Raw genomic sequence first — 56195 nt, forward strand, 5'->3', positions numbered from 1 at the left:
CCCCCCCCCCCCACCCCCCCCCCCCCCCCCCCCCCCCCACCCCCCCCCCCCCCCCCCCCCCCCCCCCCCCCCCCCCCCCCCCCCCCCCGTGCCGGGGTCAGGCTCTGTCCCGGTCCTCCGGGAGCGCCGTCCCGTCCTCCACGACGTGCACCGCGGCCTCCTCCGCGCCGGCCGCCCCCGCGTCGATGCCGACGTCCTCGGCGACGGACTCCTTGGTGGTGTCCGTGCGGGCCCCCTCGTCCGGGGCGACCAGGCGCCCGGCGCGGCCGGTGCCCGCCTCCGGGTCGACCGGCTCGCCCTCGCCGCCGGGAAGGTCGCCCACCGCGTCCCCGGCGGGCGCGGACGCGTCCGGCACCTCCTGGGCCAGCCGCTGGTCGAGGCTCTCCCCGTCGTGCTGCTCCGCGGCCGTGGTGCCGTGCTTGGTCACGCCGAGCGGTTTCTCCGGCGGGGAGTAGCCCTCGTCGAGGGTGTCGTCGTAGGTCCGTTCGTCGACGGCGTCCTGCATGTCGAGCGGCGCGGCGTCCTCCTGCTCCTCGTTGCTCCCGGTGGGCTGGTAGGCGTCGTCCCCCATCGGCTCGGTGCCCATGGTTTCCTCCCTGTCGCGCTGCGTCGGCTCGTTCGCCTCGGGTGTCAGGTCCGCGTTTCCCGTGACACGGTCTCTAACCCCGGTGCGTCCGATGAGGGAGCGGGTGCCGCGAGGATCACAGGGGTGCGTTCGGGCCGTCCGGGCGGGAGTGCCGCCGGTCGACCATGTCGAGGCTCAGCCGTCGGATCTCGCTCTCGCCGAGCCGTTCGTAGCCGTCCTCGGTGATGACCGACACGACCGGGAAGATGCGGCGGGAGAGGTCGGGGCCGCCGGTCGCCGAGTCGTCCTCGGCGGCGTCGTAGAGGGCCTCCAGGGCGGCCAGGGCGGCCTCGTCACGGGACATGCCGGGCCGGTGGAGCTTCTTGAGGGCTCCTCTGGCGTACGGGGATCCGGAGCCCTCCGTGTGGAAGCCGTACTTCTCGTAGCGGCCGCCGGCGGCGTCGTAGGAGAAGATCCGGCCCCGCCCTCCCCCGGGCGCGGTGGTGTCGTAGCCGGCGAGCAGCGGGACGACGGCGAGGCCCCGCATGGCCTGGGAGAGGTTCTGGCGGATCATGGTGGCGAGCCGGGTCGCCTTGGCGCCGAGGGTCATCGGGATGCCCTCGATCTTCTCGAAGTGGGCGAGTTCGACCTGGTAGAGCCGCACCATGTCGAGGGCGGTCCCCACGGAGCCGGCGATCGCGACGGCGGTGTGGTCGTCGGCGGGCAGCACCTTCTCCAGATCGCGCTGGGCGATCAGGTTGCCCATGGTGGCCCTGCGGTCACCGGCGATCAGTACGCCGTCGCCGTAGGTGAGGGCGAGGATCGTGGTGCCGTGCGGGACCTCCGTGGCGCGGACGCCCTCGGGGAGGGGGCGCGTGCCCAGCAGTTCGGGGCGGTGGGCCGCCAGGAACTCGGTGAAGGACGAACTTCCCGGGGTGAAGAACTCCTCCCCCAGCCGCCCTTCGTGCTCGCTCTGCGCCATACCGCTTCCCCCCTCGTCGCTCCTTCGCGCTCCGACAACCGACTCCTACCTGGAGCGGGTGCGCGGGAAACCCGTCGCCGTCAGCCGGAGCCGGGCGCCGGGGCGATACGGGCTTCGAGGTCGCCGATCCGGTGGGCGGGCCAGGAGCGGGCGTACCCGGGCGGTGTGCCGCCGGGCCCGGTGAGGGTGGCGACCGGGACGCGGTCCGCGGTGCGCAGGATCTCGGCGGCCGTGGTGTTCTCGTTGTTCCCGGCGGTCGCGCCGGAGGAGCAGCCGGTGTAGTAGCCGATGGGGATCGCCTCGTGGCCGGTGATCAGACAGGGCGGGCGGACGCCGAGCCGGTGCAGGTCGTCGGCCATGCGGGCCCAGTCCCGGCGGCTGTCGACATTGCGGTCCACGGTGCCCACGAGGACGGTGAGCTGCACCGTGAGATGACCGGCCAGGCCGAGTGCGACCAGGGTTCTGGCCGTCGGCCGCCACTTTCCGCGCGGTGCCGTGACCAGGTACCACAGCGCGTCGGCGACCGGTATCGCGAGCAGGGCGTAGGCGGGCTGGAGGAAGCGGGGCGCCGCGTACTCGATCATGAACAGGTAGGGCAGGGCTACGGTCGTGGCGCAGGCCAGCGGCACCACGGTGCGCAGGGTGCGGCGGGCCCGCACGGCGACGATCAGTCCGAGGACGACGAGCAGCGGCAGCACGAACCACCACAGGGTGACCACCGGGTGGGGCATCGGGACCGCGCACGGACGGCACAGGGCGCGCCCGCCCAGGCTGCGCAGCTGGTCGTCGACGGCGATGTTCAGGCCGAGCCCGCCCTGGATGCGGGAGGCCTCGGCGAGCCGCTCCCGCAGGCCGCCGAACGCGGTGTACGCCTCGACCACCCAGGGGACCGCTCCCGCCAGCAGACCGCCGGCGAGGGCGAGCAGGGACCGCCAGTGCCAGCCGGCCAGCACCAGGACGAGGAGCGGGACCGTCGCCCAGACGGCGTCGGTGGGCCGCATCCAGGCCATGAGCGCGGCCCCCGCCGCCACTCCCCACAGGGGGCCGCCGGACGAGGGGTCCGCGCGGTGGCGCAGGAAGCAGCCGACGGCGGTCAGCGCGCCGACGGCGACCCAGTAGTTGGGCATGGCCTGGGGACCGTAGAAGAGCGTGATCCACAGGGAGGCGAAGAAGGCGCCGGCGGTGACCAGGACCCGGGTGGGGAACAGGCCGCGCCAGGAGCGCAGGGCCAGGTGGAGGGCGAGGCCGGAGAGCAGGGCGAGGTAGACGCGCAGCAGCGCCGTGGAATCGGACCAGGACGCGACGGGCGCCACCAGCAGGGACACCCCGCGGGAGCGGGGGGCGCTGAAGAAGGCGGCCGGGTGGTGGGAGGTGACCTGGCTGGTGTAGACGATCTCGTCCCAGCCGAGGCCCAGCACGGGGCGGACCAGGGCGAGTTGGGCGAGGGTGAAGACGACCGCGAGCACCGCGAGCGGGCGGGTGCCGCCGCGCAGTGACGGGCCCGGTCCGGCCCGCTGCTCGCCCCTCCGTATGCCGGTGAGAAGGGCACCGGTGCCGTCGGTCATCGTCCGTCCCTCATTCCCGCGCGTCATCGGGCCCCGGGTTCCACGGGCCCTGCGCTCTGAAGGACGGGTTCCGGGGAACCTGCGTTCCGGGGATCACCGACAAACTAACCCGCGTGCGGCGGGCCCGCAGGACGGGATACGGCCATCCGCCCCGGGGCCCGCCGCCGGTCAGCGCGGCTGCGGGCCCCGGTGCGGGGGCTGCTCGGGCGCCGGGCGGGGCCTGGGCGGCGGGACGGGACGCTCGGCGGGGGCGCCCTCGCGCACGGTCAGCTCGGTGCCGTGGTGACGGATGGTCAGCGGCGGTCCGGAACGGAGCGTGTACGTCGCCCGGTCCCCGGTGACCTCCACGCGCAGGCACCGGCCGAGGAACCGCAGGGTGAACGCCAGGCGGCGCAGCCTCGACGGCAGCCGTGGGGTGAAGCGGAGGCTGCCGTCGTCCCAGCGCATGCCGCCGAACCCGGCGACCAGGGCCGTCCAGGTGCCCGCCAGGGAGGCGATGTGCAGTCCGTCGCGGGTGTTGTGCTCCAGGTCCGCGAGGTCCATCAGGGCGGCCTCGGCGGTGTAGGCGTGGGCCAGGTCCAGGTGGCCGGTGCGGGCGGCGAGGACGGCCTGGACGCAGGCCGACAGCGAGGAGTCCCGTACGGTCAGCGGCTCGTAGTAGGCGAAGTTGCGGGCGATCTGCTCCTCGCCGAAGACCTCCTCGAAGTGGGCGGCGCAGGTGTGCATCGCCAGCACCAGGTCCGCCTGCTTGATCACCTGTTTGCGGTAGAGGTCGAAGTAGGGGAAGTGCAGCATCAGCGGGTACTGGTCGGCGCGGGTGCCGGCGAAGTCCCAGCGCTGGTAGCGGGTGAAGCCCGCGTGCTGTTCGTGCACGCCGAGTTCGTCGTTGTAGGGGAGGTTCACGGCTTCGGCGGCGTCCCGCCAGCCGGCGCTCTCCTCCTCGTCGACACCGAGGGCCGCCGCGGTGTCGGGGTGGCGTTTGCAGGCGTCGGCGGCGGCCAGCAGGTTCGCCCGGGCCATGAGGTTGGTGTACGTGTTGTCGTCGGCGACGGCGCTGTACTCGTCCGGTCCGGTGACGCCGTCGATGTGGAAGACGCCCCGGTCGTCGTGGTGGCCGAGGGAGCGCCAGAGGCGGGCGGTCTCCACCAGCAGCTCCACGCCGGTGTCGCGTTCGAAGCGCTCGTCGCCGGTGGCCTGGACGTAGCGCACCACGGCGTCGGCGATGTCGGCGTTGACGTGGAAGGCGGCGGTGCCGGCCGGCCAGTACGCGGAGCCCTCCGAGCCCTCGATGGTGCGCCAGGGGAACGCGGCCCCGCGCAGGCCGAGTTGGGCGGCGCGCTCACGGGCGACGGGCAGGGTGGTCTGCCGCCAGCGCAGCGCCTCGGCGGCGGCGTCCGGCGCGGTGCAGATCAGCAGGGGCAGTACGAACACCTCGGTGTCCCAGAAGGCGTGGCCGTCGTAGCCGGAGCCGGTCAGCCCCTTGGCGGGTATCGCGCGCCGTTCGGCGCGGGCCCCGGCCTGCAGGACGTGGAAGAGGGCGAAGCGCACGGCCTGCTGGATCTCCTCGTCGCCGTCGACCTCGACGTCGGCGCGGGCCCAGAAGTCGTCGAGGTGGGCCCGCTGTTCGTCGAGGAGGCCCTGCCAGCCGCTGTGCGCGGCGGCCGCCAGCGCCGCCTCCACCTGGTCGCTCATCGCGGGCCGGGAGCGGGCGCCGGACCAGCCGTGGGCGACGATTTTCTCCACCCGCAGCCGCTGTCCCGGCTCCAGGACGGAGGTGACGGTCAGCCGGGCCATGTCCACGTTGCTCTCGCAGTCGGTGGTGGTGTGCTCGGGCCCGTCGACGACGTGGTCGGCGGCCACGGCGACCCTGATGCCGCTGCGCCGGGTGCGGTGGACCAGGCGGAGCCGGTGGTCCTTGGCGAGGTCCTCCTCGGGTTCCAGCGGGGACTTCAGGGCGCGGGCGGCGCGCGGGTCGCCGTCCGGTCCGGGCAGGCTCTCGTTGGTGACGAGTTCGGACTGCAGCACCACGCGGGTGCGGCTGTCGACGGGCTCGACCTCGTAGGCGACGGCGGCGACGGCCCGCTGGGTGAGGGAGACCAGCCGGGTGGAGCGCACCCGCACCGTGGACCCGGCCGGGGAGGTCCATTCGCAGACCCGTTCGAGGACGCCCCGGCGCAGGTCCAGGGTCCGTTCGTGGCTGACGAGGCGCCCGTAGCGCAGGTCGAACGGTTCGTCGTCGACCAGCAGCCGGATCACCTTGCCGTTGGTGACGTTGATGACCGTCTGGCCCGACTCCGGGTAGCCGTAGCCGGCTTCGGCGTAGGGCAGGGGGTGCAGTTCGTGGACGCCGTTGAGGTAGGAGCCGGGCAGGCCGTGCGGTTCGCCCTCGTCGAGGTTGCCGCGCCAGCCGACGTGGCCGTTGGACAGCGCGAACACGGACTCGCTCTGTGCCAGGACGTCGAGGTCCAGGCTGCGTTCACGCACGGTCCACGGTTCGACGGCGTACGCCCGCTGTGTGATCACTTGTCGTCTCCGAGTTCGGCGAGGTCCGTCACGACCCGGTCGGCGCCGTGCGCGTACAGCGCGTCGGTCTGGCCCACCCGGTCCACACCGACGACGTATCCGAAGTGCCCGGCGCGGCCCGCGTCCATGCCGGCCAGCGCGTCCTCGAACACGGCGGCCCGGGACGGCTCGACGCCGAGGTCCGCGGCGGCGGCGAGGAAGGTGTCGGGTTCCGGCTTCCCGGGCAGGCCGCGCTCGGCGGCGACCACACCGTCGATGCGGACGTCGAAGAGGTGCTCGGCACCGATCGACCGCAGTACGTCACGGCAGTTGGCGCTGGAGGAGACGATCGCGGTGCGCAGTCCGCGGGCGCGGACCGCGGCGAGGTAGCGCAGGGTGCCCTCGTAGGCCTCCACGCCGTCGGTGCGGATCCTCGCCAGCAGCAGTTCGTTCTTGCGGTTGCCGAGGCCGTGCACGGTGCGGGCCTCGGGCGGGTCGTCGCGTTCGCCCTCGGGCAGTTCGATGCCGCGGGAGGCGAGGAAGGTGCGGACGCCGTCGGCGCGCGGGCGGCCGTCGACGTACTCGTCGTAGTCGGCGTCGCTGAAGGGCCGGAAGGCGTCGCCGTCCCGTTCGCGGAGGAAGGCGTCGAACATCTCCCTCCAGGCGGCCGCGTGGACGACGGCCGTCTTCGTGACGACGCCGTCGAGGTCGAAGAGGCAGGCGAGGATGTCATCGGGCAGACCTGGATCCGTCATACAGGACACCGTTCCCCGATACGGTGCCGAACAGTGGGTGGCGCGGGCCACATGGCGGCGGACCGTCCGCTCCCCAGGTGACACACTCTTCCGTGTGGCGCTGACCTTCGACGACCTCCTCCGCCGTGCCCGTGCCCTTCCGCGGGACGGCCGGCGCGCGATCCTCGGCATCGCCGGCGGTCCGGGCGCGGGCAAGTCCACGCTCGCGGAGCGGCTGGTGCGGGAGCTGAACGGCGGCGGGGAGCCGTGGGCCGCGCAGGTGCCGATGGACGGCTTCCATCTCGCCGACGCCGAACTCGACCGCCTCGGCCGCCGTGACCGCAAGGGCGCCCCGGACACCTTCGACGCGGCCGGGTACGCGGCGCTGCTGCGGCGGCTGCGCGAGGAGACGTACGGCGAGGTCGTGTACGCCCCCGGCTTCGAGCGGACGCTGGAGCAGCCGCTCGCGGGCGCGCTCCCGGTGCCGCCGGAGGCCCGGCTGGTGGTGACGGAGGGCAACTACCTGCTGCTGGACACCGGTGCCTGGGCGCGGGTCCGGCCGCTCCTCGACGAGGTGTGGTTCTGTGTGCTGGACGAGGAGGAGCGGCTGCGGCGGCTGATCGCCCGGCACGAGGAGTTCGGCAAGAGCCACGCGGAGGCGGTGGCGTGGGTCGAGCGCAGCGACCGGCGCAACGCCGAGCTGGTGGCGTCGACGCGGGACAGGGCCGACCTGGTGGTCCGGCCACCGGAACCGGCTGGACGGGGTGCGGCCCGGTGACGCAGGCTCTCGTACCGTGATCAGAGAAGCCACCGTGCACGACGTCCCCGAGATCCGCGCGATGATCCGCGAGCTCGCCGCCTACGAGAAGGCCGCCGAGCAGGCCCGCGCCACCGACGAACAGCTCCGCGCGGCCCTGTTCGGCGAGCGCCCCGCCGCGTCCGTCCTGATCGCCGAGGACGACGACACCGGTGTCATCGCAGGGTTCGCGCTGTGGTTCCCGCGCTTCTCGACCTGGACCGGTACGCGCGGGATGCATCTGGAGGACCTCTACGTCCGTCCGGACACCCGGGGTGCCGGGCACGGCAAGGCGTTGCTGGCCGCCCTCGCGGCGATCTGCCGGGAGAACGGGTTCGAGCGCTTCGAGTGGGTGGTGCTGGACTGGAACGAACCGGCGATCGCCTTCTACGAGTCGCTCGGCGCGGAGCTGCTGGAGGAGTGGACGGTGTGCCGGCTGACCGGTGCCCCGCTGGAGGAACTCGCCGCGCGGGCGGTTCCCCCCGTGGGCGGGGGTGCGGTGCGACAGTAGGGGCCCATGAGGGGTCTCGCGGCGGGCGTACGCGATCCGGCCACCGGTGGCGACGACGGCACCGTGTCGCGGCGCGCGGGCCGGCGGTGGCCGGTGGCCCTGGTCGTGGTGCTGCTGCTCGGACAGATGGCCGTGGCGATGGTCACCACCGCCGTGCGGCAGACGCCGACGATCGACGAGCCGGTGTACGTGGGCACGGCCGCCGTGTACCTGGAGGAGCGCAGCCTGCGGTACAACCCCGAGCATCCGCCGCTCGGGAAGCTGGTGATCGCCGCCGGGGTGGCGGTCGCCGATCCGCACCTCGACCCGGGATTCGACGGCGACCAGGGCGAGTTGGGGCGGCGTCTGCTGTACGGGTCGGGCAACGACCCCTGGCGGCTGATGTTCTGGGCGCGCCTGCCGGTGATCGTCCTGACGCTGCTGTTCGGGCTCGTCGTGTTCGCCTTCGCCCGTGGACCGGCCGGTGCGGCGGGCGCCCTGGCGGCGCTCGCGCTGTACTGCCTCTCCCCCGACGTGATCGCCCACGGCTCGCTGGCCACGCTCGACGTGCCGGCCGCCGGGTTCGTCCTGACCTCGGTGTGGCTGCTGTGGCGGGCACGGCGACGGCCGCGGCTCCGTCTGCCGCTCGCGGGTGTGGCGTTCGGGGCGGCGCTGGCGACGAAGATGAGTGTGCTGCCCGCGCTGCCGGTGCTGGTGGTGACGGCCGCCGTCTCGGTGCGGTGCGCGGGTGGCGGGCGGCGCAGGTCCGCCGCGGGCGCCGTCGCCTTCGCGCTGATCGCGGTGGGCGTGGTGTGGGCCGTGTATCTGGCCGTCGATCCCCGGCTGCGCTGGGTTCCGCAGCAGCCCGTGCCGGTACCGCGCGGGCTGCGGGGGCTGCTCGTGGATCTGATGCCGTTCCCCGAGCCGTTCCGGGACGGCATGCGCGTCCAGTTCGGCCTCGAGACCCGCCCCTGGGAAGGCTTCCTGTTCGGGCGGGTGTACGAGGGCTCGCTCTGGTACTACCTGCCGGCCGCGCTGCTGGTGAAGACGCCGCTCGGCACGCTCGTGCTGTGGGCGGCCGGCGCCGTCACGGTGGTGGCGGTACGGCGGCTGCGGCCCGCGGCGCCGTACCTGCTCCCGGCCCCGGCGGTGCTGCTGGCCGCCGCCGCGTACGGCTCACGGGACTTCGGCACCCGGTACGCCGTCTTCCTGCCGATGTTCCTGGCGGTGGCGGCGGGTTGTGTGCTCGTGGTGCGCCGGAGGTGGGTGCCGGCCGCGACGGCGCTGCTGGTGGCGTTCGTCGCGGTGAGCTCGCTGCGGACGTTCCCCTTCTATCTGCCGTACTCCAACGAGGCGTTCGGCGGTCCGTCGAAGACCCGGTTCCGGCTGCACGACTCGAACGTCGACTGGGGCCAGGACCTCGGCAGGCTCGCCGACCGGCTGCGCGAGCGGTACCGCGGGGAGCGGATCTGGCTGGTCCACAAGGGCGGCGGGGTGCCCTCGTACTACGGCGTCGACGCCGCCGATCCGCGCCGGGTACCGCTCGCCGAGGTGCGCGGGGTGCTGGTGGTGTCGGACTCCGCGGCGGCCAAGGCGACCGGCCGGCTGGCCGAGTTGATCGACAGCAGCCGCCCGGTCGACGACGTGGGCCACTCGATCACGGTCTACCGGCGCTGACCCGCGCCGTCAGCCGGGCGTCGGCCGTCCCGCGCGCTGGAAGGCGTCGGCGCTCACGTGCGGCATCACGCTGCTCGCCACGCGGAAGCGGCCGTTGGGGACTTCGGCGGACCGGCGGACGTGCACGGCGAGCGGGCCCGCCCATTCGTAGCCGTGGCGCGCGGCGTGCCGGGCCAGCCGGTCGGTGAGCGCCTGTCCCACGCGGCTGCCGCGGCGGGTCAGTTCCTCGTGCACGGGTTCGGCCAGTTCCACGTCGTAGGCGTTGGGGACCATCACCCGGCCCGCCCGGCACACCACGGCGTGGCTGTCGCACTCGCGCCGCAGGGCGTCGACGAGTTCGACCGGCTCCCGGCCGGACAGCCGCGCCCACAGCGCTTCCCATCGGTTCTCCAGGGCCTCTTCCAGCGCGCTCAGGGCGCTCATGCTCTCACCTGCTCGGGACGTGGTCGGGGGCGGAGGACGGTGGGTGTGGTCTAGCGTTCCCGGAAGTCGTCGGGCTTGATCTCGGCCTCCTCCAGTGCCTCGCGCATCGTGCGGCCGGTGCCGCCCTGATCGCGTGTCTCCTTGTCCTGCCGCTGTTCGACGATGTCGTCGGTGTCCCGGGTCTTCGGCCGGTTCTCCTCGGGGACGGTCATGTCCGGTGGCTCCTGGTGTGTCATGGGGTTTCTGCTTCGCTGTGCCGTCGGGTTCCCCCGGGAGGCGCGGATATCCCCGGTGGAGCGTTCCGGTGTGCTCCGGTGAGCGGCCTGGTCACCGCGGCGGGTGGGCTATGTTGAACCCTCGTGGGAGACGAAGGAGGCGCACCGGTGCGATCGCCGCAGCAGGCACGCGCACAGGCATCCGCGATCACCTCGGGGAAGGCGGGCCAGGACCCGGAGGTGTCCCCGACGGCCCAGCTCCGCACGCTGTTCGACCGGCCCCGGCTCTCCCCCGGCCAGCGGCGCATCGCCCAGTACCTGATCGAGCACATCACCGAGGCGGCGTTCCTGTCGATCACGGATCTCGCGGACCGGGCCGGGGTGAGCCAGCCCTCGGTGACCCGGTTCGCCTCGGCGGTCGGCTTCAGCGGTTACCCCGCGCTGCGGGAGAGGCTCCAGTCGATCACGCTCGGCACCCGTTCCGGCGGGCCCGCCGACGAGGTCCGGGGCAACGAGCTGCAGGCGGCGGTGGACGCCGAGATCGAGAACCTGGAGAACCTGCGGCGGGACTTCGCCGACGCCGACCGGTTCATCGAGGTCGGCCGCCGGCTGTCCGCGTCCACTCCGCTCACCGTGCTCGGGCTGCGCATCTCCGTCTCCCTGGCCGAGTACTTCGCCTACGCCGCCCGCCGCATCCACCCGGACGTCCGGCTCGTGACGCTGGGCGGCAGCGTCGCCTACGACGCGCTGCTGCAGTCGCGGGAAGCGGGCGGCAGCTGGGTGCTGGCGTTCTCCATGCCGCGGCACGCCCAGGAGACCCTGACCGCGGTGCGGGTCGCCCGCAGCGCGGGGCTGAAGGTCGCGCTGATCACCGATCTGGCGCTGGGCCCGATCGTGGACGAGGCCGACGTCACCTTCGCCACCGGCACCGGGTCCCGGCTGGTGTTCGACTCCTACGCCGCTCCGGTCGTGATGTGCGCGGCGCTGCTGCAGGCCATGACGGACGCGGATCCGGAGCGGACGCAGGCCCGGCTCGACGAGTACGAGCACGTCGCCGACGAACACCAGTTCTTCCTCAGGGACTGATCCCGCCGGGGGTCGCCCCATGGAAACGCCCACATCAAAGCGCGCATGAATGTTTTCATACGTCTTGCAAACCAGATGGCATATATAAATACTGCTCACGGATCACGGCCCGGCCGTTCAGCACCGGGCGCCCGCACGGACACCCGAAGCCGCCGGCACCTACCCGCTCCGGCGGCCGGGGCCGGCCGGGCATCCCCTGCCCGGCCGTTCGTGGCGGCCCCGGTCATCCCCTAGGCCGGGGCCGCCCCACTCCGTCGTCCCTCCACGCGACGCCGTACACCCGGAAGCGATGATCATGCCCCTGACGACCACGCGACTCGGTCCCGACTGGCCCTGCCAGGTCAAGACCCCCGGCAGCTACGACTGGGAACGCTCGGCGGCCAAGTGGCTGCGTGAGCTGGTGCCCGCGCGCTACGCGAGCTACCCGGCGTTCGTCCGGCACCCCGTCCTGCTGGCCCGGCACGCCCAGATCCAGGTCGAGCACGAGATCCGGGTGGCCCGCACCGCCCTGCAGACCGCCCGGTCCGACCTGCCCCGGGCCGGACTGCGCGAAGGGGTCATCGAGCACACGATCAAGCTCTACGCGGCCGAGGTCACGCAGCTCCAGCACATCGCCCGCAGCGTACGGGCGGTCGCCCGGGCCCTGGCCGAGTCCGGCCGCTGACCGCGGTCCCCGCCCGGTGCGCACGTCAGGGCCCCCTGGCCGGGGCCGTCCGCGGACTTCCGGGCGAACCAGTCGGTCAACGAACCGGGAGACGTGTGCGATGCTCATCGCGTGATGAGGGAGCCCATTGTCCCGGTGGGGCCCGGAGCCGCGCCGGACCTGGTGGAAATGGCCAGGGTCGTGGCCCGGCAGCGTGCCGAGATGGACCGGCTGCGCGAGCAGGCCGCGACATCGGCCGTCGTGGAGCGGGCCAAGGGTGTCGTGATGGCGCTGAGCGGATGCTCCGCCGACGCCGCCGGAGAGACCCTGCTCCAGCGTGCCAAGGCGGCCCGCCGCACCCTGCTGGAGGAGTGCTGGATCACCCTGGGGGAACTGGCGCCCGCCCACTCCGGTGAGCCGTCCGCAGGGCCGGACGGGGAGACCGGGAACGCGACGGCCGGCCTCCCCGCGGCCGACCCCCCGGCAGCGCGCCCGGCCCCCGAGGACGTCGCCGCCGCCCTGAGCCGCCTCGCCCGGACCCTCGTGCGCACCGGCACCCCCCAGGAGCTGGCCCGGTGCCTGCTGGAACACCTCGGGCAGGACCTGGCCGCGGACTCGGTCATGATCTACGCCCGCCGCACCGGCGGCGGTCTCGAACTGCTCGGGCACGCCGGGATAGACGAACGGCTGGCCACCCGGTGGCGTCAGGTGCCCCCCTTCAGCGGGGTCGCCGCGCTGGACGCCCTCGAGTCCGGTGAACCCCTCTGGCTGGAGGACTTCGCCAGGGACAGCGCGCGGTACCTGCTGATCGGTGACCCGCCCGGGCGGTGGCGCTCGCGCGCCTGGCTGCCGCTGCCCGGCGAGGAGAGCCCCGGGGTCTGCGTCGGTGTGCTGCGCGAGCGCTCCGGCCCCTTCACCCCGCGCGACCGGGCCCATCTGCGCGGAGTGGTCCGGCTCTGCGCCGGCCGGCTGCGTACGTTCACCGCCCCGTCCGAGCCCGCGGCCGACCCGCTCCCGGACGCCGTACGGGCGCTGTTCGCGGCGCTGCCGGTTCCGGCGATGCTGCTGACCCCGCTGCGCGGCCCGTCCGGCGGGGCCGAGGACTTCCGGGTGGACGCCGTGACGGCGCAGGCGGCCGACGTCCTGGGCGGCACCGGGGGCGATCCGGTCGGGCGGCGGCTGCGGGAGGTGCGGCCCGACCTGGTCGACACACCGGTGTGGCGGGGCTGCCTGGACACCCTGGCCGGCGGGGGGACGTACGAGAGCGAGCCGTTCGCCCACCAGGAGGTCGTGAACGGCGCCACCGAGCTGGCTACATACTCCGTACGGGTGACCCGGCCGGCGGACGCGCTGGTCGTCACCTGGGTCCGGCACGCCTCCTCCGACCGGCAGGAGCAGCGGCTCGCCGACCTGCAGCGGCTGGGCAACCTCGGCTGGGCCAACTGGAGCCTGACCACGTCCGAGGCGTCCTGGTCGTCGCAGGTGTTCGCGATCCTCGGCCGGGACCCCGCGGACGGGCCCGTCCGGCTCGACGACCTCCCCGCCCTCGCGGTGCCCGAGGACCGGTCCGCGCTGAGCCACGCCGTCGACGCCCTGATCCACGAGGGGCTGCCGCTGGACACCCCGTTCCGGGTCCGCGGCACGCGCGGCGTCCGGCATCTGCGGCTCGCCGCCGAGGCGGTGGCCGATCTGCACGGCACGCCCGTGGAGGTGCACGGCTTCGTGCAGGACCTGACCGCGCGGCGGCGGGCCGAGCTCGCCCTGGTGGAGACCGAGCAGGCCATCGTCACCCAGCACGACGTGCTCCAGGCCGAGCGGTCCCTGGTCGCCCGGCTGCAGAACGCCCTGCTGCCGCTGCCCGAGCGGGCGGTCGACCTGGCCGGGCTGCGCGTCGAGGTCGCCTACCTTCCCGCCCAGGCCGGCATACACGTCGGCGGCGACTGGTTCAGCGCCATAGAACTGCCCGACGGCGACGCCCTGTTCGTCGTCGGCGACGTCGCCGGACACGGGGTGGACGCCGTCGCCACCATGGCCCAGCTCCGGTTCACCGCCAAGGGCATGGTCATCACCGGATCCTCCCTGACCGGCGCGCTCGCCCGGCTCAACACCCTGCTGCTGCACTCCCGGGACAGCCACGGCACCGCGACCATGGTGCTGGCCCGCTACCGGCCGGCGCAGCGGCGCCTGCTCTGGGCGCAGGCGGGACACACCCCGCCCCTGCTGCTGCGCGACGGCGAGGTGACGTATCTGCGCCGGCCCAGCGGCATACTGCTCGGCGGCACCACCACGCCGCGGTTCGAGGAGGCCGAGTGCCGTCTCGAACCGGGTGACCGGATACTGCTGTACACCGACGGTCTGGTGGAGCGGCCCCCGGAGAACATCGACGTGGGCCTCGGGCGGCTGGCCGAGGCCGTGGCGGCGCACCCCGGCGACGGGGCCGGGTCCCTGGGCGCGCTGCTGGAGGCGATGCTGGAGGACGAGCGCCGCGACGACGTGTGCGTGCTGGACATCCGGGTGCCGAAGGAGCGGTAGCCTCCGGGTCAGGTGCCCGACGCCGACCGGCCGGTGCGGGACTCCAGCGCGAGGCGGGTGTCGTCGCCGTAGACGCCGGTCTCGTCGCCCCGGACGCCGTACCAGAGCTGGAAGCGGGCGACGGCGGCGGAGAGGGTGGCGTCGTAGCGGCCGTCGGTGGCGCCGGACCGGTAGACGTCCGGGACGCGCAGCAGCCGCTCCTGGAGTTCGGTCACCTCGGGGCCCGAGTCGCCCTCGCGGAGGAACCCCTGCTCTGCGGGGACGGGCGGGACCGGGGTGACGGGGGCGGCCGTGGACGGACGCGGGCCGGGTGCCGCGCGGTCGTCGGCGTCGCGTTCCACGAGCAGGAGCGCGCCGCCGAAGCCCGCCACCGCGGCGGCGGCCACGGCGAGCGCCAGGGCGGTGCGGTGGATCCCGGAGGTGTGCCGGGCCGCGGGCACGGGCGGGAGTTCCTGTGTCCGGTCCTCGGACCCGTGCCGCGGCCGGGGCGGCGGCACCGGCTCGTACCCGCCCCGCCCCTCCTCGCACTCCCGGAACAGCTCCGCGAGTGCGTCGGTGCGGCGCGGGCGCAGGACGCGGACGGGTTCGAGGGGCGGCCCGTCGTGCGGTCGTCCCGGTCCGGGCGGTGTCGTCACGTCGCTCTCCTTACCGTGCCGCGCGGGGAGTCGGTCCGCTTGCGCACAGAGGTACGTGACGGAGGTCCCGCGGGTTCAGGCGTCGCGGAGGAAGCGGCGCAGGGACGCCGTCATGGCGGACACGAACGCCTCCCGGCCGGTGTCGTCGAGGGCGTCGAGGGACAGATAGGGGTTGAGGTCCTCCAGTTCGACCAGCAGCAGTTCGCCGCCCGGCGCGCGGCAGGCGTCGACGCGCTGGATGCCGTGGCCGAGGGTGTTCCAGTCGATGAAGCCCCGGGCGAAGTCCAGGTCCTCCGGGCCGGGTTCGTACGGCTCCAGCTCCCAGCGGCGCTCGGGGTGCGGGGCGTAGAGGGCGTACTGGAAGTCGTGGTCGACGAAGTAGAAGGAGATCTCGTGGACGAAGTCGATGTGCGGCTGCACCAGGACGTCCCCGTCGACGAGTCCGCGCACCTCGTCGACGGGGACGACGCGCAGGCCTATGGAGTCGGCGCCGAGCCTGGGCTTGACCACGTACCGTTCCGCCGCGGGCAGCCGGTGCAGGTCCTGCGGCCGGTCGACGGTGGGGATCACCGGACGGCCGGCGGCGGTGAGGTCGAGCAGGTACTGCTTGCCGGCCATGTCGCCCTTGCCGGTGAGCGGGTTGTAGACCGGTGTGCCGGTCGCGGTGGCGCGCTCGCGGAAGGCGTCGTAGGCGTCCCGGTAGGCCAGTACGGGGCCGCTGTTGCGGACCACGACGGCGTCGAAGCCGTCCATCAGGGCGGCGGCGTCCCGCGGGTGGCACAGGGCGAGGTCGATGTGCTCGCGCAGCCGTGAGGTGAGGAAGACGTCCTCGTCGCAGTAGCGGCGTCCGCGGGCCGGGTAGGCCAGGTCGGTGACGTACAGGACGCGGGGACGGGCGGGCGGCATACGGGCTCCTCGGGGACGACGGTGGCTCGATCATAGGAACGACCTGCGGGAAGGGGACACGGCGGTACTGAGTTCCGTGCACGGCGGGCACTGAGTGCCATCAGTGGCTTCCCGGTGCTACGTTCCGTGCATGAGCTCCAGCAGTGCGGCTCCCGGCCGCGGGGACAGGGCCGAGAAGCCGCCGATGCGGGACGCCCTGGTCGCGGCGGCGTTCCGGCTGTTCCTGGAGCGGGGCTACGAACAGACCACGGTCGACGACATCGTGGCGCTCGCCGGGGTGGGCCGGCGGTCCTTCTTCCGCTACTTCCCGTCCAAGGAGGACGTGGTCTTCCCCGACCACGAGCGCTGCCTCGCCGACATGACGGCCTTCCTGGCGGCGGACTTTGACGACGATCCGGTGCGCAGGGTCTGCGACGCGGCCCGGCTGGTGCTGCTGATGTACGCCGAGAACCCGGCGTTCTCCGTGCAGCGCTACCGCCTCACCAAGAGCGTGCCCGGACTGCGGGCGTACGAGCTGTCCGTGGTCTGGCGGTACGAGCGGGCGCTGGCCGGATTTCTGCGGGGCCGCTTCGCCGGTCTGCCCGACGGCGCCCTCCGCGCCGATGTGATCGCGGCGGCGGTGGTCGCGGCGCACAACAACGCGCTGCGCTCCTGGCTGCGTTCGGACGGGAAGGGGGACGCGGAGGCCGTGGTGGACCACGCGCTGGGGCATGTGCGGGCCGCGTTCGGCGCCGGGCCCGCCGTCGCGGCGGGCGAGGGGCCCGGGGACGTGGTGGTGGTCGTCTCGCGGCGCGGGGCACCGCTGTGGAGGGTGGTGCAGGAACTGGAGACCACGCTCGGGCGCGGGTGATCCGGCGCGGACGCCCACCCCATTTTTGGGGGTACGGAGTGCCTTTACGAGTGGCACTGAGTGCCATACTCTGTGGCTGTGCACGGTGGCAGGGCGCACCGGCACGCGCGTGCCGGGTGACCGCACGCGGGATTCCGGCCGAGTGCAGGGAGTTGACCAGCGTGTACCACCACTCAGGAAGCGTCGCTCAGCAGGCAGCCGGCTCCGCGACGGGTGTCCTCGATCCCCAGGGCAGGGACCACGCGGAGGCCATGCTCTTCCAGCGCTGCACCTGGTGCGGCACCGCCATGTACCACCGGCTGCTCTGCCCGGTCTGTCAGGGCAGCGACCTGCGCACGGAACGCAGCGAGGGCGTCGGGACGGTCCGCCATTCCACGGTGCTGCACCGCAACACCCCGGCGGCCCGCAATGTGTCCCTGATCGAGATGGCCGAGGGGTTCGTGGTGCGCGGCCGGGTCATGGGGCCGCCCATCGGCATCCACGGCGGCGACCGGGTACGGCTGTCGACGGCCAAGGACCCGGTGCGCGGCGAGCCGGTCTTCCAACTGGTGGACGAGCCGTTCCGGGCCTGGACCTGACGGACCGCCGGACACGGTCCGGCAGGCGGATCAGAGCGTGACGCGGATGCCGACCGTGCCGCTCGTGCCCCGGCGCAGCCTGCTGCCCAGCAGGGTCAGCCGCCCCACGAGGCCGTACTTGCGGCCGATCAGCCTCCGGTAGCGGGCGGTGGTGGCCGGGTCGCAGATCTCCGCGGTGGCGGGGACCTGGTCACCGGTCGGGTTGCCGCGTATGTCGCAGGGGCCGACGAGGACGTCGCCGCGTGCGCGGATCCGCTTCACCTTCCACGAGTCGGCGACGGTCCACACCCCGAGCGCTTCACCGTCCCGCACCACCCACACCGGCGTGGCGACGGGCGTGCCGTTCTTGCGGTAGCTGGTGACCAACAGGTACTTCCCCGCCCCGAGCAGGTCCCGCAACGCGTCGTCCATGCGGGGAAGTCTAAGCGGGCACCGGACAGGTCACCCGGATACGCACGACGTTCCGTCATGGCCTGGACGTACCGCCGGCAGGCGATTGAGCCCGGGCGCGTGTTCTGCCTTGCGGAAGCACACGCGCCCGGGCTCATTCGGGGGCGAGAAGCCGAACCGGCGACCGGCCGCGGAGACGCACGACGAGACCCCCGTCCCGGTCCGCCCCGCACACCGGCCGCCCCGGACCGCACCCCCAGAGGGCAGGGCCCGCACAGCGGTCCCCCCGTCCTCTTCCGTTTCCCCGGCTCTCCCCGCTCTCTCCGACCGGCGAAGCCGTCCGGCAGGCGCCTTCCCCGTGGCCTGCGGCCTTCAGTAGCATCGGTTCCCAGGAATCACGGCTCGACACGGTCGCGTGGGTCATCCCCCGTACTCCTGGGAGCGATCGGGGAAGTCCGGACGTCAGGGGGTGATGCGTGAGAGTGCTTGTCGTCGGCGGGAGCGGGTTCCTCGGGTGCGAAGTGCTCCGCCGGGCCGTGGCCGTCGGATGGGACGTGGCCGCGACCTACCGGACCAGCCCGGGGGACCTGCCGTCGGTCACCTGGTACCGGGCCGATCTGCGTGACCCGGGGCGGATGGAAGAGGTGCTGGGCCGGATCCGCCCGGCCGCGGTGATCAACACGGCTGGCGGACACGCCGACTGGGCGGTCACGGCCGACGGTGCGGTCCGGTTGGCCCTGCACACGGCGCGGGCCGGGTGCAGGCTGGTCCACGTCTCCTCCGACGCGGTGTTCTCCGGAGCCGACATCCACTACCACGAGGACGCGCTCCCCGACCCCGTCTCCCGTTACGGAGCCGCCAAGGCCGCGGCGGAGACGGCCGTCAGGGTGGCGGTGCCCGAGGCCGCGGTGGTGCGCACCTCGCTCATCGTGGGGCACGGCCGGTCCGCTCACGAGAAGGCCGTGCACGCCCTGGCGGCCGGTACCCGCACCGGCGTCCTGTTCACGGACGACACTCGCTGCCCGGTCCACGTCGACGACCTGGCCTCCGCCCTCCTGGAGATCACGGACTCGGACGGATCCGGTGTGTTCCATGTGGCCGGACCGGACGCGATGAACCGTCACGAACTGGGCGTCCTCATAGCCCGGCGGGACGGACTGGACCCCGCCCGGCTGCCGGCCGGGCTGCGCAGCGACGTGGACCCGCCGGGGGGGCTGGACATCCGCCTCGTCACCGACGCCACCCGGGTCCGGACCCGCTTGCGGGGCGCGCGCGAATTCCTCGGCGTCGGCGGCCCGTGAGCCGGCCCGGCTTACCGCCCGGCGCCGCCTGGCGTGTCCGGCAGCAGTCGAGGAAATCGCCCCGCGCCGATCCGCCCCTCGATAAAGTGATGATCCCGGCCGCCTTCGGACGTCCACGCGGATCCACCCGACGCCGACGGATCCGGTGCGGCAGGTGGCGAACGGCCGCCGGAATGTGGTCCCCGGGCACAACGCCCCGGGGAGGCAGCGCAATGGTGTCGGCGAAGAAAGCACCAAGACGATACGTCGGTCCAGTTCGTCGTGTCGGTCGGCACATCAGTCATGGCTCTTGTCAAAAAGGAAGTGTGACTGCATGTTTGACGATAATTCCGCAGGGTATGGTGCACACCTGCCAACCGGCGACCATCCCGCTCTGGACCTCGAAAGAATTCTCGGTCGGCAGAGGATAAGAACCGACCTCGAGAGCAGTGCCGGGTTCCTGCGCGGCCGGCGAATCCTGGTCACCGGGGCCGGCGGCTACATCGGATCGGAGCTGTGCCGGCAGCTCAGCCGGTGGGGGCCCGAGAGCCTCATGATGCTCGACCGCAACGAGACGGCTCTTCACCTGGCGGCAGGCAGCGTCGCGGACGGCCCTTCGTCGGTGCGCCCCGGTATCCTCCTTGCCGACATCAGGGACTCCCGAGGGCTCACGCGGCTCTTCCACCGGTGCCGACCGGACATCGTCTTTCACGCGGCGGCACTCAAGTGGGTTCCCATCCTGGAGGAATTCCCCGGCGAGGCCGTCAAGACGAACGTCTTCGGCACCCGGGCGGTTCTGGACGCGGCGCTGGCCGCGAACGTCGCGTTCCTGGTGAACATCTCGACCGACAAGGCGGTCGACCCGGTCGGGGTGCTCGGATACTCCAAGCGCATAGCCGAGGGACTCACCGCGGCGGCCGCCATCCAGGCGGGCAGGCCGTACGTGAGCGTGCGGTTCGGCAACGTGCTCGGCTGCCAGGGGTCCTTCCTCGACGTCTTCGCCCGCCAGGTCGCGGCCGGAAACCCGGTGACGGTCACCCACCCGGGGGTGACACGCTATCTGATGACCGTGCAGGAAGCCGTGGAACTGGTCATCCAGTCGGCCGCGCTGGGCAGCGTCGGTCACGCCCTGGTACTGGACATGGGGGAGCAGGTCCGGATCCTCGACATCGCACGAAGGGTCATCGCGCAGGCGGGCGGGGAGCTTCCGGTCCGCTACGTCGGACTGAGACCGGGGGAGAAACTCACCGAGTCCTTGGTGGCCCCCTCCGAAACCCCGGTCCGGTACGTGCACCCGAAGATCATGGAGGTGCCGGTGCCTGCCCTGAAGGCAGGGGACGGTCCGGATCTCGACGCTTGGGGGGAGGACCACGCCGTCGTCGCCGCCCTGCGGGCCACCTGCCGGGCCATGGAGGGCGACTCCGTGGCGCCGGAACCCGGCCACCGGCTGGTCTGATCCGGGTGGACGGCGCGCCGGACCCGCCCGGCGCGCCGCCTCACGTACGGGCTCCCCGCCTCACGGGCGTCGGCCTTCCGCCCTCACGCGTACCGGAAACAGGTCCTCACAGGTACCGGGTGCCCCGCCGCACGCTTCCCGCCAGGAACCCGGCCAGCCGCGCGCCGTAGCGGACGTAGCGCCGGCGCAGCGTGGACGACCGCGCCAGGTCCGGAACATGCAGCGCCAGCCAGCACCAGTTCATGACGACCACCCGGCCCGCTCGCCGCTGGAATCCGGCGCGGTGGTACGCGGCGTACAACTGGGCGCCGGAACGGCCGTAGTTCCACTTCTGCCTTGCCAGCGCGGTCAGTTCGTCCCGCAGCCGGTAGTGCATGATGGCGTCGCCCGCGTAACGGACGAGGTAGCCGCAGAGCTGGGCACGCCAGGAGAGGTCCATGTCCTCCCCGCCGCCCCGGTAGCGTTCGTCCCAGCCGCCCGTCGCTGTCAGGACGTCCTTCCAGGCACCGCAGTTCGCTCCCCGGGCGAACGGCAGGAAGTCCGTCTGCGCGTCCATCGGCAGGGGCTGCTCGTCGGCGTGAGCCGGGCTGAGCACGGACGTGTCCAGGCCGCCTCCCACCAGGTCGGCCTCCTTGGCCGCCTCCGTCATCGCGGCCAGCCAGCCGGAGTCGGCGACGTCGTCCGCGTCGCAGAACGCGACGAAGTCGCCGCGCGCCGCGGCGATGCCCCGGTTGCGGGCGCGGCTCTCACCGGGGCGGTCGGACGCGTCGACGATCCGCAGGTCCCGCAGTCCGGCGCGGGCCTGTTCGGCCACCTCGCGGGTGGCGTCCGTCGAGCCGTTGTCCACGACCAGGACTTCGTACGGAACGGCGCCGGTCTGCCGGGACAGGGCGGTCAGCTGGGCGGCGAGCGTGCGGGCGCCGTCACGCACCGGGACGACCACCGACACGAGCCGGGGCGTGCTTCCGTCGCGCGGTGCGGCGGCGGGCGCCCGGTACCCGCGCCGGACCAGGCGGGTCCGCCGGAGGACGCGCATGCCGGGGTCCAGGGCGACGGCGGTGTTCCCGGCGGTGCCGGCCCGCCGACGGATCAGCAGCATGGGTACGGAGACCCAGGCCGCCGTGACACGGTCCGCGTCCAGCAGTTCGCGCCGCACCAGGTAGGCACCGTCGAGGAGGTCCCGGGGGGAAGGCGGGGAGCCGGCAGCGGGGGACGGCAGGGTGAACCCGTCCACGAGACCGTCGTCCCGCAGCCCGAGCGTGCCGCACTGCACCAGGCCGACCGGAGCACCGCCGTCCCCGCCGCCGTCGCGGGCCGCCCGCGACAGGTGCTCCAGACAGTGAGGGAGGGCCTCGTCGCCGCCGAGCAGCACGGCGACGTACGGCGCCCGTGCGTTCCTGACCGCGTCGACACACGCCGGCCCGAGTTCCCCGCGGGCACACCGGACGACCCGTACGGCCGGCGCTCCCGCGTCGTCCCAGGGCATCGGGTCGCCTCCGAGCGGCGTGGGGGCCGTCGTCACCACCGTCACGGAGACGGGCCGCACCGTCTGGGCGAGGAGGGCGCGCACCGTGCGCTCCCCGCCGCCGTCCGGATCGGCCACCACCACCGCGATCCGGGGCAGCGGCGCGTCCGCGTTCTCCGCCGGGGCGTCGTCCACGTCGTCTACACCCGCCCCTGGCCGAGCTCGACCCGGGCCAGGGCGAAGTCGATGTCGTTGGGCGGGGCGACCAGCAGCGGGAGCAGCTCCTCACGGCTGCGGGCCCGTCGTCGCCGCTCCTCCTGGGCGGTCAGCGCCTCCGTGTACGCCCGTCGTTCCGCGGACCCGAATCCGGTGTCGGGCGCCTGGGTGAGCGACTTGGGCCAGATCCGGTACCGGTAGAGCACCTTGCGCACGCTGCGCAGCCGGTACAGGCGGGCCGCCCGGAGGTGGAAGTCGGTGTCGGCGCCCAGCCGCACGGTGCCGTCGAAGCCGCCGAGTGTCTCCAGCACCGAGCGCCGGACCACCGAGGACGGATGCAGGAGCACGGTCGTCCGCCCCAGCCGCATCCACAGGTTGCCGTTGCGGGGCATGCGCCGCCGCCCCGTCGTGCGGCCGGCCTCGTCGATGTAGGAGTAGGCGCACCCGACCAGGTCGGCGCGGTCCTTCTCCAGGACGGCCAGTTGACGGCGGAGCCGGTCCGGCAGGCTGATGTCGTCGGTGTCCTGAAAGGCCACGTAGGGGGTGTCCACCGACTCCAGTACCTTGTTCTTGATCCGCAGGTGCCCGACGTTCCGGGAGGTGCGCAGCACCGTCAGCCGCGGGTCGCCGGCGTACGGGCGGAGTTCGGGGATCCACTTCTCGTCGGGTGAGCAGTCGTCCACCACTGTCAGCCGGAGGTCCGGACGGTCCTGGGCGAGCACCGACGCGACGGCCGCACCCAGGTACGCCGCACAGTCGTAGTGGGGCAGGATGACGGTCACCGCCGCCCCGGTCGGACCGGCTGTCACCATCGGGTCTCCTTCCGGGCCGCCCGGGGCGGCCTCGTGTGTCAGTGCCCGGCAGCCGCTCGCCCGGCGGGTTCCTCGACGGTGGGGCTGCGGAAGTCTCCCTCGTCACCCCACGCCACATGGCGCAGGGGCCGTCCCGCCGCACCGCGCACCGCCAGGGAGCCGGCCACGCCGCAGAACCAGGTGAAGTGCAGTCCCTTGATCAGCCAGCGCTGCAAGCCGCGCACGGGACCGCGGCTGCCGTCCCAAGCCGCGAGCGGCCACAGGCCGTGGAAGAGGACCTGGGTCAGGTAGACCCGCGAGGTGGGCCAGGGGTAGTCGGCGACGCAGGTCACATGGCTGTGGAGGGAGCGGCGCAGCCGCTGGAACGTGTCGTGGGTGCGGCTGACGCGGTAGAAGCTGATCCGGGCCTCCGGCAGCACCTCCAGGTCGTGCAGCGGATCGGACGCCTCGGCGTCGAGCAGTTCGAACACCACGTATCCGTCGTCGGTCAGGCGTCTGACCGGAATGCCGGTGCCCAGTACGTCCGTCGCGACCACAAGACAGGCCGCAGCCGGGCAGGCCTTCGGCGGAGCGGTGACGCCCGAGACCCGGTCCATGGCCTGCGAGGTGACCGTCTCCCGGGCCAGCGCCACCGAGTGCGCCCCGACCGCGCCCCGTTCGCCGCGATCCAGGAACCGGGAGACCAGCAGGGCGAGGCAACGGGGAGCGATCTCGATGTCGTCGTCCGTCCAGAGCCAGCCCGAGTAACCGAGATCCTCGGAGAGCCGCAGCACCGTGCTCACCGTGCGCAGCTTCCCCGGCCCGGGAAGGGCCAGCCCGACCAGGGTGAGGGCCGGGTCCTCGGGGACCAGCTCGGACAACCGGCGCAGCCTGCGCAGCGCCTCTTCGTCCTCCCCCGGACCGTACTGCATGCCCACCCACACCGACAGCGGAAAGGACGGGTGGGCCTGCCGCACCTCCACCAGGGAGTCCAGCACATGACGGAACGTCTGCTCGTGCGCCTCGGCGTCGCACCGCCCCACATAGGTGGGCAGCAGCACCCCGAGGCCGCCGGACGGCAGCGGGAACGCCGCCCCGCCGGGCCGCGCGCCGGTCACGCCGTTCTCGCGCACCTCGCCGCGGACGTCCGAGTCCGGTCCCTCGCGTCCCATCAGGACGAACGGGGTGGGGCGGGCGGGCGGCGGCGCGAAACCACGGGCCACGGCCCGCTGCCACCACATGCGACGGTCCACGGTTCCCCCGCGCATCCACGTCCCCTTCGTCGTTCCGAGCGGAATTCCCTCTGGCCCTGACACGGGGTGCGGCCCACCGGCTCCCGTCCCGGCGGCGAACTCCGGAAGAAGCGAATTGAACACCGATGCGGGCAACGCACAAGTGAGCGATGAGTGTGGCTGGGTCGGTACGCTAACCAGCCGCTGGGCGGGCCTGCAAGAGCGGTTCCGGGCACGGGAGACAGATGGCCGAAACACGGGGCAGGGATCCCGCCACCGACCGGTCGCCCCGTAGGATCCCCCGAAACCGGATCGCGGGAGATCCGAACTCCCGGGGAATCGCGGCCGCGACCGCCTCTCACGCCACGTGTGGCAGGCTGAGTCCACGAGCGTCGGCCGGGGCGGCGAACCCGGCCGGGGCGCAAATCCTGACCATTGAGGCCGACAACGCGTGCCGTTCGCCGTGGTCGGCAGAAAGGTGGCATTCATGGGCTATTCCGTCGGTGCCCGAGAGGGGTACCACGGCATGTCCGAGCCCGCCGGCCGTAAAGTTCTCCTGCAGGCGCGGGGCATCGTGAAGCGCTACAAACGCCGCCGCGTCCTGACCGGTGTGGACCTCGTCGTGCACTCGGGCGAGATCGCCGCGATCGTCGGCGGCAACGGGGCGGGCAAGTCCACCCTGCTCAAGATCTGCGCCGGTCTCCTCTCCCCCGACAAGGGACAGATCACCATCTCCGGCAGCCTCGGTTACTGCCCGCAGAACGCCGGCGTCATGGGGTTCCTGACTCCCGGGGAGCACTTCACCCTCTTCGGCACCGGCCGGGGCCTGAGCCGTAAGGAGTCCGACCGCCGGGGCCGGAAACTCGCGGGAGAGCTCGACTGGTCCCCCGCGCGGGGCGTCCTCGCCAAGGACCTGTCGGGCGGCACCCGTCAGAAGCTGAACGTCGTGCTGTCGGCCCTCGGCGGCCCCGACCTGCTGCTGCTCGACGAGCCCTACCAGGGGTTCGACCACGGTTCATATGTGGACTTCTGGCGGAGCGTCCGGGCATGGCGCGAGGCCGGCAAGGCCGTCGTCGTGGTCACCCACATGCTCAACCAACTCGACCAGGTGGACCAGGTGCTGGATCTCACCCCCGGCAAGGACAGGGGCATCCGATGACAGCCACCCTGCGGATGGCCGAGATGACCTTCCGTGAACTGCTGCGCCGACGAGGCGTGCTGGGCCTGCTGCTGCTGGTCCCGCTCGTCTTCTACCTCGGGCGCTACGACCAGACCGGGCAGGCTGTCCGCTTCGCCAGCCTCGGCGTGGGCTTCGCGGTCAGTGCCGCGGCCCTCTTCTCCACGGTCGGCGGCCGGGAGATCGAACCGCTCCTGGCCCTCTCCGGGTTCCGCCCGCTCCAGCTCTTCGCGGGGCGCCTGCTGGCCCTCCTCACCGCGGGCCTGGGCGTCAGCGCCCTCTACGCGGTGGTGATCCTGGTCGGGCAGGACGTGCAGCACCCGCAGGCCGTCCTGGTGGAACTGGCCCTGACCACGCTGGTCGCCGTGCCCCTGGGGCTGCTGCTCGGGGCGGTGGTGCCGAGGGACATGGAGGGCGCCCTGCTGCTGATCTCCGTCATCGGCGCCCAGATGGTGACGGACCCGGCCAAGGATTCGGCCAAGGTGCTGCCCTTCTGGTCGACCCGGGAGATCATCACCTACGCCGTCGACGGCGCCGGCGCCGGTTCGTTCACCTCCGGGGTGACCCACGCCCTCGGAGTGACGCTGCTGCTGGTCGTGGCGAGCGGATGCGTGATGGCGAGCCGATTGCGGCGCCGACGCCATCTGCAATTCGCGTGAATTACGCCCCGGACCGCTGGAAACGCCCCGCGCGGCAAAGCGCCGGGGCGTTCCTGCTTTGATGTGGCCGACTTCGGTGTGACCGACATTCATAACCGTCACACAAAGTCTCCCTACCCCGTGGAAACGAACGCGTGTAGTATCGGCAACCGCCCTGCCGCTCCTTGTTCTCGACGCGGCCCGGTGGACCCGCTGTTCGTCTCTCCAATGGAAGGGGAGTACGTGAACGAGGCCCTTGGCCCGTCCGCCGGTGAATCCGCCGGGCAGGCTCGCCGAAGGATTCCGGAGCGCTCCTCCACCACACCGACCTCAGCGGATGCCGGAACGGTCCGGTGGCCCTCTGCACGAGCATGACGGAATACCGCGAGGTGGCGCCGGCGTAGGTACCCGCTCCGGCATCGGCGACGCCGCGCCGATCACTCGCGACCGGTCAGGGAACGGCCCTGAGGGCCAGGGCGCCCCGCACATCCGCCCGAACGTGCGACACCTCATCCGAACGCGTGACGCGGCCGGCACCTCGTCGCGCGACCCGCCCGGACGACAAGGGGGAAGACGCTGGTGAACGCTTTACCACGGCTCGACCACCACACCGAACTCCATGCCGCACCACCGCTCTGGCAACCAGGGCGCGTACTCGCCCGGCTGCGCGACCACCGGCCGGGCCCCGTCCACATCATCGACCCCTTCAAGGTCCCGGTGACGGAGGCGGTCGAGAAGGCGGCGGAACTCACGCGGCTGGGCTTCGCCGCCGTTGTTCTGGCCAGCACGGACTACGAGTCGTTCGAGTCGCACATGGAACCGTACGTGGCGGCGGTGAAGGCGGTCACGACACTGCCGGTCGTCCTGCACTTCCCGCCCCGCCCGGGGGCCGGGTTCCCGGTGGTCCGCGGCGCGGACGCGGTGCTGCTGCCCGCGCTGCTGGGCTCCGGCGACGACTACTTCGTGTGGAAGAGCTTCCTGGAGACCCTGGCCGCCTGTCCCGGCCGCATACCCCGCGCGGAGTGGCCCGAGCTGATTCTCACCGTCGCCCTCACCTTCGGCGAGGACCGGCGCACCGGGGACCTGCTCGGCACCACGCCGGTGAGCACCACGAGCACCGAGGAGATCGACCGGCACCTCCACGTCGCCCGCACCTTCGGCTTCCACATGGTCTACCTGTACTCGCGCAACGATCACGTGCCGCCCGAGGTCGTACGGCACTTCCGCAAAGGGCTCGGACCCGACCAGGTCCTCTTCGTGAGCGGCAACGTCCGCACCGGCCGGCAGGTCACCGACTACCTCGACAGCGGGGCCGACCGCGTGGGATTCGCCGGAGCCCTGGAACACCAGGACTGGCGGGCCACCCTCGCCGAGATCTGCGGGGAACGCCCCCCGGCCCGCCCGGGGAGCGGGCGGTGACGGCCGCCCCGGTCACGGCCCTGCCCGCGGACTACACGCGGTCCATGCTCGCCGCCGAGGCCGCCAACCGCGACCACGTCACCCGCTGCGTCGCCGAGACCGGGGGATCGCCGGACCTGGTGACCCACACCGCCGCCCTCCGCCTGTACCTGCGGGTCCCCCACTTCCTCACCGAGTGGACGACCGACCCGGACCGGCGGGCCGCGGTCTCCCGCGCACTGGCCCTCGACATCGTCTCCATGAAGCTCCTCGACGACCTGATGGACGACGACACCGGCCTCGACCGGGTCGAACTCGCCTGTGTCTGCCTCCGCCTCCATCTGCGGGCCCTCCACGAACTGGCCTCCCTCGCCCGGAATCCCAAGGCGGTGACGGACATCCTGGAGCGGGACGCCGTCTACCTCTGCGGCGGTCAGATAGGCACCAAACGCAGCCGGGCCACGAACCTCCAGGAGTGGCGCGCCCATGCGAGCACCTACGGCGCCGCCTTCCTGGGGCGCTACGGGGCACTCGCGGCCGCCTGCGGCGACGACGGGCAACCCGGCGACGCCGTAAGGGAGTTCGCGGAGGCCTTCGCCCTGACCATCACCACGGCCGATGACCTGACCGACTACGACCGCAACGGCGAGCGGGACGGCAATCTCGCACACCTGATGCGGACCGGGGCGGTGGCCGGCCAGGACGTCGTGGCCCAGTTGGAGGAACTGCGCGGGCGGGCGCTGGCCGCCGTCCGGGTGCCGCCCGGCGCCCCCGGCCTGGTGCAGGTCGTCCACCTGTACACGGACGACGTACTGACCCGGCTCGTCCCCCGGCACCTGGGCTGATGACCGGCGGCCGGCCGGAGCCTCTCCGGCCGGCCGCCCGGCTCACCCGGAGCCCGGCGTCAGCGTGCCGCGTCGCCCCGCACCATCAGGTCGTCGAACACGAAGAGGTCGACGTCCGTGTGCGCGAAGTCGTCGAGTACGTCCCGGGCGGTGTGCGCGATGGGCCGGCCCGGCCCGTTGAGGGAGGTGTTGATCAGCGCGGGCACGCCGGTCAGCCCCTCGAACGCGTCGAGCAGACCGTACAGCCGGTCCTCGCCGGGGCCCAGGGTCTGGATCCGGCAGGTGCCGTTGACGTGCCGGGCCTCGGGCGCGGTCCCGTCCGGCAGCCGGTACTCGAAGAGCATGTACGGCGACGGCGCCTGCCCCGGGTACAGCGCGGTGAACCGCTCGTCGCGCATCACGGCGCCCAGCGGCCGGTACCACTCGCGCTGCTTCAGCTTCTCGCTCATGCGCTCGCGCATGCCCGGCACCGAGGGAGAGCCCAGCAGCGACCGGTGCCCCAGCGCGCGCGGTCCCAGTTCCGCCGCGCCCTGCGCCAGCGCCACGACCCCGCCCGCGGCCAGCACCCCGGCGACCTCGGACCGGTCGTAGTCGACGGCCCGCAGTCCCACACGCTCCACCGCCTCCAGGACGTCGGCGCGGCTGTTGCCCCCACCGTTGTGGTAGACCGCGAACGGCTCCGGTGTCACACCGGCCACCTGTGAGAGCGCGTAGAGGCCGGCTCCCGTCAGGTGTCCCGCGTCCCCGCAGGCGGGCGGAACGGCGATGTCCCGTCCGTACTCCGCCCGCAGCGCCGAGTTGGCCACGATGTTCAGGGCGCAGCCGCCGCCGAGGGCGATCGGACCCACCCCGGCGTCCGTGCGCGTCACGTGCCGGTCGAGCACCTCCCGGACGGCCCCGGTGAACATCTCCTGGAACGTCGCCACCACGTGCGAGGCCGTCTCGAACCCGGGGTCGAACTCGGGCCGGGCGGCCAGGTCCGCCCGCACCCGCTCGGCGAGTTCCCGGTCGTTCATCACGTCCGGGTCGACCGCCAGCAACTGTTCGCGGACGCGGGCGTCGGGCTGCCCGTAGCCGCCCAGTGCCATCACCTTGCCGGCCACGCTGGGGCTCGGGCCGAAACCGAGGAGGTACCCGATCGCCGTCCACCCGAAACCGTTGCCATACCAGGGCAGCGGGTCCTTGTCGACCCACTTCAGGGCCCCCTCCGACACCCGGAACAGGGAGCTGCGGGTGAGCTGTCCGCGGCCCTCGTTGACGAGGACGACGGTGCCCTCCTCCCAACCCGCGTAGTGGGCGGCCAGCGCCGCGTGGGAGACCTCGTGGGTGACCACGACGCATTCCACCCGGCGTCCCAGCATCTCGCAGACGGTCCGGTGGTGGAGCGCGCCCGCCGCCGTCCGCTCCAGGGCCCGGTCCATGTCGGGGATGCGCAGCAGCCCGCTGCGCACCGGCGTGCTCACGGCCACCAGGTCGATGCCGTCGGTGTCGACGCACTCCTGCGCGAGCACGTGCCGCAGGGCGACGTCGCAGCGGTGGTCGTGCTTGACCCGGGTGAGCCGTTCGGTCTCGACGGCGAAGACCAGCCGCCCGTCCTCGAAGTAGGCGACGCCGGTGTCGTGCCCGGCGGAGTGGAGTGAGAGTACCTTCATCAGCTCTCCTGACACATGGATGAGGACGGTGAGGACGCGGGGGACGACGGGGACGACGGGGACGACGGCGTGATCCTGCGGATGTCCGAGTACGGAGCCCACTCGATGCCGCGCAGCGGCCTGCCGCACAGTCCGCGCGCGTACAGTTCGGCCCCGATGCCCGCGAACCAAGCGAAGTACAGCCACTTGATGAGCGCCTTCTTCACACCGTGGCGGGTACCGCGGGAGGAGTCGAAGCCGGTCAGGGGCCACATGCCGCCGAAGAGGACGTGGCCGAAGTAGTGACGGACCACGGGCAGCGGCCAGTCGGCGACGTCGACGAGGTGGTTGAGCAGCAGCCTGCGGATCCTGCGGCGGGTCTCACCGGCCGGCCCCGCCACGTAGTAGTGGCACCGGGCGTCCGGAACCAGCCGTAGGCGGGCCAGTGGGTCGGGTGACGTGGGGTCGAGGAGACGGAAGCACACATAGCCGTCGTCGGACACGTATCGCCCCGGCAACCCGCCGGCCACCACGTCGGTGGCCACCAGGAGGCAGCAGCCGTGCGGGTAGTTCGTCGCCGGCGCGGCGATCGCCTTGGCCCGGGACAGCAACCGGGAAGTGGCGTACGCATGAGTGTGCGCGATCTTGGTCGCGCCGACCGCACCGCGACACCCCGCCGCCAGGAAGTCCCGCACCAGCCGGGACAGGCAGCCGTCCTCCAGGGCCACGTCGTCGTCGGCCCATCCGACGCCCGCACAGCCGAGGAGCTCGGCGACCGCGATCGCCCCGTTGAGGGTACGGGGCTTGCCCGGCCCGGGCAGTGAGAGACCGCAGACCCGCAGACCGGGCAGCCGGACCCGGGCGTCGTCCAGCAGCACGCGCAGGCGCCGCAGCGACTCCGCCTCCTCGTCGGCCGACGACCACTGCATGCCGACGAACAGCACCAGGGGCACCCGAGGATGGTCCCTGGCCACCGCGGCCGCCTGCTCCAGCAACGCGCCGAACCATTCCCGCTGCCGCGCCGGGCCGGTCCGGGCGACGTAGGTCGGCACGACCATGGCGATGCCCGGCTGCCCGGCGGGCGTGCGCAGCGCCGCCGCGGCCTCCTCGGCCCGCGTGGTCCCGTCCGCCGGCAGACCTGGCAGCACATGCCGGACCGGAACCCCCCAGGACTCCGGGGGCCTGAAGCCCCGGGCCATCGTGCTGCGCAGATGGTGCGTCAGGAATCCCTCGCCGGGCGGCCGGCGCCTGCGCCGGCCGAGCGGACGGTTGAGGGGGACCGGCGGTCCCGGACGGGCCGGCGGACGCGGGACGGCCGGGGCCGCGGGTTCAGAAGTCACGGTCGGTGTTGGACGTGGACCGGTGCAGGCTGCGCAGGCCGTCCAGGGTGTTGCGCCACTGGCCGGTCACCGCCATGTGCGACAGCAGCGGCCTGACCATCGAACGGCGCATGAAGAAGGACCGGTACGCCCGCTGGGCACGCTCCTGGGCGTCCGGCACCAGGTACCCGATCCGCGCGTCGAACTCGCCCCGCACGAACCGGTCCCAGTAGTCGGCCGGAATCTGGCCGGCGGCCACGGACTCCGTGTGCAGGGGGGTGCCGGGCAGGGGCGTCGCGGTGTAGAAGCTGGCGTAGTCCAGAGGGAGCCGGCAGGCGAGGTCGACAGTCTTGCGGAACTGCTCCCGGGTCTCACCGAGCCAGCCGACGATGAAGTACCCGAAGCCCTTGATCCCGGCCTCGTGGGCGGAGGTGACCGCCTTCTCGATCTTCTCGATGTCGCTCTCCTTGCGCATCCGCTCGAGAATCTCGGTGTCGCCGTGCTCGATGCCGAACCGCAGGCGCACGCACCCTGCCCCGGCCATCGCCTCCAGCAGCGGTTCGGGCACCAGGTCGACGCGGGTGGGCGCCTCCCAGCGGACCTTGAGGCCCCGCTCCCCGATGAGCGCGCAGATCTCCCGCACCCGGCCGCGGTGCAGGGTGAACACGTCGTCGTAGAACATGATCTCCTTCACCCCCCACCGCTCCTTGAGTTCCGTCATCTCGCCGACGACGTCCTCGGGACTGCGGTACATGGACTTCTTGTCCACGGCCTGCTTGAAGCAGAAGCTGCACTTGAAGGGGCAGCCGCGGCTGGAGATCATCGTCGCGAACGGCCGCGGGGCCATGATGGAGTAGTAGCTGTCCATCGGGAGCCCGGAGCGTTCGGGCCAGCCGACCTCCTCCAGGTTCACCATGGGCGCGGCGCCACCGTCGTGCTTGCGGGTCACCAGTCCGCGGATGCCCTCCGGGTCCTCGCCCCGCTCCATCGCCTCCGCCAGTTCCGGCATGATCGTGATGCCTTCGCCGACGCCGATGTAGTCGATGGAGTCGTGGACGAGGTTCTCGTGCGCGTACACCTCCGTGTGCGGTCCGCCCAGGATCACCTTGGCCCCGGTGCTCTTGGCCGCCTCGCACGCCTCGACGGCACCGGGCAGGCCGGGCGTCGTGGTGCTCACCCCGACCAGGTCCGCTCCGAAGTCCGCGAGCAGTTTGCGCAGCCCTTCGCTGTCGAGGCCCAGGGCGGGGGTGTCGACCTGGATGACGTTGTGGAACCCGGCCGACTTCAGCGCGGTGTGGATGTAGCCCAGCCCGAGGTGCGGCAGCACACCGGCCCGCTTCTGGACCCGGGCTATCTGACGGGTGTTCAGGCACAGGTCGTGGTGGCGCACGAGGGCGATGCGCAGCCTGCGCTTGCGCCAGAGCGGCAGTGCCGAACGGGCCGGGGCCGCGGCCGGGGCCGAGCAGCCGTCCGAAGCCGCCCCCGCGGCGGGGCCTGTGCTGATCACGGGCAATGTCTTCCGCATACGGTGCGCTCCTTCTGGCCCTGCGGCTGTGGTCGGGTGCGGTGTGCGGGTCTGACGGGTGTACGGGTGTCCGGCCGCTAGGGCCGGTGGCTGGCCCGCCGGGTGGCGAAGCCCTCCAGTTGCAACAGGTAGAGCGCCAGGGGCTGGAGCCTGCTGACGCGCTGCGGTGCTCCGGGCCCCCGGCCGGCGGCCAGCAGCCGTTGCAGGAAGCGGTCGGGGCTGCGCCACCACTGCGGTTCCACGGCCACCGCGTGCGCGAGGAACCGCAGCAGGTACGTCAGCCGGTGCGCGACCAGCAGGGGGCCGTGCAGCTGGGGCACCGACGAGGCGAAACCCAGGTCCGCGTGCTCGGGGAAGGCCCGGTGCAACGCCCGGTCGTGGAACGTCCCGTCGACCAGGAACCGGCGCGGCACCGCGGCGAGGTGGTCGAAGAGCGCGTGGTCGAGATAGGGGGTGTGCGTCACGAGCCGTCCGTCGCCCAAGGCGAACGGAGCCGCAGAGATGGAGCGCCGGGTCCGGTTCCAGAAGAAGAAGGAACTGAGCGGGCAGGCGCTGTCCGCGTGCCGGGCCAGCTCGGTGACCAGACGCCGCCGTGCCACCTGCCTGCTCCACAGCACGCTCGTGCGCGGACCCAGCAGGTGCTCCAGGTGCGGGCCGGTCCGGCCCGCGTCCAGCAGCCGGTCCGCCAGGCCGGGCAGGTCGGCGGGATCGTAGGGATGGGCCCGGATGAAGGCGATGCTCGGGTTCTGGGCCAGCTCCCCACCGCCGAGACCGTCGTAGGAGACTCGGCTGTGGCGGCGCAGGTGAGCCAGGAGCGGTTGGGCCCACGCGCCGTCCAGGGTCGTCATGCCCTGTGCGGGCAGCGCGGACAGCTCGGCGCGGAACTGCGCGTGCGGACGCGGCACCACCGTGTGCGGCAGGCCGAGCCGGGCCGCGAGAACGGCCGCGACGCGGGCGTCGGCCCCCGGATCGGGAGGGAACTTCGAACCGCTCACGCACCGTCGCGGCGGTGTCGCCAGACGGCACAGTTCGAGCAGGATGTGCCGGGAGTCCCGGCCGCCGCTGAGCGGCAGTTCGTACGGTTCGCCGGGCGCCCGGCGAGCCACCGAGGCGCGGAACAGGTCGATGAAGCCGTCGACCGCCTGCTCCTCGGTCATCCCGGTGGGTCCGGGGCACGGCAGTCCCCCGGACCGGAGCCGCGTTCCGCCGGTGTCCCAGGTGAGCGTGGCCGCCGGGGGCAGCGCGTGGATCCCGGCGAAGGCGGTGTCCTCGGCGAGGAAGAACCCCAGCCGGAGGAAAACGGCCAGCGCGTCGTGGTCCAGCTCGGCGGGCCCGTCGTCCGGCAGCAGCGCCAGTGGGTCGGGCGAGAGGGCGAGCGAGGCGCCGCCGGACCGGTGGAAGAGGGGGCAGACGCCGTAACGGTCGTTGCGGGCCACCAGGCGTTCGCCGTCCCAGCGCCACCCGGCGAAGACGCCTTCGGCCGGCGGGCCCGGGTCCAGGTGGTCGCCGGTGAGGGGGTGCCCGAGGCGCACCTCCTTGTCGCCCTCCGCGCGCACCCCGCCGGCCCCCGCGACCAGGAGGATGCGGGGGGCGGGCGCGGCTCCGCGGCGGACGGTCACCGGGCGTCCAGCAGAGTACGGAGGGCGGCTCCGATCCGGTCCGTCACCGCGTCCTGGTCCAGCGCGGAGTCGGCGAAGGAGAGCGCGGCCTTCTTGTGCCCCTCGATCACCGACGGACGGGACAGCCAGTCGTCCGCCGTGTCGAAGAGCTCCTCGGGTGTGGCGCAGGCTCGGCCCAGCCCCTCCTCGTCGATGAGTCCCGGCACCCACTGCTCCATGGGCAGCCCCGATTCGAGCATCAGCACCGGTATGCCGAAGTAGGCCGCCTCGAGGGTGGTGTTGGGACCGGCCTTCGAGATGAGGAGCCCGTACCTCGACCGGGAGGCACAGCGGATGTAGTCGAAGTACTCGTTCTGGCCGAGCACGCTGTGGAACCGCCAGTGGGACCGCCCGACCGCCGCGGTGCGACGGGCCAGCTCGGGGTCGCCGTAGCCGACGAAGACGAGGTCGATGCCGGGGTGCCGGTCGGCGAGGCGCCGCACCAGCTCCGGGTACGTGTCCCCGCCCCGGTTGGAGAAGACGATCACCCGGGGCCGGTCCGGACCCGGACCGGCGCCCCAGGGACCCGCGTCGGAGGCGGCCGACTCGCTGGTCATGAAGTCCCGCAGGTCGTGCTGCGCGACGAGCGGCCCCACCACCCGCACGCGCTCCGGGTCGCCGCCGGCCGTGGCGAGCAGGTGCTCCTTCGCCCGGGGGAAGCCGACCAACGTCAGGTCCGGGTATCGGCTGCGGTGCAGCGGCAGGTGCAGCAGCCCGGGGTTGGTCACGTGGCTGACCACCCGGGTGGACGTCCCGGCCAGCCGGACGGCGGCCACGCACAGCCTTGCCACGAACCCCTTCGTGCCGACCACCACGTCCGGGGCGGTCCGGCGCAGATGCCGGGTGAGGGGAGCCAGGTCGGCCCGCTGGGCGGGCGTGGGGTCGGCCTCGAACCCTTCCGGGAAACGCGCCTGGAGGCGGTCCATGAGAGCCATGTACCGCTGGTTGCGGACCACTGCGTCGGGGCTCTCCAGGGAGATGGTCCGGATCTCCGCCCCGGCCTCCCCGATCCACGGCAGGATCGGTTCCGCCTCCAGGAGGGTCACCTCCGCGTCGATCGCGCTCCGCAGGGCTCGGGAGAAACGCGTCGCGGCCAGGTAGTTGCCGAACTCGCCCCAGGTCCGGGGGGAGAGCACGTGGACGAGCGGTCGGTCGGGAGCAGCCATGGTTCTCCTAGGAGAGGGCCGGATACGCGGGGGTCTCGGAGGCGCGGGGCCGGGCCGTCAGGCTCTCGGCCCAGAGCTGGTAGACCAGGAGGGCCCACAGCTTGCGGGACGTGTCCCGCCGGCCGCCGAGGTGGTCGTCGATCAGCAGGCGCACCGCCCCGGTGTCGAACAGACCGCCGCGGCGCAGCGACGCCGTGGAGAGGGTGTCCAGGAGCAGGGGCCGCAGCTCCCCGCGGAGCAGAGCGGCCATCGGCGCGCGGAAGCCCAGTTTGGTCCTGCGCACGACGGCGGGGGGAAGCCAGTCGGCGGCAATCCGCCGCAGCAGGTACTTGCCGGTGAACCGGTGCAGTTTCAGGCCGGTGGGCAGGGAGTTGCCGTACTCGACCAGGTCCAGATCGAGGAAGGGCGACCGCAGTTCGAGGGCGCTGCGCATGCCGCCCCGGTCCGTCTTGGTGAGGATCACGTCCCGCAGGAAGTGGGTCGTCACGGCGAGCTGGCTGAGCTGGACCTGGGAGAGGCCGGGCTGGTCCCGGAGCAGGCGCGAGACCTCGGCGAACGGATCGTGCCCGGCCAGCTCGGCCCCGGCCTCGGGGGTGAGCACCCCCGGCAGCTCACCCGGGGTGAAGGGTGCCGCCGAGAGATAGAAGCGGTGCTCCGGCGAGGCGCGCAGTCCTTTGGCCAGCAGACCGAGGGCCGCCGCCACGGGAAGGTTGCCGGAACGGGCCGGCAGCCGGCGCGCGAGCTGCCGGGCGAGAGCCTCCAGCCGGGGAGCGGGCAGGACGCGCAGCAGCAGCTCGATCGCCCGCTCGGCCTGGAAGTAGCGGTATCCCAGGAGCAGTTCGTCCGCGCCGTCACCGGTGAGGGCACCCCGCACGTGCGCGCGGGCCGCCCGGCAGACCAGGCGCATCGGCAGCAGGGAGGGATCGGCCAACGGTTCATCCGCGTAAGCCAGTTCGGACTCCACCACGCCCGCCAGGTCCGGGCCGCCGATCCGCACCACATGGTGCTCGGTGCCGAGATGGCGTGCCACCGCCAGGGCGTGGTCGCTCTCGTCGAAGTCCGGGTCCACGAACCCCGCGCTGAAGGTGGGCACCGGCTGCCCGGGCCGCAGCTGCTGGGCCACCGCGGCCACCGCGCTGGAGTCCAGTCCGCCGCTGAGCAGCACGCCGAGGCGGCGGTCGGTGCTGGTGACGCGCCGGGCGACGGCGGCCCGAAACAGCTCCTCGAACCGCTGCTCGGCCTCCCGCAGTCCGGGGCCCCGGCGCGCTCCTGTGCCGGGAGCGAGGCGGGGCCGCCAGAACTCGGTCTCCCGCAACTCCCCGCGCTCATGGGTGACACAGCTTCCCGGGCGTACCTTGCTCACCCCCCGTACGGCCGAGGCGGGGGCGCAGAACGCCTGGAACACCAGGTAGTCGGCGAGCGCACCGAGGTCGGGGACGCGCGGTGCGGCGGGGTGCCGCAGCAGGGCGGTGAGCTCGGAGGCGAAGGCGATGCCGTTCGGCACGCGGGTGTAGTAGAGGGGCTTCTTGCCCATCGGGTCACGGGCCAGCACGGTGGTGCCGGTGCGGGCGTCGTGCAGGACGAAGGCGAACATGCCCCGCAGCCGATCGAGCATCCGCGTTCCCCGTAACTCGTACAGCTCCACCAGGACCTCGGTGTCGCTGCCGGTGCGCAACGCGACACCGGCGGCCCGTAGCTCGGCGCGCAGTTCGGCATGGTTGTAGATCTCGCCGTTGAACACCAGGGCGGTCGCTCCCGACGCGGAGACGAACGGCTGCGTGCCGTGATCCGGGTCGGTGAAGGTCAGGGCGCAGTGCGCGAGGGTGACACCCCGGTGGTGCAGCCGGCCCGCACCATCGGGGCCGCGGTGCGCCACGGCGGCGAGCATGTGCTCGGCCGTTGTCCGCATGTCCTCCCGCGTCATGCCCGCGTCACTGAATCCGGCGAATCCGCACATGCCGGCTACAGCCGCGGTGCGGACGCCGTGAAACCGTCGACCGCGACGGCGTCCTGCGCTTCGCGGGCCAGTGACCGCCGGGTCGACTCGATCTGGGTGGCGAGTCCCTTGCGCAGTCCCGTCCGGGCCGTGAAGCCCAGGACGCCGGCCGCCCGCCGGACGTCGGCGGTGGTCGAGCGGACGTCGCCGATGCGGGCCGCACCGTACGAGGTGCGCGGGCGCGATCCGGTCAACTCGGCGGTCATGGAAACTACTTCGTTGACCGAGACGGCGTTCCCCGTGCCGATGTTCAGGACCGCGCTGCCCCGGTCCCGGACCGCCGCGGCCAGCACCAGTGCGCGCACCACGTCGGACACGTGGGTGAAGTCGCGGAGCTGGGTCCCGTCGCCGTAGATCTCGACGGGCTCATTGCACAGCGTCGACCGGATCAGACGGGAGATGAACATGTCCGGGCGCTGTCCGGGGCCGTAGACGGTGAAGAACCGAAGGGCGCCGACCGACAGTTTGGCGTCGTCCCGGGCGGCGAAGGCCAGGGCCAGCCGCTCCGCGGCGAGCTTGGTGACCCCGTAGGGGGAGAGCGGACGGGGCAGGTCGTCCTCGCTCATCGCGCCGTCCGCGCCGCCGTACACGCTGGACGACGAGGCGACCACCACGCGTTCCACTCCGGCCTGGACGCAGGCGTCCAGCAGGCGCTGGGTCGCCAGTACGTTGCACTGGAGGTACTCGGGGAATTGGGTCCACGACGGGCGGACCCCGGGTAATGCAGCCAGGTGGAACACCGTCGAGGTGTTTTCCAGGCAGTCCGCCAGATGGAGCGAGTTCAGATCGCCGCGTATCGTCCGGAGTGATCCAAAAAGGCCTGACGACGGACTCCCCAAGTCGTCCGGAAATGGTTTGCGGTCCAACGCCACAACGTTTCTGCCGGAACTCCTCAATTCCGTCACGAGATGTGATCCGATGAAACCGGCCGCACCGGTGACCAGAACGTTGTCGTCCGTTGAGTCCGTTCCGCGTGTGTCACTCGACATGAATCCCCCTTGTTTCGCTCACATGTGGCTGGTCAAGGCGGTGCTCGGGCGGTGCATTCGGTGCACGTGCGCGCGTCTGCCTCCGGATCGACCGGTCCGACCGCTCGGACGCCCGTGGCGCTGTGCGGCGGTGAAGAGTGCGGCTGGCCAGGGTTTTGTCGTCGAGAAACGCATGTCCGGACCAAGAGGCCTGGGGAGTCTAACAGCACGCGTCAATCACGAGCAATAGCATGCTTCAGTCCCCGGTCGGGGCGCAATCGGCATTCCGGTGTCATTCACAAGGCGGCACAGGGGACTTTATGCTGGTCGTTCGCCGCCGGGCGAATGGGGGAGGATACGTTGGCAGGCAGTCCGTTACGGCACCTTTCCATGCTTGTCCGCTACCTGCGCGGCGAACGGACCGCCATGACGCTGCTGGCTCTGCTGGTCCCTTCCGGGATCGCGTTCCAGCTCGTGGCGCCGTACCTGCTGCGCGGGTTCATAGACGGGACGCTCTCGGGCGACTCCGGCGGCACGCTGACCGGCCTGGCCGCCTGGGCCCTGGCCGCCGCCCTGGGCGTGCTCGTGGTCACCACGGGCACCGAGGCGCTGTCCTCACGGATAGCCTGGCGCAGCACCAACCGGCTCCGTGCGGACCTGGTCGCGCACTGCCTGAGCCGACCGCCGGACTTCTACCGCAGGCATCCCCCCGGCGAACTCGTCGAGCGGATGGACGGCGACGTCACCCGGCTCGCCGCGGTGATGTCGGCGCTGCTGCTGGAACTGCTGGCACAGGCACTGCTGATCGTCGGCGTCCTCGTCGCCCTGTTCCGGCTGGAGTGGCGGCTCGCCCTGGTCTTCGCCCCGTTCGCGGCCGGCACTCTCCTGCTGCTGCGGACCCTGGTGGGCCGCGCCATGCCCTTCGTCACCGCACGACAGCGGGTGGCGGCGGACCTCCAGGGCTTCCTCGAGGAGCGTCTCGCGGCGGCGGAGGACCTGCGCGCCAACGGGGCCTCGCGGTACACGCTGCGGGAACTCGGCGAACGCCAGGACGACTTGTACCGCAAGGCCCGAGAGGCCGCCCGTGTCTCAACCCGCTGGCCCGCCACCGTGCAGGGCCTGTCCGCCGTCAGCGTCGTCCTCGCCCTGGCGGTCAGCGCCTGGCTGCACTCCCGCGGCCAGCTCTCCACCGGGACGGCCTTCGCCTCCCTGTCCTACGCCATGCTGCTGCGCCGTCCCCTGCTCGCGGTCACCACCCGCTTCCGCGACCTGGAGGACGCCGCCGCGAGCGTCCAGCGGCTGAGGGACCTGCTGGGCCACGAGACGGCGCCCCGCACGGGCAACCGGACCCTGCCGGCCGGGCGGCCCGGCGTCCGCTTCGACCGGGTCTCCTTCTCCTACGAGCCCGGCGAGCCGGTGCTGCGGGACGTCTCCTTCACCCTGCGCCCCGGTGAACGCCTCGGCGTCGTGGGGCGCACCGGAAGCGGCAAGTCCACCGTGGTGCGGCTGCTGTTCGGACTCCACCGGCCGGTGACGGGCACGGTGTCGGCCGGAGGCCTGGACGTGACGGAACTCGACCCCCGGGCGTTGCGCGGCCGGGTCGCACTGGTCACACAGGAGGTGCACGTCTTCCACGCCGCACTGCGCGACAACCTCACCTTCTTCGACCGCACCGTTTCCGACGGCCGGCTGTACGCGGCGCTGGGCGAGGCGGGGCTCGGCCCCTGGCTGCGCACCCTGCCCGACGGTCTGGACACGCTGCTCGGCGCCGGCGCCCGTGGCATGTCCGCGGGCGAGGAGCAACAGCTCGCGCTGGCCAGGGTGTTCCTGCGCGATCCGGGACTGGTCCTGATGGACGAGCCGACGGCCCGGCTGGATCCGTACAGCGAGCGGCTTCTGGTGCCCGCGCTGGAGCGGCTTCTCGACGGCAGGACCGCCGTCGTGGTCGAGCACCGGCCGCACCTGCTGCGCGACGCCGACCGGATCCTGGTGCTGGAGGACGGCAAGGTCGCCGAGGAGGGGGAGCGGACCGTCCTCGCCGCCGACCCCTCGTCGCACTTCCACGAACTCCTCCGCACGGCGGGGGCCGCCCGGTGAGGGACGGGGGCGGGCCGTGACCCGGCTGCGGCCCGTGGAGCGGGCGGACGACGGAGGAGGGCCGGCGGACCGGGACGTGGGGCGGGAACAGAGGGGGCCCGCGCCCGGGGACGTCGAGCGGCGGTCCGTCCTCGGGCGGCTCGTGGACGTGCTGCGCGGGTCCGCCCGTGTCTACTGGTCCCTCACCGGTCTGTGGATCGTCCTGCGGCTGGGCACGCTCGTGGTGGGGCTGCTGTTCCAGCGGCTGTTCGACGCGCTCGGCGCGGACGGCGGCGTGTGGCTGATCATCGCGCTGGTGGCCGGGATCGAGGCGGGGCGCCTGTTTCTCCAGTTCGGCGTGATCATCACCAGGCTGGAGCCGAAGGTCCAGTACGGCACCACGGCCCGGCTGCGGCACGCCCTGCTCGGATCGGCTCTGCACGGGCCGGAGGTGACCGCCCGCACCACGCCCGGTGAGTCCCTGCGCACCGTGGGCGAGGACGTCGACGAGACGGGGTTCTTCGTCGCCTGGGCGCCGACCAACCTCGCCCACTGGCTGTTCGTCGCCGCGTCGGTCACGGTGATGATGCGCGTCGACGCCGTGGTCACCGGCGCCCTCCTCGCCCTCCTCGTCCTGCTGACGCTGGTCACCGCACTGGCCCACAGCCGGTTCCTGCGCTACCGGCACGCCACCCGGGCCGCGTCCGGCGAGGTGGCGGGAGCCCTGCGGGAGATGGTGGGTGCCGTCGGCGCGGTGCAGGCCGCCGCCGCCGAACCGCAGGTCGCCGCGCACGTCACCCGGCTGAACGGTGTCCGTGCCCGAGCCGCGGTACGGGAGGAGCTGTACGCCGTCGTCCAGCGCACGGTGATCGGCAACGCGGCTCCGATCGGGGTCGCCGTGGTGCTCCTGCTGGTCGCGGGCCGGATGGACGAGGGGGCCTTCAGCGTCGGCGACCTCGCCCTGTTCGCCTTCTACCTGCAGGTCCTGACCGAGGCCCTCGGTTCGATCGGCATGCTGTCCGTACGGCTGCAGCGGGTCTCCGTGGCGCTCGGACGGGTTGCCGGTTTCCTCGGCGGCCGGCTGCGGTGGTCCCTGGAGCGGGCCGGTCCGCCCCTCGCACCGGAAGCGGAAGGCAAGGCCACCGGTCGGGCAGCCGCCGCCCCGGACACCGGCCCGCGCCCCGTCCCGCCTCTGCGGGAACTGACCGTCCGCCGCCTGACGGCCCGTCACCCCGGTACGCCGCACGGCATAGCGGATGTGGACCTGGTGGTGGAGCGGCACACCGTCACCGTGGTCACCGGCCGCGTCGGCTCCGGCAAGAGCACCCTCGTCCGGGCCGTGCTCGGACTGCTGCCGCACGAGAGGGGCACCGTCCTGTGGAACGGCGAACCCGTCACCGACCCGGCCTCGTTCCTGGTCGCACCCCGTTGCGGATACACCCCACAGGTCCCTCGGCTGTTCAGCGGAACGGTGCGGGAGAACATCCTGCTGGGCCGGGACGGCACGGCCTTCGACGAGGCCGTCCGCCTCGCTGTGATGGAGCCCGACCTCGCGACGATGCAGGACGGACCGGACACCGTGGTGGGCCCGCGCGGCCTGCGTCTGTCGGGCGGACAGGCCCAGCGCGCCGCCATCGCCCGCATGCTGGCGGGCGACCCCGAACTCCTGGTGCTGGACGACGTCTCCAGCGCCCTGGACCCTGATACCGAGCACCTGCTGTGGGAGAGGCTGCTGGACGGGACGCGCACCGTGCTCGCGGTCTCCCACCGGCCGGCGCTGCTGCGCGCGGCCGACTGCGTGGTGGTGCTCGTGGACGGGCGGGTGGAGGCCTCGGGCACCTTCGACGAGGTCATGGCAGCCTCCGCCGAGATGGGCAGGATCTGGACCGGCACGGGTCCGGGAGACGGAACCAGGGACACCGGGCCCGCTCCGCCCGGCCCTCCCGGACGGTGACACCCGCGGGGCCTCAGGCCTTCCGGGCCGCCCCCAGCTCGGACCAGATGCCGTCCAGGGCGCCCACGAAGCGGTGGATCTCCGCGGGCTCGTGCACCGCCGAGGGCGCGATCCGCAGGATCTCCTCCCCCACCGGGACACTGGGCGCGTCGATGGCCTGAACGTACGCGCCGTGCCGCTCCAGCAGCAGCGCCGACATCCGTCGGCACATCCCGTCCTCGCCGACCAGGACGGGGACGATGTGGGACTCGTCCGACAACACGGGAATGCCCCGTTCACGCAGCAGCCCGTGCATCAGCCGGGCGTTTCGCGCCAGTCGCTCCCGCTCCACGTCCGAGCCGCGCAGATGCCGTACCGCGGCGAGCGCGCCCGCCGCGACCGCGGGTGGCAGCGCCGTCGTGAAGATGAAGGAACGGGCGTGGGCCCGTACCGCGTCCATGAGCACGGCCGGTCCCGCGACGTAGCCGCCTGTCATGCCGAAGGCCTTGGCGAGGGTCCCCATCACCATCGTGAAATCGGAGTCGAGACCGGCGCGAGCCGCGATTCCCGCACCCTCCGGCCCGTACATGCCGACCGCGTGCACCTCGTCGAGGAACGTGACGGCTCCGTACCGCTTGGCCAGGCCGGCGACCTCCGCCAGGGGCGCGATGTCGCCCCGCATCGAGTGCACGGACTCCAGGACAACCAGTTTCGGCCGTTCCGGATCGGCCGCGGCCAGCAACTCCTCCAGGTGCTGCCCGTCGTTGTGACGGAATATGTGCTTGCGGGCGCCGCTGTGCCGTAATCCGTCGATGATGGACGCGTGGTTCGCGGAATCCGAGAACGCCTGGCAGTCATCGATGACACCCGCGAGCACCGACAGTGATCCCTCGTTGGCCGAATATCCCGAGGCGAAGAGAACAGCGTCCTCCTTGCCGTGCAGGTCGGCCAACTCGCGCTCCAGAGCCACATGGCAGTGATTCGTGCCGCCGATGTTCCGGGAACCTCCTGACCCGCCGCCGTATTCGTCCACGGCGCGCTTCATCGCATCCAGGACATCCGGATGCTGACCCATACCCAGATAGTCGTTGCTGCACCAGATGGAGATCTCGCCATCCGAGGTGCTCGCGGCAGGGAATCGGCCCGCCTTGCGGCCCAGTTCGAGGAACTCCCGCTTCCGGTCACCGGTTTCGTGGGCGAGGCGCACGAAGAAGTCCATGTACGGGGACATGTCCAAGGTCCGCTCCTTTTCCGCTTCCCAACGGGTCGGGCTCATCCTAGGATCCACCGCGGGACTTGCACAGAATACGTTTCCTGCTGCCGTACGGCCGATGACTGCCGTTTACCGGAACGCGGAGCGGAGTTGTGATGAGTTTTTACGGGAATCCGACGCTTTCGGCGGCCACGATCCTCTCGGACTCCGCGGGCCGGTGGCCGGATCGCATCGCGCTGGTCGCCGGCTCCGAGCGGATCACTTACGGCTCGCTCTGGAATTCGGCGCTCCGGTACGCGGCGGTGCTGCGCGAGCGGGGGGCGGGTCCCGGTGACCGGATAGGCCTGCTGGTGACCAACTCGCCGTACTTCCCGATGGCGTACTTCGCGATCCTCGCCCTCGGCGCGACCGCCGTGCCCGTGAACGTGTCGCTGAAGACCGACGACATCGCCTACATCCTCCGCCACTCGAAAGCCCGGGCTCTCGTCTGCTCGGCCGAGTCGCTGGGGGAGGCGGAACCCGCGGCCGAGGCGGCGGGCACCCTCGTCCTCACCGTCGGCGCGGGCGACGGCCACACCCCGCACCCCGCGCTCGACGGACTCGCCGCCACTGTCGCACCGATGGCGGGACTCGTGTCCCGCGCCCCGGGCGACATCGCGGTGATCCTCTACACCTCCGGCACCACCGGCCGCCCCAAGGGCGCGGCGATCACGCACCTCAACCTGGTGATGAACGTCACCACCACGATGCTCTCCCCCTTCGAGATGAGCTCCGCCGACGTGCTGCTCGGCTGCCTGCCGCTCTCCCACACGTTCGGCCAGATCTGCGGCATGGGGACGTCCTTCCGGGCCGGAGCGAGACTGGTGCTGATGCGCAGGTTCACCGCCGAGGACGCGCTGGACCTGATGGAGACCGAGGGGTGCACGGTCCTGATGGGCGTGCCCACCATGTACTTCGCCCTCGTCGAGGCGGCCTCCCGCCGTCCCGTACGGCCGAGGCTGGAACGCGCCTACTCCGGGGGCTCGGCCCTGCCGGTGCGCACGCTCGCCGCGTTCGAGGACGGCTTCGGCTGCCCGGTCTACGAGGGGTACGGCCTCACCGAGACGTCCCCCTGTGTCGCCTACAACCAGCGCGACTGGCCGAGGAAACCCGGCACGGTCGGCAAGCCGGTCTGGGGCGTGGAGGTCGCCATAGCCCGCTCCGAGGCCGAGGACACCATGGAGCCGCTCCCCGTCGGGGAGGTGGGCGAGATCGTCGTACGCGGGCACAACCTGATGGCCGGGTACGTCGACGACCCCGGTGCCACGGCTGCCGCGTTCGTCGCCGGCTGGTTCCGCACAGGGGACCTCGGAACGCTGGACGACGAGGGGTATCTGACCGTCGTCGACCGCAAGAAGGACGTGATCCTGCGGGGCGGGTACAACGTCTACCCCCGAGAGGTCGAGGACGTGCTGCTCCGGCACCCCGCGGTCGCCCGGGTAGCGGTGGTAGGGCTCCCGGATCCGGTCCATGGCCAGGAGGTATGCGCCGTGGTGGTGCCGCGGGACGGTCTGACACCGGACACGGAGCTGGCGGACTCCCTGGTGGCCTGGGGCAAACACCACATCGCGGCCTACCGGCGCCCCCGGCAGGTGGTCTTCCTCGACCGACTGCCCCTGGGACCGAGCGGAAAGGTGCTCAAGAGAAAGCTGGCTGCGCTGCTCCGGCCGACCGGTGACGCCGGGCCGCCGCCTCCGTGATCCGGCCCGTCGTCAGCGACACGGGCTTCGCTGTCCTGCGTGGGAGTTCGCTCAAGGGCGCTGTCACGTCGGTCGACCGGGTGGGACACCCTTCGGGTTGATCGAGCCGGGCGGGAGCCTCGGCGGACAGTGCGCCGTCGTCCAGGGGCATCGGTGTCCGGTCGAGGCGCTCTCTCACCGTGTGCGGCTGTACGTCCGTTTCCCGCTCGGCTTCCGTGAGGTGGAGGAGCTGATGCTCCGGCGCGGCATGATCGCCTCCTGCTGGGGTCCGTCTTCGAAGGTCATCCGGGTGGCAGATCATGATGTAGTGGTACATCGTCATGAACTCACCGACCAGGAGTGGGAGTTACCCGCTCCGCTGATACCCCGGGCCTCGACGGGGCGGCCTCGGGTGAAGGGCCGGCAGGTCATCGGCGGGATGGTCTGCAAGATCCGCACCGGGATCTCCTGGCGTGACCTGCCGGAACGCCGCAGATGGTGTACACCCGCTTCCGCCGCCACGCCCGACGGCATCGACCGGCCGGTCCGGACCGGCTCCACCACCGTCCGTGTCCACCAGCACGTCGCCGCCTGCCGGCAGAAGGGGCGGCATCAGCAGGGCGAACCGGACGATCACGCCCTCGGCCGATGATGTGCCGCGGCCAGGTCGCCGAGCAGGAGCTTGCCGCCGGTGGTGTCGTGCGCATTCGCGGCGGTGACCAGGACAGCCGGCACCAGACCGAGCGTGTCGGTGATCACGTGCCGCTTGCGTCCTTCGATCTTCTTGCCGGCGTCGATGCCCTGGCTGGTCTCGGCGACGTTTGCCGAGGTCTTCACGCTCCGCGCGTCCACTACGGCCGCGGTGGGCTCCGCACTGCGGCCGTGAGCCCGCCGGGTCTTGTCACGTAACAGGCCGTGGACCTGCCGGGTGGTGCCGTCGGCTTCCCACTTCGCGCAGTAGTCGTGCGGCAGGTACTCCTGCGGTTGATGTACAGGGTGGCGTTGACGATCACATCACCGCGGTACGGACGACGAGCACTCTCACACCGTTCGGCGACCGTCAACGCCACCAGCTCACGAACCCGTCCCAGAACACCAACCACCCGGATCAGATGCTCCCCGAGCAGGCCCGGCGAAGTCCGCCGCGGACGACCGACGGCGCGTCGCCGTACCGCCGGCGGAGCGCTCAGGCATCCGGGCGCCGCGCGACGAAGACGAACTCCCGGCCCGGGCGGTCGGGGGCGTCCCGCACCTCCTCCACCACGTAGCCGTGGCCTTCGAGGTCCGCCCCGACCTCCTCCCGCTCGCGGAAACGCAGCGTCGAGTCCGAGGTCAGTACCGCCCCGTCCGCGGCGAACACGTAGGTCGTGCGGAACGTCACCAGCGGGCCGTCCACCTCGGTCACCTGGTGCCAGCTCTCGACCGTGCCGACGCCGGGTACGTCCGCCCTGCCGTACGACTCCTCCCTGGTCCACCCCTCCCAGGCCCGCCGGGCCGGATCGCGGGTCTCGAACACCAGGCGTCCCCCGGGCCGCAGCGCCGCGTGGGCCCCGCGCAGGGTGCCGTGCCAGGCTCCGGGATCGGCGACGGCCTGGGCGACGTTCGCCGTCATGGTCGCCAGATCGACCCGCAGCGGCGGCAGTGCCGTCGCGTCGCCCTCGATCCAGCGGACCCGTGCGCCGCCCGGCTTGCCCCGCGCCACGTCGAGGGAGGCCCCGGCGGGGTCGACGCCGACGACCTCGATCCCCCGGCCGGCCAGGAGCAGCGCGAACACCCCTGTTCCGCAGCCGATGTCCAGCACCCGCCGGGCACCGAACTCCTCCGCCATGTCCAGGTACGCGTCGAGATCGCTCCGGTCGGGGTCGAGCGGATCGTAGAGCGCGGCGAGCCGTGGGTGGCCGAAGCACTCGTCAGCCACGGGCACCGCCCGCGCGCTCCACGGCGACCGCCATCCGCCGTACCGCCTCCTCCAGCACCTCGGGCGAGGCGGCGAGGTTCAGCCGGGCGTGGCCGGCTCCTCCGGTGCCGAAGGGCAGGCCGGAGTTGAGCGCCACGCGGCCGTGCCGGAGGAAGGTGTCGGCGGGGTCGTCGCCGAGGCCGAGGGCGCGGCAGTCCAGCCAGGCGAGGTAGGTGGCGTCGCCCGGCCGGTAGCGGACCGCCGGCAGCCGCTCGGCCAGGAGGTCCGCGAGCAGCCGCCGGTTGGTGTCGAGGCCGGCGAGCAGGGCGTCCAGCCAGGCGGTGCCGTCGCGCAGGGCGGCGGTGTGGGCGAGGATGCCGACGTGGCTCGGGCCGTGGCCGACCTCCTCCGGCATCCGCGCCAGGTCGCCCGCGGCCTCGGGCCCCGCGACGGCGAGGGCGGCCTTGAGCCCGGCCAGGTTCCACGCCTTGGACGCCGACATCAGCGACAGGCCCCGCTCGCCGCCCGGCACGCTCAGGTACGGCACGAACCGCGTGTCGCCGAGGGCCAGCGGGGCGTGGATCTCGTCGGCGACGACGCGTACGCCGTACCGCTCGGCGAGGGCGGCGACGGCGGACAGTTCGTCGGCGGTGTGCACGGTGCCGGTGGGGTTGTGCGGGCTGCACAGCAGATGGGCGGCCCGCCGCCGGCCGGCCGTCACCCGCCGGAAGACGTCCTCCAGGACGTCGAGGTCGATCCGCCCGTCGGCGCCCAGCGGGGCCTCGGCCACTTCGCGGTCCATATGCCCGACGAAGTCGTGGAACGGCGGGTAGACCGGTGAGTTCACCACCACCGCGTCCCCGTACCCGGTGACCAGTTTCAGCATCTCGACCACGCCGAGCATGACGTCGGGCACGATCGCGGTGCGCTCCACGGCGAGTCCGCCCCAGTTCCACCGCTTGTCCGCGAAGGCGGCCAGCGCCTCCGCGTAAGCGGTGCCGGCGGGGTAGCCGGTGTCGCCGAGTTCCATCGCCTCGGTGACGGCGCGGACGACCGGTCCGGCCAGGGGTACGTCCATCTCGGCCACCCACAGGGGCAGCACGTCCTCGGGGTAGGTCCGCCATTTCATGCTGGTGCGGCGGCGCAGGCGGTCCAGGTCGAGGGCGTGCAGCGGATTCGGTTCACCGGAGGTCTCGTGCGGAATCCTGGTCATGAGCACACGATAAGGGCCGTGGTGTGAACGGACATCGGGACGACGGCCCGCGCCCGGTCTGAACGCGCCGGGTTCCGGGCCCGTATGGGAAGAGGGCCTCCGACTCAGGGGAGGCCCTCGCGGTGCGCGCGCACCGCGCTGCCGAGGTTCGGGAGCCACGCATGAGGCACGCACGACGACGGGTCGTCCGGCGAGTGACACGGCTGGCGGCCGTCGGCGGACTCCTCCTGGGGGCCACGATGGTCACCCACGCCGTCGCCAGTGAGCCCCGCGCCCCCGACGCGGTCCCGTTCGCCACCGCCGAGGAGACGGCGGCCGGGCCGGGCGCCGGCCTGGTGTCGAGGCTCGGCACCTCCCGTACGGCGGGCAGCTGGATCGCCGACGACGGCAGGACGGTGGTCGCGGTCACCGACGAGGAGGCGGCGGCCGAGGTGCGCGGGGCCGGCGCCGAGCCGAAGATGGTGCGGCACAGCATGGACGACTTCAAGTCCGCGACCGAGACGCTGCGTTCGGCGCCGCGCGTGCCCGGGACGGCGTGGGCCATGGACTACCGGACCAACGAGGTGGTGGTCCGGGGCGACAGCACGGTGTCGGCGGACGACTGGTCCGAGCTGACCGAAGTGGCGGACGGCATCGGCGGTTTCGTCCGCATGGAGCGGAGCGAGGGCGTCTTCACCACCCGGCTCAACGGGGCACGGCCCATCCTGTCGACGGCCGGCCGCTGTTCGGCGGGCTTCAACGTGACCGACGGGGAGCGGGACTTCATCCTCACCGCCGGGCACTGCGGGCCCGACGGGTCGGTGTGGTTCGCCGACGGCCAGGGCAGGCAGGAGGTCGGGACGACGGTCGGCGGCAGCTTCCCCGGGGACGACTACTCGCTGATCGAGTACGCCGGCGGCCGGGCCGGCGAGGGCGCCGGCGTGGTGGCCGTCGGCGACGGCAAGGGCGTACGGATCACGGGGGTGGCGGATCCGACGGTGGGCCAGCGGGTGTTCCGCAGCGGCAGCACCAGCGGGCTGCGGGACGGCGAGGTGACCGCGCTCAACGCGACGGTGAACTATCCCGAGGGCACGGTCAGCGGTCTCATCGAGTCCGATGTGTGCGCCGAACCCGGGGACAGTGGCGGCCCGATGTTCTCCGAGGGCATCGCGCTCGGTGTCACGTCGGGCGGCAGCGGTGACTGCCGGACGGGCGGTACGACGTACTTCCAGCCGGTGACGAAGGCGCTGGCGCGGCTCGGCGTACGGCTCATCGTGGCGCCCGGGGCCGACGGGGGTGCGGCGGCGCCCTCCCCCGCCCCGTCGGACGCGCGGGGCGCGGCGGCTCCGGACGCCGCTTCGCCGGGGTCGTCGACTCCGGTGCGGGGCATCCTCCCGGACCCGTCGACCCTGCTGTCCCGGCTGGCCGACCCCCGCAACGTCGGTCCCGGACTGCTGGTGATCGCGGGCAGCCTGGTCGCTTTGGTGGCGTCGCGCTGGATACGGGCGGAGCAGGACCGCAGGGAGTACCGGCGCCACTACTCGGCGTCATGGGGCTGAGTGGGCGGCGGGTCCGGCCGGACCGTCAGCCGACGGTGAGCAGCACGGTCGCCAGGGCGGCTCCCAGCAGCCCGGCGGCCTGCCGCCGGGAGACGTGTTCGTGCAGGACGGCGAGACCGAGGACGACCGGGAGCGCCGGGTAGAGGGAGGCGAGGACCACCGCGACGGCGAGCATCTGCCGCTGGACGGCCAGCAGGTAGAGGACCAGGCCGAGGGCGGCGCCCGCCCCGATCAGCAGGGCCTGGGCGCACGGCCGTACGGGCAGCCGCAGGAGGCCGGGGCGGCGGGCGGCGCCGGGCAGCAGGACGAGGACGGCGGCGACCCGGCCCGCGACGACCGGCCACAACCCGCTCGTGGGATCGGCCTGGCCGAGGGCGACGTACTGCACGGCGACGCCGGCGCTGGCCAGGAGCCCGTCCGTCGCCTCCCGGCCCGTCCGGGTGCCGCCGCCGGACACCCACCACAGGGCGGGTCCGGTGACGGCGATCCCCGCCCAGGCCAGGGCGCCGGGACGGTCGCCGAGGAGGAGGACGCCGCAGAGGACGGACAGCGCGACGCCTGTGACGGCGCTCACCGGTACGACCACGCTCATCGCGCCGTGACTCAGGCCACGGTTGAGGAAGCGCATGGCGGTGGCGCTGCCGACGCCGGACAGGGCGCCCCAGAGGAGGTCGGAGCCGGCGAGGGCGTCGGCGGGCAGGAGGAGGGCGGCCCCCGCGGCGAGCAGCAGGCCGCCGAGCTGGCCGAGAAAGGTGACGGCGGCATGCGGGACGCGGCGGGACAGCAGCCCGCCCGCGAAGTCGACGATGCCGTAGCAGAGGGCCGAGGTCAGTGCGAGGAGGGCACCCATCCGTTCACGGGTGCCCCGTCGAGCGGAGGACGATGCCGGGCGGTCAGGCGGCCCTGGCCGGCTGCGGGAGGGCCGAGGCCCACTCCTGGACCAGGCGCTGGTACTCCTCGCGCTGTTCGACGCTCAGTGTCCCGCCCGACCGGAGCCACAGGGCCCGGATCTCCTCGTTGACCTCGGCAGCCGATCGCTCGGAGGAGGGTTCAACAGTGGTGGACATGCCGTGAAGCATACGGCGCCGGACGTGAAGGCGCTGTGAGTAATCGCACGCTCATCGGGCATTTCGGGCAGTGTTGCTGATCACGTCCATCTGCCAAGGAACGTGGGCGAGTTCACATCCGGACCTCGAGGACGCGCCCGGACGCGAGGCGCCCGGCGGGCCGGGCGCCCGCGGGGATCAGGTGCCCGGCTTGCGGCCGTACACGTAGACGTCGTCGCCGTTCTTCAGCAGCGACCAGTACTTCTTGGCGGCGGCCTTCGTCATGTTGACGCAGCCGTGGGAGCCCGGCGGGTTCCACATGCTGACGCCGACCGAGTGGAAGGCCTGGCCGCCGTCGAAGAACTGGCTGTAGGGCATCGGCACGTCGTAGATGGTCGAGACGTGGTCGATGTTGCGCCAGTAGATCTTCTTCAGGCCGGTGCGGGTCTCGTACCCGTCACGCCCCGTGCGGACCGGGACGGGACCGTGGACGAGCTTCTTGCCGTCCTGGATCCAGCTGAGCTGGAGCGTGAGGTCCACGCAGGCGATACGCCCCTTGTTGGTGGGGCATTTGCCTGACTTGTTCGGGTTCTTCCCGACGGCCTTCTGCTTGTTCATCAGGTCCATCACGCCCCAGGTCACGGGGCCGGCGTACCCGATGTCCGGCGTGATGCCGTGCTTGGTCTGGAAGGCGCGGATGGCCTTGCAGTCGGCGGAGGACTGCTTCCCGTCGGCCGGGCGGCCGAGGAACTTCTCCACCTTCTTCTGGTACGGGCCCGCCGAGGTGGTGCAACTCGCGGCCTGCGCCGGTGTCGCGCCCAGCGCGAGTGTGAGCGGAGCCACCAGCGAGGCGACCCCGAGAACGACGGCACTCCGTCTACGTATGTCCCCCATGGTCCGTTTTGCCTTTCCGCGGAAGTGAGCGCATGGCCTGCGCACTCTGCCAGGTAGACGGCCCGGCTGGAAAATCGGTTGTGCGGACGAACCGGGACGCGACCGAACGGTGACGTCCGGTCGACGGGGCCGAAACCGATCGACTATCGCGGTGGGATCCCGCCCAGCGCCTGCCGGAATCCCGCGTTGACCGCCGTGATGCCGCCGTCGACGACGAGGGTGGTGCCGGTGATCCACGCCGCGTCACGGGAGGCGAGGAAGGCGACGGCCGCCGCGATGTCCTCGGGCTCGCCGACCCGGCCCAGCGGGTAGAGGCGCCGGGCCGCTTCGAGGTCGTCGTCCCGGCCCGCCCAGGCGCGGGTGCGGATGGTCCCCGGTGCGACGAGGTTGACCCGGACCCCGCGGGGCGCCGCGTGCCCGGCGAGGGTGCGGGTGAGGGAGATCAGGCCCGCCTTGGCCGCGCTGTAGGCGTGGTTGCCGAAGTCCTGGAGGCCGTTGACGGAGCCCACGCTCACGATCGCGCCCCGGCCGGAGGCGGCGAGGTGCGGGAGCGCGGCGCGGCAGCAGCGGTACGCGCCGGTGAGGGTGACGTCGAGGTCCGTGGCCCACTGGTCGTCCGGCTCGTCCTCCAAGCGGGGCGCGTCCTGGGTGCAGTGGGCGGCGTTGTTCACCAGGACGTCGAGCGAGCCGAAGGCGTGCACGGCGTGCGCCACGGCCGCCTCGACCGTGGCGCGGTCGGTCACGTCGCAGGCGAAGGAGTCGGCCGCGAGCCCCCGCTCCCGCAGCGCCGACGCCGTCCGCTCCGCCTCGTCGGGGTCCGCGTCGGTCACCAGGACCCGCGCACCCTCCTCGGCGAACCGCGCGGCGGTGGCCGCGCCGATGCCGCGTGCCGCCCCGGTGATGAGGACCCCGTGCCCCGCGAAACGCCTCGTGTCCGTCGTCATGGGGTGAAGGTAGCGGCCGGGGCGATCACCGCGGCAGGGGTCGGACGGGATCAGCGGTAGCCGGTCACGTCCGCCGGCTTGCCCGCGTCCTGCACCTCGACGAGGTAGCGCCAGGCGTCGGGGCGGCTGCCGTCGAGGTCGGTGAAGCCGTACTCCCGGGCGAGGCCGCCGCTGGAGAGGGAGGTGCCGTTGAAGCGGGCCACGTCCGGGTCGGCGGCGAGGGCGGTGACGGCCCGTCCGACGTAGCGCGGGGTCTCGGAGATGGCGAAGTGGGGGACGTTGCCGAGGGCGTCGCGCCAGTTGTCCTCCCGTACCCCGAAGTGGTCGAGCATGATCTCCGAGCGCAGCCAGCCCGGGGTGAGGGCGAGCGCCGTGGCGCCGCGCGGGCCGAGTTCGTGGCCGAGGGCGAACGCCATGCGCAGGACGGAGGACTTGGCGAGGTCGTAGAAGAAGGAGACGCGGTAGTGGTCGCGGTTGTAGTCGGCGGTGCCGTCGGTGACCTCGACGACCAGTCCGCCGGGGTGGCGCAGCAGCAGTGGCAGCGCGTGGTGGCTGGTGATCGCGTGGGTCTCGACGGCGAGGCGGAGCAGGCGCAGGCCCTTGTCCAGGTCGTGCTCCCAGACGGGGGCGTCCCAGTCGAAGAGGGTCTCGCCGCCCCAGATGTCGTTGACGAGGACGTCCAGGCGGCCCTGCTCGCCGGCGATCCGGTCGACGAGTGCCTTCACCTGCCCCGGTTCGAGGTGGTCGGTCGGCACCGCGATGCCCCGGCCGCCCGCCTCGGTGACCAGGTCGGCGGTGTCCTCGATGGTCTCGGGGCGGTCGTACTCGGAGCGGCGTTCGCGGGTGGTGCGGCCCGTGACGTAGACGGTCGCGCCCGCCGCCCCCAGTTCCACGGCGATGCCCCGCCCGGCGCCCCGGGTCGCTCCGGCCACCAGCGCGACCCTGCCCTTCAACTGCTCCGACATGTACGGCCTCCCGTCAACGGCTCTCTGCTGTCGCTTCGAGCGTGACGGGCAATCCGGACGTCTTCTGTCACCTTTTCGCGCCGGTCACCCGGGCGGGCCGCTCAGTGCCCCCGGGCGATCCACTCCTCCAGGTGCGGGGCCTCCGCGCCGATGGTGGTCGCCTCGCCGTGGCCGGTGAGGACCTCGGTCTCGGGCGGGAGGGTCAGCAGCCGGTCCCGGATCGAGTCGATGATCGTCGGGAAGTGGGAGAAGGAGCGGCCGGTGGCGCCCGGACCACCCTGGAAGAGGGTGTCGCCGGTGAACACGGCTCCCAGCCCCGGGTCGTACAGGCAGACCGCGCCGGGCGCGTGCCCGGGGGTGTGCAGCACGGTGAGGTCGGCGCCGGCGGCCTCGATCACCTGGCCGTCGACGAGCCAGGAGTCGGGGTCGCGGTCGGGGTGGGTCTGCTGCCACAGCCGCAGGTCGTCGGGGTGCAGCCAGATGGTGGCGCCGGTGCGCTCGGCGAGGGCGGGCGCGGCGTCGATGTGGTCGTTGTGGGCGTGGGTGCAGACGATGGCGGTGAGGCGGCGGTCCCCCACCGCCTCGGCGATGGCGTCGGCGTCGTGGGCGGCGTCGATGACGATCGCCTCGTGGTCGTCGCCGACGATCCACACGTTGTTGTCGACGTCCCAGGTGCCGCCGTCGAGGCTGAACTGGCCTGAGGTGACGAGTCGTTCGATGCGGGCGGCCATCACAGCACCACCACCGAACGCAGCACGTCGCCGCGGTGCATCCGCTCGAAGGCCTTCTCGACCTCGTCGAGCTGGATGGTCTCGGTGACGAACGCGCCCAGGTCCAGGCGGCCCTGGAGATGGAGGTCGATCAGCATCGGGAAGTCGCGGGAGGGCAGGCAGTCGCCGTACCAGGAGGACTTGAGGGATCCGCCGCGGCCGAAGACGTCGAGGAGCGGCAGTTCGAGCTTCATCTCCGGGGTGGGCACGCCGACCAGGACGACCGTGCCGGCCAGGTCACGGGCGTAGAAGGCCTGCCGGTACGTCTCGGGGCGGCCGACGGCCTCGATGACGACGTCGGCGCCGAAGCCGCCGGTGAGTTCGCGGATCGCCTCGACGGGGTCGGTCTCACGGGAGTTGACGGTGTGGGTGGCGCCCATGGAGCGCGCGGTCTCGAGCTTGCGGTCGTCGATGTCGACGGCGATGATCTTCGCCGCTCCGGCGAGCCGGGACCCGGCGATCGCCGCGTCCCCGACGCCGCCGCAGCCGATGACGGCGACGGAGTCGCCCCGGCCGACGTCGCCGGTGTTGATCGCGGCGCCGATGCCTGCCATCACCCCGCAGCCGAGCAGTCCGGCGACCTGCGCGGAGACGGCGGGGTCGACCTTGGTGCACTGTCCGGCGGCGACCAGGGTCTTCTCGGCGAAGGCGCCGATGCCCAGGGCTGGGGAGAGCTCGGTGCCGTCGGTGAGGGTCATCCTCTGCTTCGCGTTGTGGGTGTCGAAGCAGTACCAGGGGCGTCCGCGCAGACAGGCGCGGCACTTCCCGCACACCGCGCGCCAGTTGAGGATCACGAAGTCGCCGGGCGCGACGTCGGTGACGCCGTCGCCGACCGACTCGACCACGCCCGCGGCCTCGTGACCGAGCAGGAAGGGGAAGTCGTCGCTGATCCCGCCCTGCTTGTAGTGCAGATCGGTGTGGCACACCCCGCAGGCCTGGATCCGGACGACCGCCTCGCCGGGTCCGGGATCGGGCACGACGATCGTCTCGATCCGCACCGGCTCGTCCTTGCCGGGTGCGATCACGCCGCGTACTTCCTGCGCCATGCTGCTGACTCCTTCATCGGCCATGTCGGTACCCCCGACCCTACGCGGGAATGATCGCTTCCGCCGCCCGCCGTGCGGCGGGTGCGCCCCCGCGACGTAGCCTGAACCTTCGACCGACGCCAAGGGGGCGACGTGAGCATCGTGGCAGAGGAATCCGGTCCGCCCGCCTGGCGGCTGCTCCTCGGATACGTACGACCGCACCGGTGGGCCCTGCTGGGCGGCGCCGTGCTGTCCCTGATGACCGGGGCGACGGGGCTGATGCTGCCGCTGGTGGCCCGGGACCTGATCGACGACCTCTCGGACGACCGGGCGATCACCGGCGCGCTGCTGCTGATGTCGGCGCTCGTGGTCGCCAACGCCGTACTGGGGGCGCTGGGTTCGTACGTGCTGCGGCGCACCGCCGAGTCGGTGGTGCTCGGGGCGCGGCGCTCGCTGTCGTCGTATCTGCTGCGACTGCGGATCACCGCCGTGGACCGCAGTGAGCCGGGCGATCTGATGGCCCGCATCACCTCCGACACCACCCTGCTGCGCGAGGTGACCACCGATTCGCTGGTCGGTCTCGGCACGGGCGGACTGACGCTGATCGCGACCGTGGTGCTGATGGGTTTCGTG

General features: G+C 72.6%; 51 protein-coding genes (1 of these 51 running past the window's edge). 20 read left to right on the plus strand and 31 right to left on the minus strand.

What is annotated here, in order from left to right:
* Positions 1–97: 97 nt before the first annotated feature.
* The 5 genes from ACZ62B_RS36805 to ACZ62B_RS36825 form a co-directional block, all read right to left on the minus strand.
* On the minus strand, positions 98–586 hold the full coding sequence (locus tag ACZ62B_RS36805; RefSeq protein ID WP_344562692.1) for a DUF5709 domain-containing protein: 489 nt from the start codon (positions 584–586) through the stop codon (positions 98–100).
* Positions 587–701: 115 nt separating this feature from the next.
* On the minus strand, positions 702–1547 hold the full coding sequence (gene prcB, locus ACZ62B_RS36810; RefSeq protein WP_469693739.1) for a proteasome subunit beta: 846 nt from the start codon (positions 1545–1547) through the stop codon (positions 702–704).
* A gap of 80 nt (positions 1548–1627) precedes the next feature.
* Positions 1628–3112 (minus strand): hypothetical protein, encoded by a 1485-nt coding sequence (locus ACZ62B_RS36815; protein WP_469693741.1) that lies wholly within the window; start codon positions 3110–3112, stop codon positions 1628–1630.
* Between the two features lie 168 nt (positions 3113–3280).
* A complete protein-coding gene (locus tag ACZ62B_RS36820; RefSeq protein WP_468885364.1) occupies positions 3281–5635 on the minus strand; it encodes a glycoside hydrolase family 65 protein in 2355 nt (784 codons plus the stop codon).
* On the minus strand, positions 5632–6369 hold the full coding sequence (locus tag ACZ62B_RS36825) for an HAD family hydrolase (protein ID WP_469693743.1): 738 nt from the start codon (positions 6367–6369) through the stop codon (positions 5632–5634). Before ACZ62B_RS36825 ends, ACZ62B_RS36820 begins: the two co-directional genes overlap by 4 nt.
* Positions 6370–6463: 94 nt before the next feature.
* Between ACZ62B_RS36825 and ACZ62B_RS36830 the strand changes: the two genes are divergently transcribed.
* The 3 genes from ACZ62B_RS36830 (at position 6464) to ACZ62B_RS36840 (ending at position 9311) form a co-directional block, all read left to right on the plus strand.
* Positions 6464–7126, plus strand: a complete 663-nt coding sequence (locus ACZ62B_RS36830) for a nucleoside/nucleotide kinase family protein (protein WP_468727627.1) — start codon at positions 6464–6466, stop codon at positions 7124–7126.
* Positions 7127–7142: 16 nt separating this feature from the next.
* Positions 7143–7655 carry a GNAT family N-acetyltransferase gene (locus ACZ62B_RS36835; RefSeq protein WP_469693745.1) on the plus strand — a complete coding sequence of 171 codons (513 nt, stop codon included), beginning with the start codon at positions 7143–7145 and terminating at the stop codon, positions 7653–7655.
* A gap of 126 nt (positions 7656–7781) precedes the next feature.
* The gene (locus ACZ62B_RS36840) at positions 7782–9311 is read left to right on the plus strand and encodes a phospholipid carrier-dependent glycosyltransferase (RefSeq protein ID WP_468890717.1); all 1530 of its coding nucleotides are present in this window, start codon (positions 7782–7784) and stop codon (positions 9309–9311) included.
* 9 nt (positions 9312–9320) lie between these two features.
* On the opposite strand, the gene ACZ62B_RS36845 is transcribed toward ACZ62B_RS36840, so the two are convergent.
* Positions 9321–9734 (minus strand): DUF3662 domain-containing protein, encoded by a 414-nt coding sequence (locus ACZ62B_RS36845; protein WP_344562703.1) that lies wholly within the window; start codon positions 9732–9734, stop codon positions 9321–9323.
* A gap of 50 nt (positions 9735–9784) precedes the next feature.
* On the minus strand, positions 9785–9970 hold the full coding sequence (locus ACZ62B_RS36850; protein ID WP_344562810.1) for a hypothetical protein: 186 nt from the start codon (positions 9968–9970) through the stop codon (positions 9785–9787).
* A 147-nt stretch (positions 9971–10117) separates the two neighbouring features.
* Between ACZ62B_RS36850 and ACZ62B_RS36855 the strand changes: the two genes are divergently transcribed.
* The 3 genes from ACZ62B_RS36855 (at position 10118) to ACZ62B_RS36865 (ending at position 14210) form a co-directional block, all read left to right on the plus strand.
* Positions 10118–11035, plus strand: coding sequence for a MurR/RpiR family transcriptional regulator (locus tag ACZ62B_RS36855; protein ID WP_469693747.1), 918 nt, complete (start codon positions 10118–10120; stop codon positions 11033–11035).
* Positions 11036–11324: 289 nt separating this feature from the next.
* Entirely contained in the window at positions 11325–11699 is a 375-nt protein-coding gene (locus ACZ62B_RS36860; RefSeq protein ID WP_073934158.1) for a hypothetical protein, read from the plus strand.
* A 114-nt stretch (positions 11700–11813) separates the two neighbouring features.
* The gene (locus ACZ62B_RS36865; RefSeq protein ID WP_468727615.1) at positions 11814–14210 is read left to right on the plus strand and encodes a SpoIIE family protein phosphatase; all 2397 of its coding nucleotides are present in this window, start codon (positions 11814–11816) and stop codon (positions 14208–14210) included.
* An 8-nt stretch (positions 14211–14218) separates the two neighbouring features.
* Here the strand turns inward: ACZ62B_RS36865 and ACZ62B_RS36870 are convergent, their stop codons facing one another.
* Together ACZ62B_RS36870 and ACZ62B_RS36875 are read right to left on the minus strand one after the other, a co-directional pair.
* Entirely contained in the window at positions 14219–14845 is a 627-nt protein-coding gene (locus ACZ62B_RS36870; protein WP_468727613.1) for a peptidoglycan-binding domain-containing protein, read from the minus strand.
* Positions 14846–14920: 75 nt separating this feature from the next.
* Positions 14921–15751: an ATP-grasp domain-containing protein gene (locus ACZ62B_RS36875; RefSeq protein ID WP_344562712.1), complete on the minus strand. Its 831-nt coding sequence runs from the start codon at positions 15749–15751 to the stop codon at positions 14921–14923.
* A gap of 130 nt (positions 15752–15881) precedes the next feature.
* Between ACZ62B_RS36875 and ACZ62B_RS36880 the strand changes: the two genes are divergently transcribed.
* Positions 15882–16601 carry a TetR family transcriptional regulator gene (locus ACZ62B_RS36880; RefSeq protein ID WP_344562714.1) on the plus strand — a complete coding sequence of 240 codons (720 nt, stop codon included), beginning with the start codon at positions 15882–15884 and terminating at the stop codon, positions 16599–16601.
* 161 nt (positions 16602–16762) lie between these two features.
* A complete protein-coding gene (locus ACZ62B_RS36885) occupies positions 16763–17179 on the plus strand; it encodes a Zn-ribbon domain-containing OB-fold protein (RefSeq protein WP_344562716.1) in 417 nt (138 codons plus the stop codon).
* A 30-nt stretch (positions 17180–17209) separates the two neighbouring features.
* On the opposite strand, the gene ACZ62B_RS36890 is transcribed toward ACZ62B_RS36885, so the two are convergent.
* A complete protein-coding gene (locus ACZ62B_RS36890) occupies positions 17210–17590 on the minus strand; it encodes a PPOX class F420-dependent oxidoreductase (RefSeq protein ID WP_344562718.1) in 381 nt (126 codons plus the stop codon).
* A gap of 455 nt (positions 17591–18045) precedes the next feature.
* On the opposite strand from ACZ62B_RS36890, the gene ACZ62B_RS36895 reads away from it, so the two are divergent.
* Positions 18046–18870, plus strand: coding sequence for an SDR family oxidoreductase (locus ACZ62B_RS36895; RefSeq protein ID WP_344562720.1), 825 nt, complete (start codon positions 18046–18048; stop codon positions 18868–18870).
* A 313-nt stretch (positions 18871–19183) separates the two neighbouring features.
* Positions 19184–20305 carry a polysaccharide biosynthesis protein gene (locus ACZ62B_RS36900; RefSeq protein ID WP_468727605.1) on the plus strand — a complete coding sequence of 374 codons (1122 nt, stop codon included), beginning with the start codon at positions 19184–19186 and terminating at the stop codon, positions 20303–20305.
* 106 nt (positions 20306–20411) lie between these two features.
* Here ACZ62B_RS36900 and ACZ62B_RS36905 read toward each other — a convergent pair whose 3' ends face one another.
* From ACZ62B_RS36905 to ACZ62B_RS36915, 3 genes are read right to left on the minus strand one after another with little or no spacing between them, the layout of a single operon-like run.
* Positions 20412–21965 carry a glycosyltransferase family 2 protein gene (locus ACZ62B_RS36905; RefSeq protein ID WP_344562722.1) on the minus strand — a complete coding sequence of 518 codons (1554 nt, stop codon included), beginning with the start codon at positions 21963–21965 and terminating at the stop codon, positions 20412–20414.
* A 5-nt stretch (positions 21966–21970) separates the two neighbouring features.
* A complete protein-coding gene (locus tag ACZ62B_RS36910) occupies positions 21971–22798 on the minus strand; it encodes a glycosyltransferase family 2 protein (protein ID WP_344562724.1) in 828 nt (275 codons plus the stop codon).
* A gap of 38 nt (positions 22799–22836) precedes the next feature.
* On the minus strand, positions 22837–24045 hold the full coding sequence (locus ACZ62B_RS36915; protein WP_344562726.1) for a glycosyltransferase family 2 protein: 1209 nt from the start codon (positions 24043–24045) through the stop codon (positions 22837–22839).
* Between the two features lie 451 nt (positions 24046–24496).
* On the opposite strand from ACZ62B_RS36915, the gene ACZ62B_RS36920 reads away from it, so the two are divergent.
* From ACZ62B_RS36920 to ACZ62B_RS36935, 4 genes are all read left to right on the plus strand, one after another.
* Entirely contained in the window at positions 24497–25168 is a 672-nt protein-coding gene (locus tag ACZ62B_RS36920; protein ID WP_344562728.1) for an ATP-binding cassette domain-containing protein, read from the plus strand.
* A complete protein-coding gene (locus ACZ62B_RS36925; RefSeq protein WP_344562730.1) occupies positions 25165–25845 on the plus strand; it encodes a hypothetical protein in 681 nt (226 codons plus the stop codon). Before ACZ62B_RS36920 ends, ACZ62B_RS36925 begins: the two co-directional genes overlap by 4 nt.
* Before the next feature lie 558 nt (positions 25846–26403).
* A complete protein-coding gene (locus tag ACZ62B_RS36930) occupies positions 26404–27243 on the plus strand; it encodes a geranylgeranylglyceryl/heptaprenylglyceryl phosphate synthase (protein ID WP_344562732.1) in 840 nt (279 codons plus the stop codon).
* Positions 27240–28067 (plus strand): Moenomycin biosynthesis protein MoeN5, encoded by an 828-nt coding sequence (locus ACZ62B_RS36935; protein WP_382052352.1) that lies wholly within the window; start codon positions 27240–27242, stop codon positions 28065–28067. The genes ACZ62B_RS36930 and ACZ62B_RS36935 overlap by 4 nt, the downstream gene beginning before the upstream one ends.
* Positions 28068–28126: 59 nt before the next feature.
* Here ACZ62B_RS36935 and ACZ62B_RS36940 read toward each other — a convergent pair whose 3' ends face one another.
* From ACZ62B_RS36940 to ACZ62B_RS36970, 7 genes are all read right to left on the minus strand, one after another.
* On the minus strand, positions 28127–29719 hold the full coding sequence (locus ACZ62B_RS36940) for a carbamoyltransferase C-terminal domain-containing protein (protein WP_469693751.1): 1593 nt from the start codon (positions 29717–29719) through the stop codon (positions 28127–28129).
* Complete coding sequence (locus ACZ62B_RS36945) at positions 29719–31038, minus strand: hypothetical protein (RefSeq protein WP_468885353.1); 1320 nt, start codon at positions 31036–31038, stop codon at positions 29719–29721. Before ACZ62B_RS36945 ends, ACZ62B_RS36940 begins: the two co-directional genes overlap by 1 nt.
* The gene (locus tag ACZ62B_RS36950; RefSeq protein WP_344562740.1) at positions 31028–32542 is read right to left on the minus strand and encodes a B12-binding domain-containing radical SAM protein; all 1515 of its coding nucleotides are present in this window, start codon (positions 32540–32542) and stop codon (positions 31028–31030) included. The genes ACZ62B_RS36945 and ACZ62B_RS36950 overlap by 11 nt, the downstream gene beginning before the upstream one ends.
* Positions 32543–32619: 77 nt before the next feature.
* Positions 32620–34161: an asparagine synthase-related protein gene (locus ACZ62B_RS36955; protein ID WP_344562742.1), complete on the minus strand. Its 1542-nt coding sequence runs from the start codon at positions 34159–34161 to the stop codon at positions 32620–32622.
* On the minus strand, positions 34158–35366 hold the full coding sequence (locus ACZ62B_RS36960) for a glycosyltransferase family protein (protein WP_344562744.1): 1209 nt from the start codon (positions 35364–35366) through the stop codon (positions 34158–34160). Before ACZ62B_RS36960 ends, ACZ62B_RS36955 begins: the two co-directional genes overlap by 4 nt.
* Positions 35367–35373: 7 nt before the next feature.
* Complete coding sequence (gene asnB, locus ACZ62B_RS36965) at positions 35374–37323, minus strand: asparagine synthase (glutamine-hydrolyzing) (protein ID WP_344562746.1); 1950 nt, start codon at positions 37321–37323, stop codon at positions 35374–35376.
* 5 nt (positions 37324–37328) lie between these two features.
* Entirely contained in the window at positions 37329–38351 is a 1023-nt protein-coding gene (locus ACZ62B_RS36970; RefSeq protein WP_344562748.1) for an NAD-dependent epimerase/dehydratase family protein, read from the minus strand.
* 369 nt (positions 38352–38720) lie between these two features.
* Here ACZ62B_RS36970 and ACZ62B_RS36975 point away from each other — a divergent pair, with 369 nt between their 5' ends.
* Both ACZ62B_RS36975 and ACZ62B_RS36980 read left to right on the plus strand, forming a co-directional pair.
* Positions 38721–40427 carry an ABC transporter ATP-binding protein gene (locus ACZ62B_RS36975; RefSeq protein WP_344562750.1) on the plus strand — a complete coding sequence of 569 codons (1707 nt, stop codon included), beginning with the start codon at positions 38721–38723 and terminating at the stop codon, positions 40425–40427.
* A 16-nt stretch (positions 40428–40443) separates the two neighbouring features.
* Positions 40444–42360 carry an ATP-binding cassette domain-containing protein gene (locus tag ACZ62B_RS36980; RefSeq protein WP_469693754.1) on the plus strand — a complete coding sequence of 639 codons (1917 nt, stop codon included), beginning with the start codon at positions 40444–40446 and terminating at the stop codon, positions 42358–42360.
* A gap of 13 nt (positions 42361–42373) precedes the next feature.
* Here ACZ62B_RS36980 and hemA read toward each other — a convergent pair whose 3' ends face one another.
* Positions 42374–43570 (minus strand): 5-aminolevulinate synthase, encoded by a 1197-nt coding sequence (gene hemA / locus ACZ62B_RS36985; protein ID WP_468727639.1) that lies wholly within the window; start codon positions 43568–43570, stop codon positions 42374–42376.
* Between the two features lie 137 nt (positions 43571–43707).
* Between hemA and ACZ62B_RS36990 the strand changes: the two genes are divergently transcribed.
* Together ACZ62B_RS36990 and ACZ62B_RS36995 are read left to right on the plus strand one after the other, a co-directional pair.
* Positions 43708–45291: a long-chain-fatty-acid--CoA ligase gene (locus ACZ62B_RS36990; RefSeq protein ID WP_344562754.1), complete on the plus strand. Its 1584-nt coding sequence runs from the start codon at positions 43708–43710 to the stop codon at positions 45289–45291.
* A gap of 307 nt (positions 45292–45598) precedes the next feature.
* Entirely contained in the window at positions 45599–45922 is a 324-nt protein-coding gene (locus ACZ62B_RS36995) for a transposase (protein ID WP_344562804.1), read from the plus strand.
* Here ACZ62B_RS36995 and ACZ62B_RS37000 read toward each other — a convergent pair.
* From ACZ62B_RS37000 to ACZ62B_RS37010, 3 genes are all read right to left on the minus strand, one after another.
* Complete coding sequence (locus ACZ62B_RS37000; RefSeq protein ID WP_344562806.1) at positions 45904–46242, minus strand: transposase; 339 nt, start codon at positions 46240–46242, stop codon at positions 45904–45906. The genes ACZ62B_RS36995 and ACZ62B_RS37000 overlap by 19 nt on opposite strands.
* A gap of 214 nt (positions 46243–46456) precedes the next feature.
* On the minus strand, positions 46457–47188 hold the full coding sequence (locus ACZ62B_RS37005; protein WP_344562808.1) for a class I SAM-dependent methyltransferase: 732 nt from the start codon (positions 47186–47188) through the stop codon (positions 46457–46459).
* Entirely contained in the window at positions 47181–48380 is a 1200-nt protein-coding gene (locus tag ACZ62B_RS37010) for a MalY/PatB family protein (protein WP_468885344.1), read from the minus strand. The genes ACZ62B_RS37005 and ACZ62B_RS37010 overlap by 8 nt, the downstream gene beginning before the upstream one ends.
* Before the next feature lie 161 nt (positions 48381–48541).
* Here ACZ62B_RS37010 and ACZ62B_RS37015 point away from each other — a divergent pair, with 161 nt between their 5' ends.
* Positions 48542–49918, plus strand: coding sequence for a S1 family peptidase (locus ACZ62B_RS37015; protein WP_344562759.1), 1377 nt, complete (start codon positions 48542–48544; stop codon positions 49916–49918).
* Between the two features lie 25 nt (positions 49919–49943).
* Here ACZ62B_RS37015 and ACZ62B_RS37020 read toward each other — a convergent pair whose 3' ends face one another.
* The 7 genes from ACZ62B_RS37020 to ACZ62B_RS37050 form a co-directional block, all read right to left on the minus strand.
* Positions 49944–50768: an EamA family transporter gene (locus ACZ62B_RS37020; protein WP_468890713.1), complete on the minus strand. Its 825-nt coding sequence runs from the start codon at positions 50766–50768 to the stop codon at positions 49944–49946.
* A gap of 43 nt (positions 50769–50811) precedes the next feature.
* On the minus strand, positions 50812–50997 hold the full coding sequence (locus ACZ62B_RS37025) for a hypothetical protein (protein ID WP_030863721.1): 186 nt from the start codon (positions 50995–50997) through the stop codon (positions 50812–50814).
* A gap of 165 nt (positions 50998–51162) precedes the next feature.
* On the minus strand, positions 51163–51858 hold the full coding sequence (locus ACZ62B_RS37030; RefSeq protein WP_468728998.1) for a L,D-transpeptidase family protein: 696 nt from the start codon (positions 51856–51858) through the stop codon (positions 51163–51165).
* Between the two features lie 143 nt (positions 51859–52001).
* Positions 52002–52802, minus strand: coding sequence for an SDR family NAD(P)-dependent oxidoreductase (locus ACZ62B_RS37035; RefSeq protein WP_468728995.1), 801 nt, complete (start codon positions 52800–52802; stop codon positions 52002–52004).
* A gap of 50 nt (positions 52803–52852) precedes the next feature.
* Entirely contained in the window at positions 52853–53767 is a 915-nt protein-coding gene (locus ACZ62B_RS37040; protein WP_344562772.1) for an SDR family oxidoreductase, read from the minus strand.
* A gap of 101 nt (positions 53768–53868) precedes the next feature.
* Positions 53869–54498 (minus strand): MBL fold metallo-hydrolase, encoded by a 630-nt coding sequence (locus tag ACZ62B_RS37045; RefSeq protein WP_344562774.1) that lies wholly within the window; start codon positions 54496–54498, stop codon positions 53869–53871.
* Positions 54498–55583: an S-(hydroxymethyl)mycothiol dehydrogenase gene (locus ACZ62B_RS37050; protein ID WP_344562776.1), complete on the minus strand. Its 1086-nt coding sequence runs from the start codon at positions 55581–55583 to the stop codon at positions 54498–54500. The genes ACZ62B_RS37045 and ACZ62B_RS37050 overlap by 1 nt, the downstream gene beginning before the upstream one ends.
* A gap of 132 nt (positions 55584–55715) precedes the next feature.
* Here ACZ62B_RS37050 and ACZ62B_RS37055 point away from each other — a divergent pair, with 132 nt between their 5' ends.
* Positions 55716–56195: the beginning of an ABC transporter ATP-binding protein gene (locus tag ACZ62B_RS37055; protein ID WP_344562778.1), read on the plus strand. It continues 1275 nt past the right edge of the window; only the first 480 of its 1755 coding nucleotides appear in the window; its start codon is at positions 55716–55718; its stop codon lies beyond the right edge, outside the window.

The organism is Streptomyces sp. NPDC053426 (assembly GCF_055585405.1).

What these genes read in the sequence shown, in the direction of transcription:
- ACZ62B_RS36805 (WP_344562692.1), bottom strand. Translation starts at nt 586, where the DNA reads ATGGGCACCGAGCCGATGGGGGACGACGCCTACCAGCCCACCGGGAGC.
- prcB (WP_469693739.1), bottom strand. Translation starts at nt 1,547, where the DNA reads ATGGCGCAGAGCGAGCACGAAGGGCGGCTGGGGGAGGAGTTCTTCACC.
- ACZ62B_RS36815 (WP_469693741.1), bottom strand. Translation starts at nt 3,112, where the DNA reads ATGACCGACGGCACCGGTGCCCTTCTCACCGGCATACGGAGGGGCGAG.
- ACZ62B_RS36825 (WP_469693743.1), bottom strand. Translation starts at nt 6,369, where the DNA reads ATGACGGATCCAGGTCTGCCCGATGACATCCTCGCCTGCCTCTTCGAC.
- ACZ62B_RS36840 (WP_468890717.1), top strand. Translation starts at nt 7,782, where the DNA reads ATGGCCGTGGCGATGGTCACCACCGCCGTGCGGCAGACGCCGACGATC.
- ACZ62B_RS36845 (WP_344562703.1), bottom strand. Translation starts at nt 9,734, where the DNA reads ATGAGCGCCCTGAGCGCGCTGGAAGAGGCCCTGGAGAACCGATGGGAA.
- ACZ62B_RS36850 (WP_344562810.1), bottom strand. Translation starts at nt 9,970, where the DNA reads ATGACACACCAGGAGCCACCGGACATGACCGTCCCCGAGGAGAACCGG.
- ACZ62B_RS36860 (WP_073934158.1), top strand. Translation starts at nt 11,325, where the DNA reads ATGATCATGCCCCTGACGACCACGCGACTCGGTCCCGACTGGCCCTGC.
- ACZ62B_RS36865 (WP_468727615.1), top strand. Translation starts at nt 11,814, where the DNA reads ATGAGGGAGCCCATTGTCCCGGTGGGGCCCGGAGCCGCGCCGGACCTG.
- ACZ62B_RS36875 (WP_344562712.1), bottom strand. Translation starts at nt 15,751, where the DNA reads ATGCCGCCCGCCCGTCCCCGCGTCCTGTACGTCACCGACCTGGCCTAC.
- ACZ62B_RS36880 (WP_344562714.1), top strand. Translation starts at nt 15,882, where the DNA reads ATGAGCTCCAGCAGTGCGGCTCCCGGCCGCGGGGACAGGGCCGAGAAG.
- ACZ62B_RS36890 (WP_344562718.1), bottom strand. Translation starts at nt 17,590, where the DNA reads ATGGACGACGCGTTGCGGGACCTGCTCGGGGCGGGGAAGTACCTGTTG.
- ACZ62B_RS36900 (WP_468727605.1), top strand. Translation starts at nt 19,184, where the DNA reads ATGTTTGACGATAATTCCGCAGGGTATGGTGCACACCTGCCAACCGGC.
- ACZ62B_RS36910 (WP_344562724.1), bottom strand. Translation starts at nt 22,798, where the DNA reads ATGGTGACAGCCGGTCCGACCGGGGCGGCGGTGACCGTCATCCTGCCC.
- ACZ62B_RS36915 (WP_344562726.1), bottom strand. Translation starts at nt 24,045, where the DNA reads ATGCGCGGGGGAACCGTGGACCGTCGCATGTGGTGGCAGCGGGCCGTG.
- ACZ62B_RS36920 (WP_344562728.1), top strand. Translation starts at nt 24,497, where the DNA reads ATGGGCTATTCCGTCGGTGCCCGAGAGGGGTACCACGGCATGTCCGAG.
- ACZ62B_RS36925 (WP_344562730.1), top strand. Translation starts at nt 25,165, where the DNA reads ATGACAGCCACCCTGCGGATGGCCGAGATGACCTTCCGTGAACTGCTG.
- ACZ62B_RS36940 (WP_469693751.1), bottom strand. Translation starts at nt 29,719, where the DNA reads ATGAAGGTACTCTCACTCCACTCCGCCGGGCACGACACCGGCGTCGCC.
- ACZ62B_RS36950 (WP_344562740.1), bottom strand. Translation starts at nt 32,542, where the DNA reads ATGCGGAAGACATTGCCCGTGATCAGCACAGGCCCCGCCGCGGGGGCG.
- ACZ62B_RS36960 (WP_344562744.1), bottom strand. Translation starts at nt 35,366, where the DNA reads ATGGCTGCTCCCGACCGACCGCTCGTCCACGTGCTCTCCCCCCGGACC.
- asnB (WP_344562746.1), bottom strand. Translation starts at nt 37,323, where the DNA reads ATGTGCGGATTCGCCGGATTCAGTGACGCGGGCATGACGCGGGAGGAC.
- ACZ62B_RS36970 (WP_344562748.1), bottom strand. Translation starts at nt 38,351, where the DNA reads ATGTCGAGTGACACACGCGGAACGGACTCAACGGACGACAACGTTCTG.
- ACZ62B_RS36975 (WP_344562750.1), top strand. Translation starts at nt 38,721, where the DNA reads ATGCTTGTCCGCTACCTGCGCGGCGAACGGACCGCCATGACGCTGCTG.
- hemA (WP_468727639.1), bottom strand. Translation starts at nt 43,570, where the DNA reads ATGTCCCCGTACATGGACTTCTTCGTGCGCCTCGCCCACGAAACCGGT.
- ACZ62B_RS36990 (WP_344562754.1), top strand. Translation starts at nt 43,708, where the DNA reads ATGAGTTTTTACGGGAATCCGACGCTTTCGGCGGCCACGATCCTCTCG.
- ACZ62B_RS37010 (WP_468885344.1), bottom strand. Translation starts at nt 48,380, where the DNA reads ATGACCAGGATTCCGCACGAGACCTCCGGTGAACCGAATCCGCTGCAC.
- ACZ62B_RS37015 (WP_344562759.1), top strand. Translation starts at nt 48,542, where the DNA reads ATGAGGCACGCACGACGACGGGTCGTCCGGCGAGTGACACGGCTGGCG.
- ACZ62B_RS37020 (WP_468890713.1), bottom strand. Translation starts at nt 50,768, where the DNA reads ATGGGTGCCCTCCTCGCACTGACCTCGGCCCTCTGCTACGGCATCGTC.
- ACZ62B_RS37025 (WP_030863721.1), bottom strand. Translation starts at nt 50,997, where the DNA reads ATGCTTCACGGCATGTCCACCACTGTTGAACCCTCCTCCGAGCGATCG.
- ACZ62B_RS37030 (WP_468728998.1), bottom strand. Translation starts at nt 51,858, where the DNA reads ATGGGGGACATACGTAGACGGAGTGCCGTCGTTCTCGGGGTCGCCTCG.
- ACZ62B_RS37035 (WP_468728995.1), bottom strand. Translation starts at nt 52,802, where the DNA reads ATGACGACGGACACGAGGCGTTTCGCGGGGCACGGGGTCCTCATCACC.
- ACZ62B_RS37040 (WP_344562772.1), bottom strand. Translation starts at nt 53,767, where the DNA reads ATGTCGGAGCAGTTGAAGGGCAGGGTCGCGCTGGTGGCCGGAGCGACC.
- ACZ62B_RS37045 (WP_344562774.1), bottom strand. Translation starts at nt 54,498, where the DNA reads ATGGCCGCCCGCATCGAACGACTCGTCACCTCAGGCCAGTTCAGCCTC.
- ACZ62B_RS37050 (WP_344562776.1), bottom strand. Translation starts at nt 55,583, where the DNA reads ATGGCGCAGGAAGTACGCGGCGTGATCGCACCCGGCAAGGACGAGCCG.